This is a genomic window from Propionibacterium sp. oral taxon 192 str. F0372, from assembly GCF_000413315.1.
In the GTDB taxonomy this organism is placed as follows: Bacteria; Actinomycetota; Actinomycetes; order Propionibacteriales; family Propionibacteriaceae; genus Brooklawnia.
Window position 1 is genome coordinate 230,686 of record NZ_KE340298.1, and the last position, 56,542, is coordinate 287,227.

At 61.4% G+C, this 56,542-nt stretch carries 56 protein-coding genes and 1 tRNA gene (1 of these 57 cut by a window edge); 18 read left to right on the top strand and 39 right to left on the bottom strand.

Annotated elements, in window-relative coordinates; genetic code table 11:
- The 3 genes from HMPREF1531_RS12310 to HMPREF1531_RS13130 all read left to right on the top strand — a co-directional run.
- Positions 1 to 66, top strand: a tRNA-Leu gene (locus HMPREF1531_RS12310) (it extends 7 nt beyond the left edge of the window).
- 18 nt (positions 67 to 84) lie between these two features.
- Positions 85 to 849, top strand: a complete 765-nt coding sequence (locus HMPREF1531_RS13125) for a hypothetical protein (protein WP_016670290.1) — start codon at positions 85 to 87, stop codon at positions 847 to 849.
- Positions 850 to 956: 107 nt separating this feature from the next.
- Positions 957 to 2,093, top strand: coding sequence for a hypothetical protein (locus tag HMPREF1531_RS13130; RefSeq protein ID WP_016670291.1), 1,137 nt, complete (start codon positions 957 to 959; stop codon positions 2,091 to 2,093).
- A 78-nt stretch (positions 2,094 to 2,171) separates the two neighbouring features.
- Here HMPREF1531_RS13130 and dusB read toward each other — a convergent pair whose 3' ends face one another.
- The 7 genes from dusB to HMPREF1531_RS12350 all read right to left on the bottom strand — a co-directional run bounded on the left by dusB (position 2,172) and on the right by HMPREF1531_RS12350 (position 9,909).
- The gene (dusB, locus tag HMPREF1531_RS12320) at positions 2,172 to 3,338 is read right to left on the bottom strand and encodes a tRNA dihydrouridine synthase DusB (RefSeq protein ID WP_016670292.1); all 1,167 of its coding nucleotides are present in this window, start codon (positions 3,336 to 3,338) and stop codon (positions 2,172 to 2,174) included.
- Positions 3,339 to 3,383: 45 nt separating this feature from the next.
- Positions 3,384 to 4,736, bottom strand: coding sequence for an MFS transporter (locus HMPREF1531_RS12325; protein WP_016670293.1), 1,353 nt, complete (start codon positions 4,734 to 4,736; stop codon positions 3,384 to 3,386).
- Positions 4,737 to 4,753: 17 nt separating this feature from the next.
- Positions 4,754 to 5,527, bottom strand: a complete 774-nt coding sequence (locus tag HMPREF1531_RS12330; protein ID WP_016670294.1) for an energy-coupling factor transporter transmembrane component T family protein — start codon at positions 5,525 to 5,527, stop codon at positions 4,754 to 4,756.
- Entirely contained in the window at positions 5,524 to 7,191 is a 1,668-nt protein-coding gene (locus tag HMPREF1531_RS12335) for an ABC transporter ATP-binding protein (RefSeq protein ID WP_016670295.1), read from the bottom strand. Before HMPREF1531_RS12335 ends, HMPREF1531_RS12330 begins: the two co-directional genes overlap by 4 nt.
- Positions 7,191 to 7,721: an ECF transporter S component gene (locus tag HMPREF1531_RS12340; RefSeq protein WP_016670296.1), complete on the bottom strand. Its 531-nt coding sequence runs from the start codon at positions 7,719 to 7,721 to the stop codon at positions 7,191 to 7,193. Before HMPREF1531_RS12340 ends, HMPREF1531_RS12335 begins: the two co-directional genes overlap by 1 nt.
- A 7-nt stretch (positions 7,722 to 7,728) precedes the next feature.
- Positions 7,729 to 8,409, bottom strand: a complete 681-nt coding sequence (locus HMPREF1531_RS12345; protein ID WP_016670297.1) for a GntR family transcriptional regulator — start codon at positions 8,407 to 8,409, stop codon at positions 7,729 to 7,731.
- A gap of 114 nt (positions 8,410 to 8,523) precedes the next feature.
- The gene (locus HMPREF1531_RS12350) at positions 8,524 to 9,909 is read right to left on the bottom strand and encodes a glycine--tRNA ligase (protein ID WP_036899639.1); all 1,386 of its coding nucleotides are present in this window, start codon (positions 9,907 to 9,909) and stop codon (positions 8,524 to 8,526) included.
- 165 nt (positions 9,910 to 10,074) lie between these two features.
- Between HMPREF1531_RS12350 and HMPREF1531_RS12355 the strand changes: the two genes are divergently transcribed.
- From HMPREF1531_RS12355 to HMPREF1531_RS12375, 5 genes are all read left to right on the top strand, one after another.
- Positions 10,075 to 11,076: a metal ABC transporter substrate-binding protein gene (locus tag HMPREF1531_RS12355; RefSeq protein WP_016670299.1), complete on the top strand. Its 1,002-nt coding sequence runs from the start codon at positions 10,075 to 10,077 to the stop codon at positions 11,074 to 11,076.
- Positions 11,067 to 11,834: a metal ABC transporter ATP-binding protein gene (locus HMPREF1531_RS12360; RefSeq protein WP_016670300.1), complete on the top strand. Its 768-nt coding sequence runs from the start codon at positions 11,067 to 11,069 to the stop codon at positions 11,832 to 11,834. The genes HMPREF1531_RS12355 and HMPREF1531_RS12360 overlap by 10 nt, the downstream gene beginning before the upstream one ends.
- The gene (locus HMPREF1531_RS12365) at positions 11,834 to 12,814 is read left to right on the top strand and encodes a metal ABC transporter permease (protein WP_016670301.1); all 981 of its coding nucleotides are present in this window, start codon (positions 11,834 to 11,836) and stop codon (positions 12,812 to 12,814) included. The genes HMPREF1531_RS12360 and HMPREF1531_RS12365 overlap by 1 nt, the downstream gene beginning before the upstream one ends.
- The gene (locus HMPREF1531_RS12370) at positions 12,804 to 13,220 is read left to right on the top strand and encodes a Fur family transcriptional regulator (RefSeq protein ID WP_016670302.1); all 417 of its coding nucleotides are present in this window, start codon (positions 12,804 to 12,806) and stop codon (positions 13,218 to 13,220) included. The genes HMPREF1531_RS12365 and HMPREF1531_RS12370 overlap by 11 nt, the downstream gene beginning before the upstream one ends.
- A 185-nt stretch (positions 13,221 to 13,405) precedes the next feature.
- Positions 13,406 to 14,698 carry a S1C family serine protease gene (locus HMPREF1531_RS12375; protein WP_016670303.1) on the top strand — a complete coding sequence of 431 codons (1,293 nt, stop codon included), beginning with the start codon at positions 13,406 to 13,408 and terminating at the stop codon, positions 14,696 to 14,698.
- 4 nt (positions 14,699 to 14,702) lie between these two features.
- Here the strand turns inward: HMPREF1531_RS12375 and recO are convergent, their stop codons facing one another.
- Complete coding sequence (gene recO, locus HMPREF1531_RS12380) at positions 14,703 to 15,440, bottom strand: DNA repair protein RecO (protein ID WP_036899490.1); 738 nt, start codon at positions 15,438 to 15,440, stop codon at positions 14,703 to 14,705.
- Between the two features lie 95 nt (positions 15,441 to 15,535).
- Here recO and HMPREF1531_RS12385 point away from each other — a divergent pair, with 95 nt between their 5' ends.
- Positions 15,536 to 16,330, top strand: a complete 795-nt coding sequence (locus HMPREF1531_RS12385; protein WP_016670305.1) for an isoprenyl transferase — start codon at positions 15,536 to 15,538, stop codon at positions 16,328 to 16,330.
- A gap of 80 nt (positions 16,331 to 16,410) precedes the next feature.
- Entirely contained in the window at positions 16,411 to 17,391 is a 981-nt protein-coding gene (locus HMPREF1531_RS12390) for a hypothetical protein (protein ID WP_016670306.1), read from the top strand.
- 70 nt (positions 17,392 to 17,461) lie between these two features.
- On the opposite strand, the gene HMPREF1531_RS12395 is transcribed toward HMPREF1531_RS12390, so the two are convergent.
- Positions 17,462 to 17,986, bottom strand: a complete 525-nt coding sequence (locus HMPREF1531_RS12395) for a hypothetical protein (RefSeq protein WP_016670307.1) — start codon at positions 17,984 to 17,986, stop codon at positions 17,462 to 17,464.
- Between the two features lie 260 nt (positions 17,987 to 18,246).
- Between HMPREF1531_RS12395 and HMPREF1531_RS12400 the strand changes: the two genes are divergently transcribed.
- The 4 genes from HMPREF1531_RS12400 to add all read left to right on the top strand — a co-directional run bounded on the left by HMPREF1531_RS12400 (position 18,247) and on the right by add (position 24,220).
- A complete protein-coding gene (locus HMPREF1531_RS12400) occupies positions 18,247 to 19,398 on the top strand; it encodes a hypothetical protein (protein WP_036899496.1) in 1,152 nt (383 codons plus the stop codon).
- A 581-nt stretch (positions 19,399 to 19,979) separates the two neighbouring features.
- The gene (locus HMPREF1531_RS12405; protein ID WP_016670309.1) at positions 19,980 to 21,398 is read left to right on the top strand and encodes a purine-cytosine permease family protein; all 1,419 of its coding nucleotides are present in this window, start codon (positions 19,980 to 19,982) and stop codon (positions 21,396 to 21,398) included.
- 13 nt (positions 21,399 to 21,411) lie between these two features.
- Positions 21,412 to 23,181, top strand: coding sequence for an adenine deaminase C-terminal domain-containing protein (locus tag HMPREF1531_RS12410; RefSeq protein ID WP_016670310.1), 1,770 nt, complete (start codon positions 21,412 to 21,414; stop codon positions 23,179 to 23,181).
- Between the two features lie 28 nt (positions 23,182 to 23,209).
- Positions 23,210 to 24,220, top strand: a complete 1,011-nt coding sequence (gene add, locus HMPREF1531_RS12415; RefSeq protein WP_016670311.1) for an adenosine deaminase — start codon at positions 23,210 to 23,212, stop codon at positions 24,218 to 24,220.
- Positions 24,221 to 24,375: 155 nt separating this feature from the next.
- Here add and HMPREF1531_RS12420 read toward each other — a convergent pair whose 3' ends face one another.
- The gene (locus HMPREF1531_RS12420) at positions 24,376 to 25,254 is read right to left on the bottom strand and encodes a sulfurtransferase (protein WP_016670312.1); all 879 of its coding nucleotides are present in this window, start codon (positions 25,252 to 25,254) and stop codon (positions 24,376 to 24,378) included.
- Positions 25,255 to 25,296: 42 nt separating this feature from the next.
- Complete coding sequence (locus HMPREF1531_RS12425) at positions 25,297 to 26,316, bottom strand: alpha/beta fold hydrolase (RefSeq protein WP_016670313.1); 1,020 nt, start codon at positions 26,314 to 26,316, stop codon at positions 25,297 to 25,299.
- 37 nt (positions 26,317 to 26,353) lie between these two features.
- Between HMPREF1531_RS12425 and HMPREF1531_RS12430 the strand changes: the two genes are divergently transcribed.
- Complete coding sequence (locus tag HMPREF1531_RS12430; RefSeq protein WP_016670314.1) at positions 26,354 to 27,007, top strand: TetR/AcrR family transcriptional regulator; 654 nt, start codon at positions 26,354 to 26,356, stop codon at positions 27,005 to 27,007.
- On the opposite strand, the gene HMPREF1531_RS12435 is transcribed toward HMPREF1531_RS12430, so the two are convergent.
- Entirely contained in the window at positions 26,941 to 28,035 is a 1,095-nt protein-coding gene (locus HMPREF1531_RS12435; protein ID WP_016670315.1) for a VanZ family protein, read from the bottom strand. The two genes, HMPREF1531_RS12430 and HMPREF1531_RS12435, sit on opposite strands and share 67 nt — an antisense overlap.
- A 43-nt stretch (positions 28,036 to 28,078) precedes the next feature.
- The gene (gene leuA, locus HMPREF1531_RS12440) at positions 28,079 to 29,833 is read right to left on the bottom strand and encodes a 2-isopropylmalate synthase (RefSeq protein WP_016670316.1); all 1,755 of its coding nucleotides are present in this window, start codon (positions 29,831 to 29,833) and stop codon (positions 28,079 to 28,081) included.
- 332 nt (positions 29,834 to 30,165) lie between these two features.
- On the opposite strand from leuA, the gene HMPREF1531_RS12445 reads away from it, so the two are divergent.
- Positions 30,166 to 31,638: a mannitol dehydrogenase family protein gene (locus tag HMPREF1531_RS12445; protein WP_016670317.1), complete on the top strand. Its 1,473-nt coding sequence runs from the start codon at positions 30,166 to 30,168 to the stop codon at positions 31,636 to 31,638.
- 241 nt (positions 31,639 to 31,879) lie between these two features.
- Complete coding sequence (locus HMPREF1531_RS12450) at positions 31,880 to 32,968, top strand: thioester domain-containing protein (RefSeq protein ID WP_036899499.1); 1,089 nt, start codon at positions 31,880 to 31,882, stop codon at positions 32,966 to 32,968.
- Positions 32,969 to 33,073: 105 nt separating this feature from the next.
- On the opposite strand, the gene era is transcribed toward HMPREF1531_RS12450, so the two are convergent.
- The 10 genes from era to HMPREF1531_RS12500 all read right to left on the bottom strand — a co-directional run bounded on the left by era (position 33,074) and on the right by HMPREF1531_RS12500 (position 41,751).
- Positions 33,074 to 34,009, bottom strand: coding sequence for a GTPase Era (era, locus tag HMPREF1531_RS12455; RefSeq protein ID WP_016670319.1), 936 nt, complete (start codon positions 34,007 to 34,009; stop codon positions 33,074 to 33,076).
- A complete protein-coding gene (locus HMPREF1531_RS12460) occupies positions 33,990 to 35,264 on the bottom strand; it encodes a hemolysin family protein (RefSeq protein WP_016670320.1) in 1,275 nt (424 codons plus the stop codon). The genes era and HMPREF1531_RS12460 overlap by 20 nt, the downstream gene beginning before the upstream one ends.
- Positions 35,261 to 35,710 carry an rRNA maturation RNase YbeY gene (gene ybeY / locus HMPREF1531_RS12465; protein WP_016670321.1) on the bottom strand — a complete coding sequence of 150 codons (450 nt, stop codon included), beginning with the start codon at positions 35,708 to 35,710 and terminating at the stop codon, positions 35,261 to 35,263. Before ybeY ends, HMPREF1531_RS12460 begins: the two co-directional genes overlap by 4 nt.
- Positions 35,707 to 36,639 carry a PhoH family protein gene (locus HMPREF1531_RS12470; protein WP_016670322.1) on the bottom strand — a complete coding sequence of 311 codons (933 nt, stop codon included), beginning with the start codon at positions 36,637 to 36,639 and terminating at the stop codon, positions 35,707 to 35,709. The genes ybeY and HMPREF1531_RS12470 overlap by 4 nt, the downstream gene beginning before the upstream one ends.
- A 168-nt stretch (positions 36,640 to 36,807) precedes the next feature.
- Positions 36,808 to 37,248, bottom strand: coding sequence for a DUF5709 domain-containing protein (locus tag HMPREF1531_RS12475; RefSeq protein WP_036899663.1), 441 nt, complete (start codon positions 37,246 to 37,248; stop codon positions 36,808 to 36,810).
- A 66-nt stretch (positions 37,249 to 37,314) separates the two neighbouring features.
- Positions 37,315 to 38,553, bottom strand: coding sequence for a tRNA guanosine(34) transglycosylase Tgt (gene tgt, locus HMPREF1531_RS12480; RefSeq protein ID WP_016670324.1), 1,239 nt, complete (start codon positions 38,551 to 38,553; stop codon positions 37,315 to 37,317).
- Positions 38,546 to 39,514 carry a twin-arginine translocase subunit TatC gene (tatC, locus tag HMPREF1531_RS12485; RefSeq protein WP_016670325.1) on the bottom strand — a complete coding sequence of 323 codons (969 nt, stop codon included), beginning with the start codon at positions 39,512 to 39,514 and terminating at the stop codon, positions 38,546 to 38,548. Before tatC ends, tgt begins: the two co-directional genes overlap by 8 nt.
- 8 nt (positions 39,515 to 39,522) lie before the next feature.
- The gene (tatA, locus tag HMPREF1531_RS14340; RefSeq protein ID WP_016670326.1) at positions 39,523 to 39,783 is read right to left on the bottom strand and encodes a twin-arginine translocase TatA/TatE family subunit; all 261 of its coding nucleotides are present in this window, start codon (positions 39,781 to 39,783) and stop codon (positions 39,523 to 39,525) included.
- Between the two features lie 97 nt (positions 39,784 to 39,880).
- Positions 39,881 to 40,813, bottom strand: a complete 933-nt coding sequence (locus HMPREF1531_RS12495) for a helix-turn-helix transcriptional regulator (protein WP_016670327.1) — start codon at positions 40,811 to 40,813, stop codon at positions 39,881 to 39,883.
- Positions 40,813 to 41,751, bottom strand: a complete 939-nt coding sequence (locus HMPREF1531_RS12500; RefSeq protein WP_036899504.1) for a helix-turn-helix transcriptional regulator — start codon at positions 41,749 to 41,751, stop codon at positions 40,813 to 40,815. The genes HMPREF1531_RS12495 and HMPREF1531_RS12500 overlap by 1 nt, the downstream gene beginning before the upstream one ends.
- A 40-nt stretch (positions 41,752 to 41,791) precedes the next feature.
- Here HMPREF1531_RS12500 and gluQRS point away from each other — a divergent pair, with 40 nt between their 5' ends.
- Positions 41,792 to 42,700 carry a tRNA glutamyl-Q(34) synthetase GluQRS gene (gene gluQRS, locus HMPREF1531_RS12505; protein WP_156860336.1) on the top strand — a complete coding sequence of 303 codons (909 nt, stop codon included), beginning with the start codon at positions 41,792 to 41,794 and terminating at the stop codon, positions 42,698 to 42,700.
- On the opposite strand, the gene HMPREF1531_RS12510 is transcribed toward gluQRS, so the two are convergent.
- From HMPREF1531_RS12510 to HMPREF1531_RS13995, 16 genes are all read right to left on the bottom strand, one after another.
- Complete coding sequence (locus HMPREF1531_RS12510) at positions 42,679 to 43,701, bottom strand: FKBP-type peptidyl-prolyl cis-trans isomerase (RefSeq protein ID WP_016670330.1); 1,023 nt, start codon at positions 43,699 to 43,701, stop codon at positions 42,679 to 42,681. The genes gluQRS and HMPREF1531_RS12510 overlap by 22 nt on opposite strands.
- 57 nt (positions 43,702 to 43,758) lie before the next feature.
- Positions 43,759 to 44,490, bottom strand: coding sequence for a pseudouridine synthase (locus HMPREF1531_RS12515; protein ID WP_016670331.1), 732 nt, complete (start codon positions 44,488 to 44,490; stop codon positions 43,759 to 43,761).
- Entirely contained in the window at positions 44,483 to 45,070 is a 588-nt protein-coding gene (gene scpB / locus HMPREF1531_RS12520) for an SMC-Scp complex subunit ScpB (protein WP_016670332.1), read from the bottom strand. Before scpB ends, HMPREF1531_RS12515 begins: the two co-directional genes overlap by 8 nt.
- Positions 45,063 to 45,881 carry a segregation and condensation protein A gene (locus tag HMPREF1531_RS12525; RefSeq protein ID WP_016670333.1) on the bottom strand — a complete coding sequence of 273 codons (819 nt, stop codon included), beginning with the start codon at positions 45,879 to 45,881 and terminating at the stop codon, positions 45,063 to 45,065. The genes scpB and HMPREF1531_RS12525 overlap by 8 nt, the downstream gene beginning before the upstream one ends.
- Entirely contained in the window at positions 45,878 to 46,177 is a 300-nt protein-coding gene (locus HMPREF1531_RS12530; protein ID WP_016670334.1) for a hypothetical protein, read from the bottom strand. Before HMPREF1531_RS12530 ends, HMPREF1531_RS12525 begins: the two co-directional genes overlap by 4 nt.
- Entirely contained in the window at positions 46,162 to 47,058 is an 897-nt protein-coding gene (locus HMPREF1531_RS12535; RefSeq protein WP_016670335.1) for a ParA family protein, read from the bottom strand. Before HMPREF1531_RS12535 ends, HMPREF1531_RS12530 begins: the two co-directional genes overlap by 16 nt.
- 82 nt (positions 47,059 to 47,140) lie before the next feature.
- A complete protein-coding gene (xerD, locus tag HMPREF1531_RS12540; protein ID WP_016670336.1) occupies positions 47,141 to 48,061 on the bottom strand; it encodes a site-specific tyrosine recombinase XerD in 921 nt (306 codons plus the stop codon).
- Between the two features lie 4 nt (positions 48,062 to 48,065).
- Positions 48,066 to 48,719 carry an NUDIX domain-containing protein gene (locus HMPREF1531_RS12545; RefSeq protein WP_016670337.1) on the bottom strand — a complete coding sequence of 218 codons (654 nt, stop codon included), beginning with the start codon at positions 48,717 to 48,719 and terminating at the stop codon, positions 48,066 to 48,068.
- A gap of 64 nt (positions 48,720 to 48,783) precedes the next feature.
- Positions 48,784 to 49,815: an aspartate carbamoyltransferase gene (pyrB, locus tag HMPREF1531_RS12550; protein ID WP_016670338.1), complete on the bottom strand. Its 1,032-nt coding sequence runs from the start codon at positions 49,813 to 49,815 to the stop codon at positions 48,784 to 48,786.
- Positions 49,816 to 49,876: 61 nt separating this feature from the next.
- Positions 49,877 to 51,568 (bottom strand): DNA repair protein RecN, encoded by a 1,692-nt coding sequence (recN, locus tag HMPREF1531_RS12555; protein WP_016670339.1) that lies wholly within the window; start codon positions 51,566 to 51,568, stop codon positions 49,877 to 49,879.
- On the bottom strand, positions 51,558 to 52,484 hold the full coding sequence (locus HMPREF1531_RS12560; protein ID WP_016670340.1) for an NAD kinase: 927 nt from the start codon (positions 52,482 to 52,484) through the stop codon (positions 51,558 to 51,560). The genes recN and HMPREF1531_RS12560 overlap by 11 nt, the downstream gene beginning before the upstream one ends.
- A 10-nt stretch (positions 52,485 to 52,494) precedes the next feature.
- Complete coding sequence (locus HMPREF1531_RS12565) at positions 52,495 to 53,271, bottom strand: TlyA family RNA methyltransferase (RefSeq protein WP_016670341.1); 777 nt, start codon at positions 53,269 to 53,271, stop codon at positions 52,495 to 52,497.
- A complete protein-coding gene (locus HMPREF1531_RS12570; protein WP_016670342.1) occupies positions 53,261 to 53,536 on the bottom strand; it encodes a hypothetical protein in 276 nt (91 codons plus the stop codon). Before HMPREF1531_RS12570 ends, HMPREF1531_RS12565 begins: the two co-directional genes overlap by 11 nt.
- Positions 53,533 to 54,528 (bottom strand): HAD-IIA family hydrolase, encoded by a 996-nt coding sequence (locus HMPREF1531_RS12575; protein ID WP_232210281.1) that lies wholly within the window; start codon positions 54,526 to 54,528, stop codon positions 53,533 to 53,535. The genes HMPREF1531_RS12570 and HMPREF1531_RS12575 overlap by 4 nt, the downstream gene beginning before the upstream one ends.
- Positions 54,521 to 55,387 carry a tetratricopeptide repeat protein gene (locus tag HMPREF1531_RS13990; RefSeq protein WP_198011104.1) on the bottom strand — a complete coding sequence of 289 codons (867 nt, stop codon included), beginning with the start codon at positions 55,385 to 55,387 and terminating at the stop codon, positions 54,521 to 54,523. The genes HMPREF1531_RS12575 and HMPREF1531_RS13990 overlap by 8 nt, the downstream gene beginning before the upstream one ends.
- Positions 55,306 to 56,397, bottom strand: coding sequence for a hypothetical protein (locus HMPREF1531_RS13995; protein WP_016670345.1), 1,092 nt, complete (start codon positions 56,395 to 56,397; stop codon positions 55,306 to 55,308). Before HMPREF1531_RS13995 ends, HMPREF1531_RS13990 begins: the two co-directional genes overlap by 82 nt.
- Between the last annotated feature and the right edge of the window lie 145 nt (positions 56,398 to 56,542).

Sequence of the window (56,542 nt, forward strand, 5' to 3'; positions counted from 1 at the left end):
TAGCTCAGTAGTCAGAGCGGCGGGCTAAGGACCCGCAGGGAGCAGGGGCGGTACCTGCCACGCCGGCGAGACCGGAGGAGAAGCGTGTCTGGCTATGCGTATCACCAGCTCGCCAAGGCGGTTCAGGCCGTACTGGCCGCCGAGAATACGCAGGCTAGGCGTGACGCCAATGCCCGCATGGAAGCTTGGGTTCGGGTACTTGATGGGATGGCCGATACCTCGGTGAGGATCGGAGCACGCAAGCCGACAAAACTACCTGAATGGGTAACACTGGAGGTCATGCGCGGCGGTTTCACAACGGGACGCGCAAAAGCGGATTCGCCGCTACGGCCCGACGAGATCGAGCGGGCAACCCGGCTGGGCATCGAACCCACACTGGCAAATATCTTTTTCTCTTGGCTGACGCCCGAAGGCTTAGCTGAACTCGACCGGATGCTCGCCGATGGTGCGTATGCCGTGTTTTTACCCGAGGACGGCGCGTTGCTCGCCGTGGCAGCACTCATCCGGCTCGGCGATGAGGCTGCCGCACGCCAGCTGCTGGCCAAGTTGGAACCATTCGCCAACCAACTGCACTTCACGCCGATCCCAGCCGAACCACTGCCAGACCGCGGCTCGAAGGTATTCCGGATGACTGCCGGAGAGGTCGCAGATGCCTTGGCGAAGCGCCAATCGCGTGATGCTCTCCTCGCACAGAAGGAGGCCATTGAGGTCTGGCTGCCGCTGCCCAGCTCGTCTCCGCCTACGACATCGCCATCGCAACCGCCAGGCGGTGCGGCAAGTACCGCAACCCGAAAGAGAACTTACCGATCCTCGTTGGGGAGCTGCGACGGGTTATCGAGGGCACCCTGACCGAGCAGTCGCCCAGGGTACGACACGTATTAGCGTCAATCGCGGCAAAGCGGGGGCTGCCATCCTCGGCGAAGTGCGAAGGAATCCGAGCACGCCAGCGGGAGTTCGTGGCGCAGCCGCTGCACGCGGAGCTGGCGCATACCGTCGCTAGACGAATGCGGGAACTGAGGCCAGACGACGGGATTGAGCGCCTGGCTGTAGTGACTGCAGGGCTGGATCTGCCGCCGTCGGTGGCCCGGGTGACCGGGCGTGCGCGGATCGCAGAGATCGAAGATCTTGCCGAGGATGGAACGCTGCCCTCTGCTGAGATCCTCGCACTGTTGGTACCGCAACTGAGCGCGCCGAGCATGGGCCAAGGCATTCCCGACCCAGCCGTCCGGCATTTGGTTGCCGAGATCTATAAGGCGTTCCGACGTCGGAGATCGTTGCTGCTATGGAACCTGCAGTCGCAGGTAAAGCTCAAAGAACTGCCATGGGCAGCGGCATTGCTGGCGCACGGCAACGAAGTAGAGTCCGAGGCATCGACGGCCAGCGCACAGCGGCTGGGCACGTTGTACCTTGATTACTTCCCCGGCACAGTGGTGCCAAACAACTTGGTGGAGGAGTTCCAGGCGCTGACGGCAGAGGCGAAACTGCCATGGGTGAAGGAACTGGCAGCGGACATCTTCGAGGGCCGCTTTGGGCCCGCGTACGTGGCTGCAGGGCGGCTCGCGGCGCGGCATCTAAAGGGATCGCTGTACGAGAGGTACCACGGCATCGACTACGCCGCGGTGTTTACCTCGCGCGATGAACAGCCAGACAAGAATGGATACCCGGAACTGACGGACTTCGACCGGATGTGCGGCTGCCACGAAAGCGGCGACGAATGCTGGTCGGTGGCCCGGAACGGCAAGATCATCGAACGGCAGCAGATCATCACCACCCATAACATCATCACCCTGGTGGAGTTGGGCTGCCAACCGTCGCGCGGCTGGGCTCACGCAGCGACGCAAGCGGCGCGCGACACGTTCCGGCTACTCGGGCTGGCCACCCAACAGGGGCACCCGCTGGCGGCCATAAAAAACGCAGCCTACGCTTGGCGTCAAGCGGTGCTGTACTGGTCATTGGGCGACCAGAATCCGGATGTTGGCTCACTGAAAGACTTGCCGGGAGCCAATGGCGAGCAGGCCGGAGAAGTCATTGCGGGGTTGGCCCATTGCCTGGCAGGAAAAGACTTCCGGCCATTCACCGGTTGGATCTCCTGACATCAGGAGATTCTGTCGCACTGCACCACACGCTTAGCCCCGAAGGCGACGACTCAGGATCTCATTGAGGTTTCCGGCTCAGCCACCAGAGACATCCATCTCGGCTTCGGACAGATCAAGTTCCAAACCGCTCCGGTCCATCAGCCAGCCGTGTGGCATGGTCACCTTCGACCGTGGCGATCCCTGACGACCCCGGGGGCGGCCCAGTTCACTGGCCGGAAAGACGATGTCGTCGGGCAGCAGATCCAGCAGGTCATTGAGGCAAGCCATTGAATCGACCTTACCCAGGGCGTGACGCAATTCCCCGCCGACCGGGAAACCCTTGAAATACCAAGCCACGTGTTTGCGGAGATCTTTCATCCCGTGGTTCTCGCCCCACAGGCGGCCCAGCAGTTCGGCATGTCGGCGCACGATCTGTTTCACCTCACCGAGAGTGGGCAGAGTGGTCACCTGTTGCCCATGAAAGGCTGCAGCCAGATCCCGGAACAGCCAAGGTCTTCCCAGGCAGCCGCGCCCGATCTCGACTCCGGCACACCCGGTCTGTTGCACCATCTCCAGTGCATCACCAGCTTCCCAGATATCTCCGTTGCCCAGCACCGGAATGTCCAAGGCATCAGCGAGTTGTTTGATCGGTTCCCAGTGAGCCCGACCGGAATAGGCTTCGGCGACGGTCCTGCCGTGTAGGCAGACTGCGGCCACCCCGCAGTCCTCGGCCAGCCGACCTACGTCCATGAAGGTGATGTGTTCGTCGTCGATACCGATACGGGTCTTCACGCTCACCGGCACCCCATGACGGTCAGCAGCAGTGACGGCTGCAGACATGATCTTCTTAATCAAGTCAAGTTTCCACGGAAGCACTCCCCCACCTCCTTTACGAGTCACCTTGGGCACCGGGCAGCCGAAGTTGAGATCGATGTGGTCCGCAGCGAAGGATGTGCACAAAATATCGACGGCTATTTCAAGGGAAACGGGATCCACCCCGTAGGTCTGAATAGAACGGGTCTCCCCATCCCAGAAGGTGAGCATCTCCGCGGTCTTCGAATCCCCCACGACAAGCCCCCGCGAAGTGATCATCTCGCAGACGTACAGCCCCGCTCCCTGTTCCCGGCACAGCTGCCGGAATGCGGCATTGGTGACCCCAGCCATAGGTGCGAGCACCACCGGAGTGCCGATCACCAGGGCATCCGGATTGGATGGTGAGTTCAACCGCAAGGGCGGCAGAACCGGGGTATCTGGTGCGGGCATCGCACAAGGCTAAGCGGTGAGTGCCTCCGGCACCAAGTGCCAGGCTCACTCGATCATCTCCAGATGCCGACGCTCCGGCAGAAGCAGCGCCGATACTGCGGCGATCAGGAAGGACACCGCGAAGACAGCGAACACCAAGGGGTTACCGCCCACCAGCAGCACTGGTACCAGCAGCGGGGCTACGATGGCCGCCACCCGACCGACGGCCGAGGCCGCACCGGTGCCTGCTCCACGCAGCGCGGTCGGATAGATCTCCGGACCGATTGCGTACAAGGCTCCCCAAGCGCCCAAGTTGAAGAACGACAGCAGACATCCGAACGCAATGATTCCCGTTGTCGAATCCTGCATCCCGAAGAACAGGGCGCTGACTCCTGAACCGGTCAGGAAACATGCGAGGGTCGCACGTCGGCCCCAGACTTCGATAAGCCAAGCCGCCACGGCATATCCGGGCAGTTGGGCAACAGTGATGACCAAGGTGTACCCGAAGGAGCGCACCAGGTCGTGGCCTTGACGCAGCAGCAGGGTCGGCATCCAGGTGAAAGCACCGTAGTAGGACAGGTTGACGAAGAACCACACGAGCCACAGTCCCACCGTCGAGCGACGATGTTCAGGCCCGAGCAATGATGTCGTCCTCACCGACCCGTTGCTGTCCTCCACCGAGGTGGGAGTTTCAGCAACGGCGACATCAAGATCATAAGACGGCTCGACCCCTGAACCGCGTTCGAACCGCCGCACAGCGAGCTCTGCCTGGCGTTGACGGCCTTTCGATTCCAGGAACCTCACCGACTCCGGAAGCCCATGGCGCACCACCGCCGCATAGAAGGCTGGGACGACCCCCACGAGCAACGCCCATCGCCATCCTGACCACCCACCAGCAGTTTTCGGAACCAGGAAGTAACCGAGTGCTGCGGCAAGGATCCACCCCAGAGCCCAGAAACTCTCCAGCCACACGACCACCCGGCCACGAATCCTGGACGGCGCGTACTCGGAGACCAGGGTGGCTGCTACAGGCAGTTCGGCTCCGAGACCCAGCCCGACGACACCCCGCAACACGAGAAGCATCGTCACACCTGTGGAGAAGGCCGCGAGACCAGTCGCCAGACCATAGACGAGGAGGGTGAGAGCGAAGACGGCGCGTCGCCCGATCCGGTCAGCGGCCAGACCACCGGCACTTGCACCAACCATCATGCCGACGAAACCGACTGAGCCGATCATCCCCAGTTCAGCGTTGTCCAACTGCCATTCGACAGATAGAGCGGTCATCACATATGAAATGAGCCCCACATCCATAGCGTCAAGAGCCCACCCGACCCCGGAGCCGATCAGCAACCGAGAATGTTCTCGTCCGAATCTCAAGCGATCCAGGCGTTGGGCCCGAGTGGACAGAACGTGAGTCATTCCGCCTCCAATACGCATCAGGTTGTCGTAAGAACGCTACCCCATCCCAGTCCGAACCTGACGACCGGTACCATGATGGTGACAAGAAGAGCGACCGCGAAAATGCCCCGATCCCTGGGCGTCCAGACGAGCCGGGACATGACGGTCATCCGGCGGGAGGCTCCATGCCCTCTCATGCTCAGGGCTATCGCCATGTCCTGTGCCGTCGCCATGCACGTGACGATCAGCGGCACCATGAGCGCCACCGCACTGCGCCAGGCGCTGACCGTGCCCCGCCCCTGGATTCCCCTGGCAGTCTGGGCCTCGGCAATCTGTTCCCTGCGGGCGAGCAGCCGCGGAACCGTCGCCACGGAACAGGTGATCACCGTGGTCACCGAGGGTGGGAGTCTCCAATGGTTGGCGAGTTCGATCACCTCGTCCACCTCGGCATCAGCCAGGACTATCCATGTCGCTAAAAGCATCGCCACCATGCGAAGGACAAACATCCCACCAGCCGCCACACCTGCCCAGGTGGCCGTCGCCGGTCCCAAGGTGAACAGCACCTGCCCCAGCACCGGATCATTCAGAAATCGCAGAGGTGGGACAAAGACTGTGACGCACCACACCACCGCCATGATCACCAGCATCGGCCGAAGCATCTTCCCTGCCCCTGTCAGCTGCACTCCGAGCACGGCCATCGACACCAGTTCGCAGCCGACCACACCGAGTAGCCAGCCGGGATGGGAGAAGCATATGACGGCGACTGTGACACAGACCAGAAGCATCGAACGGGCCCGCAGATCGATCCTCACCTGTTACCCCCCGCCATTTTGGCGAGGGCGGCGGCGGTCGCGGCCGTGTCGGATGCCGGGGCCGCGCCCGGGAACAAGCTTCGCCAGACCCGGACCGCTTGGGTGTCGAGCACATGTCCGGGGGCACCATCAGCGACCACCCGGCCTTCCTTGAGCCTGACGACCCGGTCGGCATGCCAACCGAGCAGTTCTTCATCATGACTGATCATGATCACCGCAACTCCCCGGTCTCGTTCAGCCTCCAGCAGTTCCATGATCCGGCGGGTGCCGGGCCAGTCCTGGGTGGCGGTGGGTTCGTCCACGACGAGCAATATCGGTTCATGCACGAGGGCCGAGGCCAGAGCAACAAGCTGCTGTTGTGCTGCATCGAGAATCAGCGGGTTGCACCCGGCGAGTTCGACAATACCCAGGCGTTCCATTACCTCACCCACGCGTCGGCGCACCTCCTTCCGCGGCACGCCCTGGTGGCGCAGAGCACAGCCGATCTCCCTGTCCACCCGAGGGTTAAAGAGCTGACGCGAAGGAATCTGGAAGCAGAACCCGACCTGTCGGGCCAATTCACCGGCGTCGATGCGGGCCACATCGGTCCCTTTGAGCAGGACCCTCCCACTGGTGGACCTCAGTAGCCCGTTAAGCATCTTGACCAGGGTCGACTTGCCCGAGCCGTTGGGGCCGACCAAACCAAGCAGTTGGCCAGCCCTAATCTCCAGATCAAGCCCACACAGCACAGGACGGGTCCCGTCATAGGAGAAACTCACGTCCTCGAAGACCGCGACCACCTCACCGCCCCTGGGCAATCGGGTCACGTCCGCCGGACACCCGTCAGCCAGTCCGGCAGCCCACGTCACGACCCCGGTCACGTCCATCAGTGGTGGGGGCTGCGACGCATCAATGCATCGAGCCCTGACCTCGGTCATCAACTGGGCGACAGGCAACGGGCGAATTCCTCTCGCCGCGCAGGTATCCGCGTCACCGAGCATCTCCAATGGAGGGACTATTTCGACTCTTCCACCACTCATCACCCACAGCTCGTCAGCCCGAGCTGCGACCGCGGGGTCACCATCCACGGACACAACACAGCATCCGGCCCCGACCAGATCCGTGCACACCCGTTCGACGGCTGCAGCCCCCACAGAGTCGAGCCTGGCCGTCGCCTGGTCGAGGCACAGAACCTCGGGATCCATGGCGAGGACCCCGGCAATGGCCAAACGTTGGGCCTCGCCACCGGACAACTCGCAGGTGGCACGGCCTTCGGACCCGCTCAATCCGACGGCTGCCAGCCCCGCCCGTACCCGAGCCAGCACTTCACCAACCGCCAAGCCACGGTTGCGTGGCCCCAGGGCAACGTCCTCGGCCACCGTCCTGGACAGCAACTGAGACTCCGGATCCTGCAGAACCAGCGCGATGTACTCCGAGATGGTGGACACCGGATGGTCAGCGAGATCGGCCCGCCCGTAGCGGACCTCACCAGTCATGGATCCGCCTGTCAGCGACGGCACGACCCCGCACATGGCCTGTACCAAAGTGGATCGCCCAGAGCCGAGGTTCCCCATGATGGATATTCTCCGCCGGGGCCTTGCCACGACCTCGACCTCGACGAGAGCATCCCTACTGGCTCCCGGATATCTGAAACTGACCCCCGACAGCCGCAGCTGTTCGGGCATCAATGGATCCGGGACCTGCGCAACGCCAGGTGAGCGATCATCGCCAAGGCCAAGTTGACGACCGTACCAATCAGCAGGAAGACAGTCATACCCTTGTACATCGCGACGCCGCCGACCGGCAGCACGATGAGGCTCAGGACGACAGAGTTGAGCAAAGCGGCAAGAACGAAACCAATCACCATGCCCACATTGCCCCGACGGGCAAAAAGCCCGAAGGCCCAGGCGCATATCCCCATGCCGAGGGCGATGACGATGTGTATCGGCAATGACAATGGGAATCCGGTCATCGCAGCGGTGATAAGGTGACCAAGACAGGCGACGACGGCCCCGGGCAGACCACCGAAGGCAGCAGCTACGAAGTATCCGGGCGCGGAATCGAATGCTACGGTTCCCAAGGGCGACGGGATCTTCACCAGCGAGCCCACTGCGGACAATGCGGTGAACACGGCAATGACGGCCAGGATGCGGACGGTGGCATTCGCCTTGGGGGCCTCAGTGCGCTGGGCCAGATCTGGTTTGTTAGTGGGCATCCCGGTGTCAACTCCTGGTGATGATTGTTGGTCGATATCTTTCGGTGCAGACGAGGATTCGTCCGGTCTCCACGACTTGGTCCCTACTCTTGGCGATCCGGTCGATCTGAAGAAGCACTTGCCCCACCCCGACACCCAACAGGTCCGCGTGCTCTTCATCTGCAGTGGCAATGCCGTAGTGATCGATCACCTCGGTGATGGACATACCAAAGGATGCAAAGGTCTCATAGAGGGATGCCGCCTGGCTCAGCACGTCAAGGGGAACACCGGCAAATTGACCGGCATCCAGCCAAGAATCACTCACCGAGATCGGCTCCTCGTCGGCGGTGTGAACCCGTTGCAGATGGATCATCCGGACGCCGCCTTCACTGGTTGTCACATCCGCGACGGCGCCACGTAACCCAGGTGTCATCCCCTGTTCGGCGATTGCGGATACGAAGCTGAACACTTGGACCCCAGCGCCGCTACTCTCCGGGCTGCTGACCCGGGTACCGTTGCCACGCTCAATGACCAGTAGCCCGGAACTCACCAAGTTTTGAACGGCCCTGCGCACGGTGGTGCGGGATACCCGGTACCGTTTCTGGAGCTCGGTCTCCGAAGGTAGGAATTCCCCGGGGCCCCACTTCCCCGCCCGGATGCAAGATGCGAGGTCACGCTCAACACGCAGGTAACGTGGTTCGCCGCTCATCGCCTTCCTCGAAGATTAAGACATCGTGACGTCTCAATGTCTAGCAGAGTAGCGGCGGGCCCGACAAGGGGCCCGGACCATTGCGCCCCGAGCCCCTGTCTTGCGAAGCCACTCTCAGCAGCCGATGAGCCGCTGGGCGAGATAGTCCTTGACCTGGGAGATCGCTACCCTTTCCTGGGTCATGTCATCCCTGGACCGGATGGTCACCGCGTGGTCGGTGAGGGAGTCAAAATCGACGGTGATGCAGTATGGGGTTCCGATCTCATCCTGGCGACGGTACCGCTTGCCAATCGCTTGAGCATCGTCGAAGTCGACATTCCAGAACTGACGCAGTTCAACGGCCAGATCCCTGGCCCGGGGTGACAGTGCCTCGTTGCGGCTGAGCGGCAGCACTGCTGCTTTCACCGGAGCCAAGCGATGGTCGAGCTTGAGCACGACGCGGGTATCCACTCCACCCTTGGCATTCGGCGCCTGGTCCTCAGCATAGGAGTCGACGAGGAAAGCCATCAGGGAGCGAGTCAACCCGGCGGCCGGTTCGATCACGTACGGGGTGAAGTGCCTGCCCTTGGCCTGATCGAAGAACTCCAGATTGGTTCCCGAGTGCTTCGAATGCGTACCCAAGTCGAAGTCGGTGCGATTCGCGATTCCTTCAAGTTCGCCCCAGTCCGAACCAGCGAAACCGAATCGGTACTCAATGTCGACCGTCTGCTTGGAGTAGTGGGACAGTTTCTCTTGGGGGTGCTCGTAGAGCCGCAGATTGGCTTCGTCGATACCTAGCTCGACGTACCAAGCCTTGCGCTCATCGATCCAGTACTGGTGCCACCGCTCGTCACTGCCGGGTTCGACGAAGAATTCCATCTCCATCTGTTCGAACTCGCGGGTGCGGAAGATGAAATTTCCCGGGGTGATCTCATTACGGAAGGACTTCCCGACCTGGGCGATCCCGAAAGGTGGCTTCTGCCTAGTGGCGTTCAGCACGTTCTTGAAGTTCACGAAGATACCCTGAGCGGTTTCCGGACGCAGGTAGTGCAGCCCCGACTCGTCCTCAATCGGGCCGAGATAAGTCTTGAGCATCATGTTGAAGTCGCGTGGCTCGGTGTACTGCCCACGGTTGCCACAATTGGGGCACGGAACATCCGCCAGCGCAACGGCTTCTTCGGCAAGGGCCTTGCGATGGGCGAACTCCTCCACCACCTGGTCAGCACGAAAACGCTTGTGGCAGCTCAGGCATTCGATTAACGGGTCGGTAAACACCCCCACATGCCCGGAGGCCACCCACACCTCGCGGGGCAAGATGATTGAGGAGTCCAGCCCAACGACGTTGTCGCGGGCGGTGACCATGTAGCGCCACCACTGCTTCTTGATGTTCTCCTTGAGTTCAACGCCCAGCGGACCGTAGTCCCACGCGGCCCGGGTACCGCCATAGATCTCACCGCACGGGAAGACAAACCCGCGTCGCTTGCAAAGAGAAATGACTTTGTCGAGAGTGCTTTCAGCCATGTACATGTCCAAGTCCTCAGGCCCCGTGGGGCGACGCCCGATACCTGGCTGGCATCGGGGTGACGCCAACCTGCCAGGTGGCGTCTGACCAAGATTATCGTGACGAATCCCGGAACGTTCCGCCCCGGTTTCACCAATCCTGGCACCGGGTGGATAATGATTCTCATGTTTAGACATGACGCACTGAAGCTCTCTGCCCCCATTGTCGCCGGATTGCTGGGACTGTCGGCCTGTTCAGGTTCAGCAGCCTCCAAAGCATCTGGCAGCACCGATGACAACAAACCCAGCATCGTCGTGGGCGCCTACCCCTTCGCCTATGTAGCGAGTCAGGTTGCTGGGGACATGGCCGAGGTGACCAACCTGCTGGCACCTGGAGCTGATGGACACGATCTTGAGCTGACCGCCAAACAGGTCGCCCAGGTCGGCGAGGCCGATCTCGTGGTCTACCAGGAGCACTACCAGGAAGCCATGGACGAGGCGGTCGAGCAGCAGTCCCCCGGCAAAGTGCTGGAAACTGGCTCCTTCCTGGAATTGTTACCCCGGTCCGGAGCCGGAACGCACGAATCGGAAGACGACCACGATCATGAATCCTCCAGCGCCGAAGCCTCCGAGGACGACCACCACCACAAGGATCACGACCACGGCGCCTACGACCCCCACGTCTGGCTGGCTCCGACCAACGTTGCCACGATCGGTGATCACGTCGCCAAAGCATTAGGCGAGATAGATCCCGGCAACGCGGATGCCTATAAGGCCAATGCAGCAGCCCTCACCGAAAAAATGAACGCCCTTGACGGGTCCTACGAGACTGGCCTGGCGACCTGCGAGGTAACCACCTTCATCACCAACCACGCGGCCTTCGGCTACCTTGCCAACCGCTACCACCTGACCCAGGTGGGTATCTCCGGCATCTCCACCGAGGAGGAGCCCAGCCCGGCTCGCATCCAGGAGATCCACGAGATCGCCAAGGCCAACAACGTGACGACCATCTTCACCGAGACAGCTGTCTCGCCCAAGGTCGCCGAAGCCATTGCCGGGGATCTGGGCATCCAAACCGCGGTTCTCGACCCGTTGGAAACCTTGTCAGACCAGTCGGCAGGTTCGGACTACGCTGAAGTAATGAGTTCCAACCTCGAATCGCTCCGGAGCGCCAACAAATGTCAGTGAGCCCGGTACTCCGGGCGGAAGCAGTCGGCACTTGGCTGGGTGGCTCCCAGATTCTCCACGGCATCGATCTCGCGGTTCAACCCGGAGAGGTCGTCGCCTTGTTGGGTGGCAACGGCTCTGGCAAGACAACTCTGCTGCGCACGCTGCTTGGCCTGATTCCTCACCAGACCGGCAGCGTTGCGCTGTTCGGGGTTCCACTGACTCACTTCCATGACTGGCCACGTATCGGATACGTTCCCCAGCACGCTCGCCTGCAGGTACCCGGTGCCACCGCCCGGGAAATCGTCCTACTAGGCAGGCTGTCGCGCCGCTCTCTATTCCGCCCAGCATCCGGTGAGGATCGAAGGGCAGTAGACGAGGCCCTGGAGAGAGTCGGCATGCAGGCCATGGGCTCGCGTCCAATGGTCCAGTTGTCCGGAGGACAACAGCAGCGGGTGCTGATTGCCAGGGCGCTGGTGGGCCGCACGGATCTGTTGGTCCTCGATGAGCCCTTGGCAGCCCTCGACCTGCGTACCCAGACCAGTCTCGCCAGGTTGATGGCAGGACTCCACGAACAGGGGATGACCATCCTCACCGTGCTGCACGAACTGGGCGCCATGGAACCCCTGTTGACCAGGGGCGTGGTGTTGCGGAATGGACACATCATCCACGATGGGCCGCTGTCGGCAGGTCCTGGCCTGGACGACTGTCTTCCCTCCGGTGAACACCCACAGCTGCGCGTCGTGGGAACCGGCCGCGACGGATTGCTGAGCAGCTGATGAATATCTTCACCTTGGATTTCATGATCCGGGCCCTCGTCGCCGGGGCATTCACCGGAATCATGGCCCCTGCCGTCGGCACCTACATTGTCCAGCGCAGACTGGGCCTGCTGGGCGACGGCCTGGGACACGTCGCCATCGCCGGTGTCGGCTTGGCTTTGTTGACCGGTTCCCAGCCGGTTCCCATTGCCATCGCGGTGTGCGTGCTGGGCGCGATCGGTATCGAATGGCTGCGCCAGTCCGGACGGGCATCAGGAGATGTCGGCCTGGCGATCCTATTTTACGGTGGATTGTCGGCGGGCGTCCTGATGGCCGGGATCGCGGGGCGCGGTGGTGGCTCCCTGTCCCAGTACCTTTTCGGGTCGCTGACCTCGGTAAATGATGGGGATGTCATCGCAGTCGGGATCGTGGGGGTCCTGGTCAGTGCCGTGGCCATCGGATGTTGCCCCCAACTCTTCGCCGTCTGCGCCGACGAAGATTTCGCCCGCACCCAGGGTCTAAGAACCTCGGCGTACAACATGGCCATCGTCGTCCTTGCCGCGATCACGGTCGCGGTATCCATGCGCACTGTGGGCCTGATGCTGGTCAGTGCGCTGATGGTCATCCCGGTGGCGACCTCGCAGAACATGGTGAGCGGTTTTCGCCGCGGTCTGCTGGTGGCGATGACGATCGGGCTGGTCGAAGCACTCAGCGGGATCATCATCTCTTACCACTTGGACTCGGCCTCGGGAGCGACCATCGTCGTGCTGGCGATCCTCGTCTTCGCAGCCACACTCCCGGTCTCTGCTTGGCTGCAGCATCGGCGCCGGGGCCTGGTCGAGGATTCGGAGGAAGCCGGACTGTTCCCCCGCGTCGGCGATCATCCGCCTTACCATGGACATCAACCGGACCACCCAGCAATTCTGCACGGTGATCACGTCGACTACCTGCATGACGGTCACCGGCACGCACCACATGGAGACCACTTCGATGAGCACTGACCAAACCGGCAAGCATCTCAGGCTGACCCGTCAACGCCAGGTGATCCTCGACCACATGAATGACACCAACGAATTCGTCTCGGCTCAAAAAGCGCATGCCCAACTGAAGATGGCCGGCGAATCGGTGGGTTTGGCCACTGTGTACCGGGGCCTGCAGTGGCTTGCCGGAGAGGGGCTGGTCGACGCCATCCGCATGGTTGATGGGGAGATCGGTTACCGGCGTTGCTCCACCGAGCATCATCACCACCTGATCTGCCGCACCTGCGGACGAGCCGTCGAGATTCTGCCTGAAGCCCTGGAGCGCTGGGCAATCCAGGTGGCGACGGAGCATGGCTTCCACGAACCAGAACACCACGTGGAGGTGTATGGCGTCTGTGATGCGTGCTGGTCTGCCATGACCGACTGATACCCAGCTACCCACAACCACGGTCTGATCGGAAACCCATCTCGTCTCAGGATCGTCTGGGGGTCACCACCGGTTGAATTCCCTGTCCAGCTGGGAAACTGTGATCTCACAGCTTCCGCACAGGTTCGAGGCGTTGCATCGTGGTCGTCGTAAAGATTGCATCGTGGTCATCGAAAGGAATCATCATGTCGAACGCTGACGCTCAGCCCACAGGTCCCGCATTCGCCCCACCGACCACGCCCAGTGGCCCAGTGAATGGACACGTCGGAGCCGCTCAGTTCATCGGCAACTCTTTCTCTTCCCCAGGCTCTGCGCCGTCCTCCGCCGCATCAGCCTCCTTGACCAAAACCCTGTCCAAGCGATCAAATCTGCGGGGTCGTACCGCGGGGTTGCTGGCCGCCGCGGTTCTGTCCGGTGCCCTGGGTGGTGGAGCCTCGGTATGGGGATACTCACAACTAACCGGAGCTTCATCGACGAGCACCACAACCCGCACGGAAATCGTGCAGGCATCGGGCACCACCACCGACTGGGCTACGGTGGCGAAGACCGCCACTCAAGCGGTTGTCTCCATCAATGTCTCGGGTAGCGATGGATCGAGTTCTCGGGGCTCGGGGGTGGTTATCGACTCGGCGGGGCATGTGGTGACCAACAACCACGTGATCTCTTCCTCAGGCACCGGCGCGGAGATTTCAGTGACCCTCGGCAATTCCTCCTACCGGGCAACGGTGGTGGGCACCGATCCCACGACGGATCTGGCGGTAATCAAGCTGGTTGATCCTCCGGCACAACTCCAAGTGATGGGATTCGCCGATTCCGACTCCTTGGTCGTCGGTCAGGAGGTGATGGCTATCGGCAATCCTCTGGGACTGGATGACACGGTGACCACAGGCATCATCTCGGCATTGAATCGCCCGGTGACCACCGAGGCGGTATCTCCCGGTCAGGGCAGCTCCCGTTATCAGCAGCCCACCGCAACCTCCCAGGCCGTGGTGACCGCCGCGATCCAGACAAATGCCGCGATCAATCCAGGCAACTCAGGCGGTGCCCTGGTGGATTCCTCCGGTCAGCTGGTAGGCATCACCTCTTCCATCGCGTCCCTATCGGATTCCTCGTCAAGTTCCGGCAACATCGGTCTGGGCTTCGCGATCCCGGCGAAGCAAGTGAAATACGTTACCGATCAGCTGATCGCCTCAGGCACCGTACAGCACGCGCAAATCGGGATCTCGGCACAAGACCAGAAGAGCACCGGTGCACTGGGAGCCGAGGTTACTCAGGTGACTTCCGGTTCTCCCGCCGAAAAAGCTGGGGTGCAAGTCGGCGACCTGGTCACCGCGGTGGACGGGAACGCGACCCCTTCCACCGAGTCCTTGGTAGCAATGGTGCGGGCCGGCGAAGTCGGCAAACCGATTACCCTGACCGTTCTGCGCAACGGCAAAGAGATCTCCATCGATGTGACCCCGGAGCAAGCCAGTCGCTGATTCTTCAATTCTCCACGAGATCCAAGGACCGCAAACCATGGTCCAGGTGCCAAGAGGCAAATGCGGCCACTAGGCCGCTGACTTCACGCGCCGTCGCCTCAGGCACCGTGGTGGCTGCCCAGTCCCCCGAGATGAGTGCCGACAACAGTGCCCACCCACGGGGGCTGGGCAACACCGTGCGTGGCGGGCAGCATCCGGAACAGACCATGCCGCCCGCCTCGGGAGCGAAGCCGACATGCGGGCCGGGCACCCCGCACCGAGCACAGGATTCCAGTGCCGGGGCGTAACCGGCGATCGCCATGGCGCGCAGCAGATAGGAGTCAAGGATCATCCGAGCTGGCCTGGGGCCTTCAGGTGTCCCCTCGCCCAGGGTGCGTAGCGCCCCCAACAACAACCGGTACTGGGATGGCGCGGGTTCCCTCTCCTCGCAGACAAGCCGGTCGGCGGTCTCCACCATCACTTCCCCCGCAGTGAAACACGCGTAGTCGACCCGCAGCGGCGCATCGTAAGCATGCAAGGTTTCAGCTTGGTTGACGTAGTCGAGGGTTCGTCCAGTGGCAAACTGTGCATCGACGTGGGAGAAAGGCTCCAATCTGCCCCCGAACCGCGAGGATGTGCGTCGTATCCCGCGTGCAACGGCACGGACCTTGCCATGGTTACGGGTGAGCAGCGTGATGATCCGATCGGCCTCACCAAGCTTGTGGGTACGAAGCACCACTGCTTGGTCTCGGTAGGTCGGCACCAAGCCATTGTCTCGCGTTCCCCGGCAGGTATGGGAGCAGACGGACAGCGTGTTGTACTGCCGTTAGTGAACGAATCTGCCGATACGCTCGTGGCATGGATCCGCATCCCGTCAAACGCCTACCCACGCCGCATCCCAGTGGCGCCCGTCCGCCCAGGATTCCCACCGGGGAACTACCCAAGCATGTAGCCATCGTGATGGATGGTAACGGACGATGGGCCAAACAACGCGGACTCCCCCGTACGAAGGGCCACGAGGCCGGAGAGGCCGTGCTCTTTGAGGTGATCGAAGGGGCCATCGAGATAGGCATCAAATATCTGTCCGTCTATGCCTTCTCCACCGAGAACTGGAAGCGTGATCCCACCGAGGTGAAATTCCTCATGGGATTTAACCGCGATGTCATCCACCGGCGACGCGACGACCTGGATACCCTCGGGGTAAAGGTCCGCTGGGCGGGGCGTCGTCCCAGGCTGTGGGGCTCGGTGATCAGCGAATTAGAGACGGCCGAACGGCAAACTGCAGACAACGATGTCTTGACCATGCAGTTCTGCGTCAACTACGGAGGGCGAGCAGAGATCGTCGACGCAGTACGCGCGATCGCCACCGACGCCAAGCGCGGACGGATCAACCCCGAGAAGATCACCGAGGAGTCCTTCCGCAGATACCTGGACGAGCCCAGCATCCCGGATGTCGATCTGTTTGTGCGTTCCTCCGGGGAACAGCGCACCTCGAACTTTCTCATCTGGCAGTCGGCCTACGCGGAGTATGTCTTTCTGGACAAGCTCTGGCCGGACTGGGACCGGCGAGACCTGTGGTCTGCGGTGGAGCGATACGTGAATCGTGACCGGCGTTTCGGCGGCGCGATTCCCAACCACATCCCGCCCATGTGATCAGGGACTGCCTTGAACCGACCCTTACCAAGGAGGATCTCAGCTAGCCAGGATGACCCCAGTGGCTCTAGGCTCAAAGCATGGCCCGCCAAATGTCCACTCCCGTGATCCCGTTCCACCCGATCGGCCTGTCGGAGGTCTTCACGTCTTCCTTCGAGATCTATCGCCGTCGTCCCAAAACATTCATCGGCCTAGCCGTGCTACCCGCAATCTTCTTCGCCGTAGTCTTCACGGTCCTGTTCGCCTTTGGCCTCGTCATGTTCATTCCGCTGATTGCTTCGATCGGGGCGTACGATACTGCGCCGTCGGTCAACACACCACTCGTGATCAGTTTCCTAGTAGGTTCCTTCATCGGGATCAACCTGTGCTGGGTGGTGAGCATCTGGTCGGTCCTGCTGCTCAGCGTCGCCACTGTCCAAGTCGATCGCGGCGGGGCTCCGACAATGGGGTCAGTGATGCGGGATGCCAAGGGAAGCTTCGCCCGCAGCGCAGGAGCGGTCGGCCTGATCATGATTATGGCCATCATCGGGTACGCGATCCTTGGGGCCATCGTGGCGCTGTCGATCTACCTTGAGAGCGGGTGGCCCATGGCCATCGCCGTTCTTCTCGTACTTGCCCTGTTTGGGCTGCAGTTCGTCTTCATCGCCCGTTTCGGATTGGTTGCCCAGGTGATGGCGATCGAATCATTGGGGCCGGTCAGCGCTCTGCAACGCAGTTGGCAGATCACTCGTGGACAGGGGCTTCGTGTCTTGGGCTATACCATAGCGGTGAGTCTGATCATTTCCGCAGCGAGCAGCATTATCCAATTGCTCACCAACTTTATGACGAGCATTTCTTCAAACTTGGCGACCATCCAGACCCCGCCGTCGGCGACGGCGACACTGCAAAGTCAAATCGATCTCGCGGCAATCATACCGCTGATCGGGATCGTCGGCCTTGCAGTATTCATCAACTGCGCTTTCCAAGTGCTCATCATTCCGTTCCAGACCATCTTTACCACGACCTTGTACACCGACGTCCGCCGTCGCTATGAAGGGATGAACGGAACCCCGAGCTTCTGATCCTCATGGGAAAGATGCGCGAGACACCATCGTGGCCGCGACTCTCAGACCGATTGCCGGTCTGCAGCGGTCATTGCCCGGCGCGGTCCTGGGGCGGCTGGATCCACGTGGTACGAGTACCGGTCTCGGAGTCGTATGAGTCGGTCTCCTCGGCGGTTCCCGGGGTGATCTGCCGATTCGCCGGTAGCGCTGCGACCTGGGCATCCACCCAGGAATAGAAGTTCTCATCCACAACCGTGCCGAAGGAATCGGTTGCCTTGCCGACAGCCTTCCAGACCTTCTCCGCATGCTTGGATTCCATCGCGGACTCTAAGGCAAGCTGAGCTTCCTGTGCTTTGTCAGGGCGAACAAGAATGGTTCTCTCCCTCGGGCTACGGGTAGACAGGAATTTCTGGCGGCCCTCGCTCATGGCCAGAAAAGCGAAATAGAGAACGAACCATGTCCAACTCCCGCCCGAGAGTACCACGAAGACGAATAAAGGCAGCAGCATGCTGAGCCCCACGTTGAGTGGATTGCTGACCGCAGCAGCCAGTCCACGGTTGGGACGACGAAAGGTGATGGGGACCAAACTCTGCTTCGGGATATCGCTGCTCATGTCCAAAGCTTCTCCTCGACCTGATCGATCAGCTCCGTTGGGCACTTCATGTTGGTGCCCAGTATGGTCAAATCTTAGGCGATTCGATACCCGCCGACACCGTGATCCCCACCCGTCCTCCTGTCACGCATCCGGGCTGCGATGAGATGGGGGAAGACATCAGACCGCGTCCAGTCTGCATGGTCAGAGCACGAACTCGGAGGGCCCACGATTCCCACTGCCATTAGAGTTGACGATGACTCGACCAGACGAGGAGATCCATGAGCATGTCCAATACCCCGCAGTCCTCCCAGCCGACAGGACAAGCGGTTCCACTGCAGGCCCCGGACTTCAGGCCCCAGGGCAGCACTCCGCAGTGGGGACAACCCATACCGGGCCAGGCAACCCAGCAAGTCAACGGCTCCTGGGGGTACCAGCCCGAGGCGAGAAAGCCGAGCAAGAAACCACTGTTCATCATCGGCGGTGTCGTTCTGGTCCTCATCATCGCCGCCATCGCGAGCATTCTCGTCGTCACCAGCGCTAAGAAGTCGAAGGCGCAGGCTGCAGCCGATGCGGTGAAGGAATACCTGACTGCGGTCTCCGAGGGCAGGGCGAATGATGCCACCTCAAAGCTCAATCTAAGTGGCGCGGATACCTCGCTGCTAACCGATGAAGTCCTGAATCGCTCCAAGCAATTGGCACCGATCACTGACATAGTCACCACCGTGCCCGAACTGGAGAACGAGTACACCGTCGATGTCCCGGTCAGCTACAAGATCGGGGGCACCATGGTGAGCACGGAGTTGAGCGTGGATATCTCGGAAGGTGCGAAGATCGCCTCGAGCCTCGGTGAGATCAATCTCAAAGCCGTGTCGGCTCTGCAGCCCACCTTGAACGGAGCCACCCCGGCCACCGAGGAGCCTCTCCTGTTCCCCGGCACCTACGAGGTCGCTCTCAATTCCCCATACTTGCAAACGGCCCAACCGACTCTCACAGTCGAGGACTCCACTACCTACCTCGGGGAGAGTGATCTGGACCTCCGGCCGACCGAAGAGGCTGTGAGAACCTTCCGTGACAAGGTGAAGGGCGACATCGAAGCCTGCGTGGCCTCCAAGGCCATCGACCCAGGATGTGGGGCGGCACTGCCAAATAATCTCGACAATGGTGAGGCACTCATTGACGGGTCGATCATACGGAAACTCTCCGCCGAAGCCCACGCGAAACTGGACGTTCTCGCCCCGACGCCAGACCTGTCAAACCCCACTACCCTGAGCGTGTTGAGCAGTGAACTCGGCACAATGGAACTCGAAGCGAACATCCAGACTTCCAGTGGCGTCCAGCACGGAACCCTCGTCGGCAACGGTCGCGGCTTCAATTTCGGCAGACCAGTTCTCAATCTGCTGGATCCCGAGCTCAAGGTCACCTGGAAATGAGGCTATCCCAAGCACCAGCAACACCACATTACCGTATCCTGGTTTCCCGACCACTGCGTTTCGCTGCCGACGGAACTTCTTTTTCTCTCCGAGAGACAGCACTGGATTCACGACTGCTGATAGTTCAATGAAAATTTCAATCTTTAACACGCAAAGCACGTGATCCCACCTCGGCCACCATCGTCCACGCTGATGGCATCGTCACCACCCGTTGCTCGCAAGGTGCTCACCACCGCACGGATCCTCATGGACCTCTACTTAGCTCTGAGCATTCATCGACGAGGTTTTCAGTCTCAAATCCGCTATCTCGGCGCAGATGCTTGGACTCGCAGCAGCAAGTCTGCCCGAGTTTCCTGGGTACCGTCCAGGGCCCGTTCGCGGGTCTGCTCAGGTTCTTCGCCAATCCAGTGAGCAACGTATTGCTCATGCTGACGATATTGGTCATAGATGGCAACAGGCTGCCCTGCGGACGCTGGTCGGTACTAGGGTTCAGATGCCGTCGGTCACCCGACCGCGCATGGTGTGTCACCAGGACCCCAACCCAGTTCGGCTGGGCACCTACGTCAACGCAGGAGACAGAGATGTCAGGTCCCATCGAGGCTTCCTCGGCCCTCGAACAACGAGGAATCGACCTCGTACCCCCGTCTCAACGCTACGGATCACCCTCCGGATTGTTCTTCTTGTGGGCAGGCACGACGACGAACATCTTCACGGTTTCCTATGGCGCCTTACTAGTACTCACCTTCGGGCTGTCCTTTGGGCAGGCGATAGCTGCGATCGTGGTAGGCAACCTCATCGCCTATCCCCTGCTGGGGCTCACTTCCGTGCAGGGCCCGACCACGGGAACCACCACCATCACGATCTCCCGGTCGGCCTTCGGCCCGAATGGGGCGCGTATGAACGGCGTCTTGTCCTGGCTCATGTGTCTCGGTTTCGAAGCCGGTGGCCTAGTATTGGTCTACTACGCTGTTGAATCTTTGTTCGCCCTGGCCGGGGTGGACTTGTCGGGAGTCACCCGAATCGTGACCATTCTCCTACTCGGCTTGGTACAAATGGTCCTTCCGCTGGTCGGTCACGCCTTCCTGATGCGCATCCAAACGGTACTGACCGTTATCTTCGCACTCGCCTTCGTGATGCTGGCAATCCTGGTGGTTCCCAAGACCCAGGTCACAGCATCTACCGCCCAGTCCGACGTGATGACCATGGTCTCGGCGATCTCCCTGGTGGTCGTGTCCGGAGGCTTGTCTTGGGCACCTTCGGGCGCAAATTTCTCCCGCTATCTGCCGTCTGATTCGAAGCCCGTCGCAGTCGGGTTCTGGGCCGGGGCAGGTGGCCTGGTTCCCTACCTGCTCCTGCAAACACTGGGAGCCGCAATGGCCACGGTGGTTGTGGGCGATGAGGTGGATCTGACCAATCCGTTGGCTGTGCCGGCCGTGCTGCCCTCAGCCTTCTCGCTCCCATTCCTGTTACTAGTGGCCCTCGGGCTGATGGCTCAGAACTCGACCAACCTGTACTCGTCGGGACTGAACCTGCAAACGGCCGGGGTCAATGCCCCACGAATCATGATCGTGGTCATCGACTCGATCCTGTGCGTGATCGTCACCATCGTCGCCGTATGGCAGTCCAGCTTCTACACCTTGCTGAATGCCTTCGTCGGGTCCATGTCAATCTGGCTCGCCCCATGGGTCACCGTCTACCTCATTGACTGGTGGCGTCGTCGCGGCAGGTACGACCTGGCCGGGCTCGCCAACGAGCATGGTGGACCGTACTGGGGGCGCAACGGTATCCATTGGCCGGGGATGGGCGCCTTTTTGGCCGGGGTGTTGGCAGCCGCCCTGTTCGCCAACACCGGCTACTTTGTCGGCCCTCTCACCGCATTGTTGTCTCCCGCAGAACCTGCGCACTCCCCCGATCTGGCCATCATCATGGGAATGGTCGTCGCCGGGGTGGTCTATCTCACATCCAGCCGCACCGGCACCGCAACGGTGCCCACTAACTGAGTCAGGAACGATCATGCCTAATCGCCATGTCCTGGACGTCGCCTACGGCCGCGCCCACGCAGATGTCATCATCGACAACGGTCAACTGGTCAACGTCATCACCGGAGAGGTCTACCCCGCTGCCATTGCCATCGCCGACGGGCTCATCGCCAAGGTCGGCGATGTGGAAGCCCAACGTGGCCCCGACACCAAGATCATCGACGCAGCAGGACGATTCATGACCCCCGGCCTCATCGACGGGCACCTGCATCTCGAGTGTTCGAAGCTATCGGTCACCATGTTCTCCGACCTTGTCTCGCGCTACGGCACCACATCGGTGGTCTCCTCTCTCGACCAGACCTTGGTCGTGGCTGGCATCGAAGGCGTCAAAGCAGCCCTCGCAGAGACCATCGACGGTCCGATGCGCATCTGGTGGGGAGCTCCCGCAAAGGCCCCCTACACCGTTCCCGAGACCAATGTCGGACATCGATTCGCCATCGCAGAACATCAGATCGCCCAGACCATGCCCGAATGCGTCGGCATCTGGGAAACAGTCCAGGAGATGATCGAGTACGGTGACGAGGAGGTCCTCGGGGCCCTCGACATGGCCAAACACAACCGTCACCAAGCCTTCGGTTGTGCCCCGTTGTCCGATGCCCGCCGCATCCCCGGGCAGGCCGTCGCCGGAATCATGCTGGACCATGAGTCGTACTCCCCCGAGGAGGAACTGGAGAAACTGCGCAACGGCATCAGCATCCTCATCCGGGAATCTGTCGGCGCCCCAATGCTGCGCGACAACATCAAACTGGTCACCGAGATGGGTGCTCCCACCCACCGCATCGGTTTCGTCACCGACGATGTCTCAGCCTCGGATGTGCTTGGGCGTGGTCACCTCGACTACGTGATCCGCCTAGCGGTCGAACAGGGGGTGCCTGCCATGGATGCCATCCAGATGGCCACTGTGAACACCGCCCGCATGTTCCGCCTCGATCACCTGATCGGTTGCATCGCACCTGGTCGGTACGCAGACATCATCTTCACCGACTCTTTGGAGAATTTCCGGGCACAGACCGTCATCACCGGCGGACGCGTGGTAGCCCACGACAACAAATCACTGGTTACCCCGGCTCCCCCACAGCGTCCGGCCATCATGTCGAATACCTTCGCTGGCCTTGCCAAGGTCGATCCCGAACGGATCAAGGTCACCGCCCAAGGCACTAAAGCCCTAGTCCAAACCATCGTCTTGTCCAAGGACGTCGTCTTCCACCGGCCCGGCGAGCAGGTCACCCTTGATGTCATTGACGGTATCGTCCAGCCCTCGATAGAAAAGGACACCATCATGGTGGCCGTCGCCGAGCGCTATGGAAAAACTGACCACCTGCCGGTGGCCTTCATCAAAGGGTTCGGGTTGAAGACCGGGGCCATCGCCACCTCAAATGCCCCCGATGACAACAACATCGTCGTAGCCGGCACCAATGCCACCGACATGGCAGCGGCCATCAACGCGGTCGCAGCCCAAGATGGTGGACTGGTGGTGGTCAAGGATGGCACGGTGATCGCATCCCTACCGCTACCGGTGTGCGGAATCGTCGCCGATCTGACAGCCGAACAGATGGAGGCTGCCGAAAAGGTCATGGACGAGGCTGCACGCACCGAGCTGGGATCCACCCTGGATTCCCCCTTTACCCAGCTGATGTTCCTGCTCATCACCTCCATACCAGAATGGGCGATCACCGACCTCGGTCTCATCGACTGCGTGAACTTCGTCGTCACCCCGCCCGTTATCTCCAGCACCATTGACTGACCGAATTCGATAGACCAAGGAGGAACCCATGGAGATCAGCACCTTCGTCAACGACCTTCCCAAGGTGGAACTGCACCTACACATTGAGGGCACCCTAGAGCCCGAACTGAAATTCGCTCTCGCCGAACGCAACAGCATCCAGCTCACCCACTCCACCGTCGAGGAGGTTCGGGCCTCCTACAACTTCAACGACCTGGCCTCCTTCCTGACCAGCTACTACGACGGCATGAACGTGCTGCGCACTGCCGAGGACTTCTATGACCTGGCGATGGCCTACCTGACCAAGGCCGCATCACAGAACGTCCGGTACGTGGAAATGTTCTTCGACCCGCAAGCACATACCTGCCGCGGCGTGAGCTTCGACACAGTGATTCACGGCCTGCGCCGCGCCCAGTTAGAGGCGGAGAAGAATCTGGGCATCCGATCGAACCTGATCATGTGCTTCCTTCGTGATTTCCAGGCCGAGTACGCCATGGCGACGCTGTTGGAATCCCTGCCCTACAAGGCATGGATCCTGGGCGTGGGTCTGGATTCAGATGAGACCGGCAACGCCCCGGCCAAATTCACCGAGGTCTTCGCCCGAGCCCGCCAGGAGGGCTACCTGCTGACCATGCACTGCGACGTAGACATCAAGGATTCCATTGAGCACATCCGACAGGTAATTGAGGACATCCAAGTCGCCAGAATCGACCACGGTACCAACGTGCTGGAAAATCCCGCGCTGGTCGAGGTGCTGGCCGACAAGGGCATCGGGCTGACATCCTGCCCGATCTCCAACACCTGGGTCTCCGATGGCTCCAAGATCGAGCTGGTGACCGAACTCGTCAGCAAGGGGGTCAAGGTGTGCATCAATTCCGATGACCCAGCCTATTTCGGTGGCTACATCGCCGAAAACTTCCAACTCGTTGCTGACGAAGGCAAGGTAGACAACGCTTTCTTGGCGCAGCTGTCACGCAACGCGGTAGATATCTCCTGGGCACCGCTGGATCTCAAAGCCGCAATCCGTGCCGAGATCGACGAGGTACTTTCCCGTAACTGACCAGTTGGATGGGACGGGAGCAACAGTGTCGAGCTCCCACCCTCCCCTTCCTAGACCCGGTGCGTCGGTTTGCTGCATAACGAAGCCACGCATAGTGGCCCACGGATCTCGCTACCGGAAGAGCCGGGGCCCAACTGTTCGGGATGTCTTGAGGCTCAGCCACGTTCGGTTGGTCTGCGAGGATCGGTGATCCACTCACTCCAGGAACCCATGTAGATCGCGGGGTCATCGCAGACCCCGCATATTTGGGCTGCCAATGCCACGTGGCAGGCCTGGATACCAGAGCCGCAGTAGATACCAACCTCGGTATCATCCTGGACACCGAGGGCTACGAACCGGGTGATGAGTTCCAATGCGGGCAAGAAGCGTCCCTGGGCATTCACCAGATCGAGTGCGGGCAAGGATACCGCTCCGGGGATATGCCCAGCGACGGGATCGATGGTCTCCCCCTGCCCCCGGAATCTGTCGGCAGGCCGGGCATCGATCAAGATTGCATGCTGTGCAAGCTGTGCCGCTCCATCAGCATCTATGAGGGTGCGCCCGCTGGGAGAGACCGTGAAATCACCGGGAGCCACCACCGTGTCTTCTTCGCTGATTGGGGCCCCAGATCCCACCCAGGCACGCCATCCGCCATCAAGGACCCGAACGTTCTTGTGCCCTGCCCAGCACAACATCCACCAGGCCCGGGCCGCAGCGATCGACTTCCAGTCGTCGTAGACCACGACCGGGCGAGAGGCACTGACCCCCACTGCCCGCATTCCTGCTTGGAAGGTCTCCGGTTCCGGGAAGGGATGGCGTCCCGTGACGCCCGGAACGCACCGACCAGAGAGCACCCCGTCGAAAGGCAGGAAGACCGCTGTGGGCACATGGCCCGCCACATACTGTGCGTGGCCATCTGCCTCGGACCCAGGTCCCGGATAGCGCACGTCGAGGATGACCGGTGGCCTCTGCTGCATCAGAAGATCAGCCAGTTCACTGGGAGTGACAAGGGGCGAAACGCTCTGTCCTGGAGTACTCACATCCGAGCTGACCATGGATCTCCTCCTGTTTGGACCCGCATTGACGGCTGTTGCCTGTCACCGCTCATTGTCGCTCCAGAACTCGTCCAAGGCGACACCCAATTCCTCCCGGGCCTCCATCGGCAGGGAGTGGGTGGTGCCGGGCCACAGTCGTGTCTGCGCCTGCGGCACGAGGGCCTTGATCCGATCGATGGCCCGTTGCCCTCCCGCGAGTTTCGAGTCCCCCGCGATGTCTAGCCGCATCGGGACCTGCAGATTTCTCCACTGTTCGTCGGTGAATCGCTGTGGAGTAGGCAATTCAGCAGAGTAACCCGCGCCGGCCGAACGGATTAGTCGTGCCATGGGCTCCTTCGCATCACTGCGGATCTCGGTGCCTGCGACCCGGCCCAAGGCATGATCCTTCCAAGACTGTGGGATGGGAAGCAACGTAAGGCTGGCCCAGAACATCATCGAGGCAGGTGGATTCTCGATGACGAAGACCGGCTCGATCAAACTCACCGATGCGACCAGATCTGGATGGTCCGCTGCGGCGATGGCCGCCACCGACCCCCCGAAGGAATGCCCAACTAGGTGCACGGGCCCCTTTCCTAGATTTTCGATCGTCTCGGCGACCCACTTCGCCTGATCGTGGACGGTGGCCAACGGAACCGACTGGGCCGAGAATCCGGCATCACCCATAGGATCCGGTGCGTAGACAGTACGCTTGCCTCTCCATTCACGGATGTTCTCCACCCACATGGCAGATCCGCTGCTGCGCCCCGGCAGCAGCATGACAGGAGCACCATCGCCTGTGGCATGCCACACATTGACATGGACGATTCCAAGCGAGGTGGCGATGTCGATCGTCTCGTCTGGCCCGCCAAGACTGGCGATGAGTTCCTGATAAGCGCTCTGATACTCGTTGCGATCGGTCTCGCTTCGCCAATGCCCCACCTGCGGCTGTTCGAAGAGCATGCCGATGACCAATGCCAGCAGTGCGCCACCAACAGCCCAGCGCATTTTTCGTCTCAGACCCATGCGTTTGCCGACGTGCTTGTGTTCGGCATACCCATTGGCTCCAATACGGTTGTATTGCATGCATGCGACAATACATTCGTATTGATATCGTGTCAATATGTTTCCTCACGATCCGAATGACAAGAAGACAGCGATCCTGGTCGGGGTATGGACCGTCATCGCGGAACGTGGCCTGCAGGGGGTCAGCATCCGAACGGTGGCCCAAGCCGCAGGAGTGTCCCCCGGTCGGATCCAGCACTACTTCAGTGACAAGAAAAAACTCATCCACGCCAGCGTCGTAGCTCTCGTGGAGGGTGCGCAAGCCGCGAATCCCGAGGCCTTGGGCGATCCCAGCGATCCCATCACGTTGTGGACCCTGCTGACCCACCAGCTAGCCCCGGCAGCACAATCCCGGTCCGGGATGTCGGTCCACTTCGCCTATCTGGCGGCCAGCGCCACTGACGAGTGGATCAGAGAATTTCTCGCGGATGCCCGTCGGGGTCTCCTCGCGAAAGTCACCCAGTGCCTGATTGCCCAAAGCCCTGAGTTGACCGATGCCCGGCAGCGTGCTGTCGAATTAGTCGCCCTCGCCGATGGTGCAGCGCAGGGAGTCTTCCTCGGCACGCTGACCACTACATCAGCCGAAACCATGCTGCACGAGGCCTTGGCCGACGTTCTGGACCACTGCGCCGGACACCTCCGCAATCACTCCCCTGGCTCATCGCCGACCGTGGCTCGGGAGTCAACGATCCGGCATCCGGTGACCAGATAGGACAGCCCCTCGCGACGCCAGATGACCGACAAGAAATCGGCGACCAGCCACACCATCACCACGGTACCGAAGAGCCAACCGGGCACCACCAGAACGAGAACCATGGCCCCTTGGACTGCCAAACGAGAAACAACGATGCGCCATCTGGATGCGGCCACGGGGCGCAACCAGACCACCCGCTGCCCCCAGGAGGCACCCGTAAAGGTGAATGCGGAACTACACACGAGCAGCGCTCCGACGACGGCCCCACTGACAGCGAAGATCCAAACCCACCATGAAGGGTCACCAATGAACTGGGTACCACCAAGTTGTGCCTGCACGCCAACAATGACCACACATGTCGCGTAGACGACACCCCACGCAAAGACCCAGAAGAACAGGTCCAGCCCCATCCCAGTCCATCGCCGCATCCGAGTGACCGGGGCAGCCCGATGGCGGCGCTTGCGCAGGTACTCCGGACGCGCGACGAAGCGGGGAATCATCAATGCCACCAGATAACCGATAACAGTCCCGGTGGTGTTGGTGATGAGGTCATTGACATCGGCAACCCGGTACGGGCAGTCTGCAAGCCCCCAGTTAGCGGTGTACTGAGTAAGCTCGACCAACAGCGAACTGGCCAGTCCTAGCGGAATCCCGAATCGTGCCTTGATCACCAGGAAGTCGGAGAAAATTACCCCGAGTGGGATGAACAGCGCCACGTTGAACATCATCTGGAGGACATCCCAGCTGAGCAGGATCTCCTTGAGACCCATCCCAGCCAGGTTCTCGGCCATCTCGATAAAATAGACTCTTGGATCAAGCACCACCGATGCCGGATGAGTGGCACAGTAGTCGCCACTCATGTCCGGCATCGGGAACAAGGTATAGGCAATCAAGGCCGTCACATAAACGAAGACGATCGCTGTCCACACCATACGACCGGGAGCCGGGCGCCCGTACCTGCGGTACTGCCAGATGAGCAGCGGCACAAAGGCCAGGGCCGAAATGATCCCGCCGACATATAGTGAGGTCACGGCCCGCTCAAGCACGCATTTCTCCTTCCCCAGTACCGTCGAACGACGGCACCACGACTCAGTGGTTGGTGCGGAACCGGTTGACCGCAGAGACGATTGCTCTCAGTGAAGCAGTGGTGATGTCCGGGTCGATGCCGACACCCCAGACGATCTGTGTCTCCCCGTTCTCCACCTCGCACTCGACATAGGCTGCGGCGCGTGAGTCACCACCGGTGGTCATCGCGTGTTCGGTGTAATCCAGAACACGCACCTGGACACCCACCGAACTCAACGCATCAATGAAGGCAGAGACGGGGCCATTGCCCTCTCCACTGATCGTACGGTCAACCTCTTCAAAGGTGATTTCGGCCTCAATCACCGAAGCACCGGCCTTATTTGAGCGCAGAGTGAACCCGTGTACGTCGATCGGGGTCTCCCGTTCCAAGTATTCGGTGGAGAAGATAGCCCACAACTGCTCGCTAGATACCTCACCGCCCTCGGTGTCCGAGTGCTGTTGGACTACCCTGGAGAACTCCATCTGCAACCGACGAGGCAGGTCGAGGGCATGGTCGGTCTTCATCAGGTAAGCCATGCCACCCTTTCCCGACTGGGAATTGACCCGGATCACGGCCTCATAGGTGCGCCCAACGTCATGCGGGTCCACTGGCAGGTAGGGGGCTTGCCAAGCAACCTCGTGCAGATCGAGTCGTTGTTTATCGGCCTTAGCCTGGAGATCCTCCAGACCTTTCTTGATCGCATCCTGATGGGATCCGGAGAAAGCCGTGTAGACGAGATCACCGGAATAGGGCTGACGGGCAGGCACCGGCATGCCGGTGCAGTACTCAACGGTCCGGCGCACCTCGTCGAGACGAGAAAAGTCGATACCGGGGTCGATCCCCTGGGTGTATAGGTTCATGCCCAAGGTGACCAAGTCAACATTGCCAGTCCGTTCGCCGTGCCCGAACAGACAACCTTCAACCCGGTCCGCTCCGGCCATCAGCCCCAGTTCAGTGGCAGCCACGCCCGTGCCGCGGTCGTTGTGGCAATGCAGGGAGACCGCCACGTGCTCCCGGCAGTTGATATTGCGGCAGAAATACTCGATCTGGTCAGCGTAGGTGTTCGGAGTGGACATCTCGACCGTGGCCGGGAGATTGAGGATGAGCTCCCGTTCGGCGTCGGGTTGCCAGACCTCGATCACCCCATTGCACACCTCGACCGCGAAATCGGTGGGGGTCTGGGTGAAGATCTCCGGAGAATATTCGTAGCCAAACTCCATGTCGGGCAGGTACTTCTCAGCAGCCTCGATGACCCACCGGGTACCGTCCTTGGCAAGTTGTCTGCATTCCTGCTCATCCATGCGAAACACAACACGGCGGAACAGTTCAGCAGTGGCGTTGTACAGATGGATGGTGCCGCGCTTGAGTCCGATGAGGGACTGGGCAGTGCGCTCGATCAAATCGGGACGAGCCTGGGTGAGTACCGAGACGGTCACGTCGCCGGGAATTGCCCCATCCTCGATGAGGGAACGCACAAAGTCGAAATCGGTCTGGGAAGCCGCCGGAAAACCGATCTCGATCTCCTTGTACCCCATCGCTACCAACAGATCGAAGAGCTTGCGCTTGCGGGAGGGGGTCATCGGGTCGATGAGGGCCTGATTGCCGTCGCGCAGGTCCGTGGACAGCCACCGCGGGGCTGCGGTAAGTCTTTTGTCAGGCCAAGTGCGATCAGGCAAGCTCACTGGAGCGAAGGGCGTATAGCGCCGAAATGGCATCGGTGAAGGCTGCTGGACAGGTCGCGGTTGGGCGATAGTTTTGGGCTTCGGATGATTGGACATGGTTGTTCCTCGGCATGGGATCGGATTGGCGGTGGCAGCCGAACAGGTCGAGGAGCCGCAGCGAGGAGACTGCCTCAAAGAGTCTCGCTGCGGCGACGAAGAAGCAGAGCCATCGGTCGAGCCACGACAACGATTCTACCCAAGCGCGTGGCACGGCCCGGGCTCTGTCCATTCCAGGAGGGTTTCTCGCACCTCGGGAACCGGTGAAACCTGATTGTGTGCGCCAAGTGATCCCGCAATGATTGGCCATAACGGTGTGCCTGACAGCACACACCGTGGTTCGACGAACAGGTCATCCGCGGACACGCAACAACCCGAACAGGTGAACTTTGATGCCGACGCTGAACTCGACGAATGCTCCCCGCGAACGCCAGATCGGCGCGTCCGCACCCGACCGCACCGGGATCGTGCACCTGGGGATCGGCCAGTTCCATCGGGCGCACGCGGCCGTGAACACCGCCCAAGCCATGGCCGCCGAGGATGGGGACTGGGGCATCGTTGGCGTGGCGAACCGCTCCCGGCGCATCATCGATTCGATGACCGCCCAGGACAACTGGTATTCAGTCCTCCAACTGTCACCCGAGGGAGCCGACGTCCAGTTGGTCGACGTCCACCGCAAATACTTGGTTGCCTCGGAGCAGCCCGGTGAGGTGATTGATGAAATCGCCGATCCCGCTCACCGGATCATTACCCTCACCATCACGGAGAAGGGCTACAACAAGGATTCGAACAGCGGCAAATTGGTTACCGGCTCACCGGAGATCGCCCCGGGCTTGACCGGACCTGAGGCAGCCACTGCGCCGCTGGCCCAACTCGCTTGGGGTCTTGCCAAGCGCGCCCGGGAATCAGCGGCCCCGCTCACCGTTCTGAGCTGCGACAACATGCAGTCCGCCGGGAGCACCACCCGCGACATGACTTTGCAGTTCCTCGTCGCAGCAGGCGCTGACAACAAGGTCCTCGACTATGTCGACACCCAGGTGAGCTTCCCGAATGCCATGGTCGACCGGATTGTCCCGGGCACCAATGACCAGACCAGGTCCCAGGTCGAGGAGATCCTGGGACTGCGCGACGAATCCCCGGTGCCTGCCGAGGCTTTCACCATGTGGGTGATTGAGGACCAATTCGCTGCCGGACGCCCCGCCTGGGAGCATGCCAACGGGGTCACCTTTTCCGATGAGGTGGAGGCCTACGAGCTCGTGAAGCTGCGCCTGCTCAATGGTTCTCATTCGCTGATCTCCTACCTCGGCGGGCTGTCGGGCTCTCCGACGATCCCCTCAGCGCATGACCGGCAGTGGATCGCCAACTGCGTGGACGCAGCGATCCACAACGAATACCTGCCCTCCATCGAGCTGCCTACCGGCTTCGACGCCGATGCCTACATCACCCAGTTGTCCCACCGTTGGCAGAACCACGCCCTGGGCGACAAAACCTTTCGCGTCGGCTCCGATGGTTCAGCCAAACTCGTCCAACGCATCCCCGAACCGGCTCTGCGCATGCTGAGGATGGGCCAGATGCCCCACCAGATGGCGTTGACGACCGCGTCATGGATCGCCTGCGTGGCAGCTCCCGAGGGCTTCGATCCTGGCGAGATCGCCGACGCGATGGACGAACCGCAGCGCAAGAACCTGGCGAAGTTGACCGCGGGTGCCAAGGATATTCACGAGCACGTCGAGCGCATCATGACCGGAGGTTTCTTCCCCGAAGAGTTGGGTGCGCACCAGGAGTTCACCGATCGGGTCGCCGAGTTCATCCGGATCATCACCACCGATGGGGTGGAAAAGGCAGCCGCAGAAGCCCTGTCGTGAACCTCTGCACGATCCTCGTCCACAGGGGGACTGGTCACGCGAAGTGTTGCATAGCCGGTTCCCTTTTCAACAACTCTGCAATCCGTTACGGGACCGTAACCTGATTCGCCCCTAAATCTCTTCTACTTGGGCTTGCAGAGGGCTACTCTTCCATACAGCAATGTATCGAACCACCTAGTGGGAGTGTTCTATGGGGAGAAGAAACGAAAACACGGGCGTTCTGACGCCGGTCAGGTCGCTCATGGCGACCCTGGTCGCGGCCTTGATGATGATGTTGGCCTTCGGTCAGCCCGCCCACGCCGACCTGCCGAAATTCCCGGATGGGTACCCACGGTCGGCTCCCTCCGGACAGGATGACAATGGCTACCGGTTGAACTTCGGCGGGCGGCACATCCGTGCTGATCTCTTCCGGATCCTGACCGGCCCCAACAGCCAGCCGATCCGGGCCTACTGCATTGAGTCCCGGGTCAGCCACCGCTACGACCACGGTATGAAGATGGTTGGCTGGGACGAGTTCCCGGGCGACAATGCCTTCAAGACCGACGCCAAGGTACGTGCCAAGGTCGCCTGGATCGCCAACAACACCTACCCCCAGATGAGCATCGAGAAGCTCCGCGCCACCTCTGGCATCGCGGGCCTGACCGAGAAGGAAGCCATCTCGGCCTCCCAAGCCGCCTTGTGGATGCTGACCGACGGGCTGTCGTATGACGGCGTCGTCGATCAGGTCTCGCCGGAGACCGCAAACCGGATCCAGCAGCTGGTCAACTACCTGAGCGGTCCAGCCAATACCGGTCTTGAGCAGACCGATGGCCCCACCGTCTCGGTCACCGGTCCGGATGATGTCGGTGTTGCTGGCAAGATGATCGGCCCGATCAGGGTTCAGTCGACGGCGTCCACTGTCAAGGTCGCAGCCTCCAACTACCCGTTGGTCGACGGCCAAGGCAAGGCGGTCGATCCGAATGCGGTCCCGACCCGTACCGATCTATTCGTCAAGGTTCCTGCCGGTACCCCAGCTGGCGAGGCAACCCTGTCCTTCGACGTGACTGGTGCGAAGTACGCAGGCAATCTGCTGGTCTCAAACTCGGGTCGCGCCCAGACGATCGTCATCGTCAGCAGCGAGGAGGCTCATGCCTCGGCCAATCTGTCCGTGAAGTGGAACGCTGCGCCGACGCCGACCCCGAGCGTGACACCCACGCCGACCCCGAGCGTGACACCCACGCCGACCCCGAGTGTGACACCCACGCCGACCCCGAGCGTGACACCCACGCCTGATCCAACAACCTCCCAGGCACAGAGCGGCCCTCGGAAGTTGCCGAAGACGGGTGCCTGATTCCGGAGAAGTCAGGGAGACAATGAAGTGGGTGGTGGGTTTTCCCACCACCCACTTGTCTTCCCCACCGATTTCCCGAACCAGCAATCTCGTCGGGGAACAGGATTAGAATCCCAGACGATTGAGTGCCTTCGGATCTCGCTGCCACTCGCGGATCACCTTCACCTTGAGATCCAAGTGCACCGGGGTGCCGAGCAGAGCAGAGACCTGGCGTCGAGCCTGCGTACCGACCTGTTTGATGTGTTCTCCCCCTCGACCGATCATGATCGGTTTCTGGGACTCACGTTCCACCACCAGCGATGCGTATATGTCGAGCAATGGACGGTCTTCTGGGCGGCCTTCACGCAGACCCATCTCATCAATCTCGACAGCTATAGAGTGCGGTAACTCGTCACGAACTCTCTCCAAAGCGGCTTCTCGAATGAGCTCGGCGACAAGGGTCTCGATCGGTTCATCAGTGACCTCACCGTCGGGGTACCAGGCAGGGCCCACATCGAGCATCGAGACCAAAGCGTCTGCCACCTCGTCGACCTGATCCATGTCCATTGAGGAGCAGGGCACCACGTGTTCCCACGTGATACCAAATTTATCTTCCAACTCAGCAATCTCGGTGAGCTGTTTGGCGATTCTGATCGGCGAGACCAAGTCCGTCTTCGAGGAGATCGCCATGAGCCGGGGTCGTTGCGGTAGCTCGGAGAGTTCCTTCACCAGATATTCATCACCTGGCCCGATATGCTGATTCGATGCGAAGACAACCCCGATCACATCGACCTCCGACCATGTGGCGTACACGAGATCGTTTAACCGCTCCTGAAGCAGCGACCTGGGTTTTGACAGCCCGGGGGTATCGATGAGCACGAGCTGGGCATCCGGACGCGATATGATGCCGCGCACCGCATGACGGGTAGTCTGCGGCTTCGAAGACGTGATCGCCACCTTCTGCCCCACCAGGGCATTGGTCAGGGTGGACTTGCCTGCATTGGGACGCCCCACGAAGCAGGCAAAACCGGAACGGAAGTCTTCATTCAGTTGACTGGTCATCGACTGCTCCTTCACCGGTGGTAGCGCGGCTCACCAGAACGGTGTCGATCTGGTGACGGCGGGCTGTGGTCTTCTCTGCCGTGATCTCCAAGCCGTTCCACGAGATATGCGCCCCGGGAATCGGGACACGATTGAGTTCCTTTGCCATCAGCCCGCCGATGGTCTCGACATCCTCATCGTCGAGGTCCAAGCCGAACAACGAACTCATGTCATCGATAGACATTCGCGCGGAAACCCGCCACTTCCCCGGTTCGATCTCCTCCACCAAGTCGGGCTCAGCATCGTACTCGTCGGTAATCTCACCGACGATTTCCTCGACCGTATCCTCAATGGACACCAATCCAGCAGTACCGCCAAATTCGTCGATGACGATGGACAGGTGATTGCGAGTGACCTGCATCTCTTTGAGCAGATCGTCGACGGGTTTGGAGTCCGGAGTGAAATGCGCGGGTCGCATCACCGATGCCACGGTCTCCCTGCGTTCTGCCTCCGGATGGTCGAAGATCCGTTTCATCAAATCCTTCAGGTAGACAATCCCGACGACATCGTCCAAATCCTCCCCTGCCACCGGGATCCGGGAGAAACCGGAGCGCAGTCCAAGTGACAGGCCTTGGCGCAAGGTCTTGTCCGCGGCGATCCAGACGATGTCGGTGCGAGGCACCATTACTTCGCGGGTGATGGTATCGCCCAACTCGAAAACCGAGTTGATCATCTCCCGTTCTCCTTCGGAAGCCTCGGCGATTTTCTCTGCCTCGGCGATGAACGGACCGTCGGTATAGCCACGCCCCGGGGTGATCGCATTGGCGATCCAGATGAGCAGCTGATTCATCGGCCACAGCACGGTGGCCACGACCGACAGCGGGCGAACGCACCAGCCGGCAACCCGTTCGGCGTGTTGTTGTCCCAAGGTGCGAGGAGCAACCCCCCAGGCGATGAAGGCGACCACCACCATAAGCAGGATAGATACCCAGATATCGGCCGCTCCCGCAGACAACGAATCGAAGATGACAGCCACCACGAGTACCGTCGCCGACACCTCACATAGACTGCGCAAAAAATGAGTGACGGTCATCTCCGGGGCTGGGTCTTCGACGAACTGCTGGATCGCCGCAGCCCCCGGAGCACCCTCTGCCACCATCCGTTCGGCTCGTTTCGGAGTCATCAGCATCAGAGCCGCCTCGGCGGCCGCCAACACCGCGGCAGCAATGGTCGCCACCACGGCGATGGCGACCATCAGCCAGTCGCCAGCAGTCATTTCCGGCGCCGCCAATCGGCAATGATCTGGTCGTTGAGTCCGAACATGACCGCCTTCTCCGCTGGCTCGGCATGGTCGTGACCGAGTAGGTGCAACAATCCATGGATGAGCAGGTATTCGATCTCCTCGTGCGGGTCTCGGCCGTTCTCGGGAGCTTGGGCGGAGGTGAACTGTGGACAGATAACGATGTCACCGAGCACTCCTCGAGGAGGCTCCTCTCCGTCCTCGGGAGCTCGCAGTTCATCCATCGGGAAACTCATCACATCGGTGGGCCCGGGAAGATCCATGAACCGCACGTGCAAATCAGTCATCGCATCCTCGTCGACGAACAAAATCGCGAGTTCTGCTGCAGAGTGGATGCGCAAGCTCTTCAAGGCGAACTCCGCCAGCTGTAAAACGCCGAGTTCATCCACCTCGACCCCGGATTCGTTGTTGATCTCGATCATCGATCGTTCTCCTGGTGCTGCAGCGAGGCGTGCCGGTCGTAGGCGGCAACGATGCGGCCCACCAACTGGTGGCGCACCACGTCGCGATTGGTGAGATTACAGAAGGCGATGTCGTCGACCCCGTCGAGGATGGTCCGTACGGCTCGTAGCCCGGAACGCTGCCCGCCGGGCAGGTCGACCTGGGTGATGTCGCCGGTGACGACGATCCGCGAGTTGAATCCCAGCCTGGTGAGGAACATCTTCATCTGTTCCGTCGAGGTGTTCTGCGCCTCATCGAGGATGATGAAGGCGTCGTTGAGAGTCCGTCCCCGCATATAGGCCAAGGGCGCCACCTCGATGACCCCACCGGTGAGCAGCCTGGGCAGCGATTCGGCATCAAGCATCTCGTGCAGAGCGTCATACAACGGGCGCAGATAGGGGTCGATTTTGTCGGTGAGGGTTCCGGGCAGAAAGCCCAGCTTCTCCCCCGCCTCTATGGCCGGACGGGTGAGGATGATGCGTGAGACCTTCTTGGCCTGCAAGGACTGGACTGCCTTGGCCATTGCCAAGTAGGTCTTGCCGGTGCCGGCCGGGCCGATCCCAAAGGTGATGGTGTGGGCGTCGATGGCATCCACGTACCGCTTCTGATTCATCGTCTTGGGCCGTATCGCCTTGCCCCTCGACGACAGGATGGTGTGGGTGAGTACTTGGGAAGCCGACTCATCATGATCAGCGGTTGTCATGGCGATCACCTTGGCGACGGACTCGACGTTGAGCCCCTGTCCTGTCCGGATGATCGTGATCATCTCGCCCAGCACCTCGACCGCACGAGCCACCTCATCGGCTTCTCCCGAGATGGTGATCTGATTTCCGCGCACCAGCAGATCTGCAGACAAGTCTCTTTCCAAGACCCTCAGGAACTCGTCGCCGGGCCCCACAACCCGCACCATGTTGATGGACCGCGGGACGACGACCGTACGTTCGGTTCTCGGGCCGCTCTCCGGTTCGGGCGCGACGGTGACTGCGCTGTGGCTGTTCGTACTCAGAACGGTCCTCCCTGATCAATGGGACGATCCTACCTGAGCAGATGCTCCAGTTCTCCCTTGGCGCGTGGAGTCTCAGTCATCCTCCCCCGTGCGGGCGAGGTCGTCCTCGTCGATGATGTGCATGGCGGCTTCCTCCGCACTGGCAGCTGCCCCGTCGATACCGACATCGGATGCAACGGCTTCGGCGCTGCCTCCGGTAGTGCCCACCAAACGACCGGCCCGCTTTGATCCCACCTGCCGTGGTTCGGCATTGGGATTCCACGGCCCCTTGTCCTTCGCAGGATCCGGCTCGGGGACCTCCTGCACCAGCCGCTGGTCGATGGTCTCCCCACGAGCCATCTCAGCAGCAGTATTGCCGTACCCCTGGGCAGGTGACCAGTGGTCCGGTGGGGTGTATCCCTCGTCAAGCACGTCATCGATCCCCCGGTCGATCAGCGAATCCGCTTGGGACAATTGGTCCAATTGCTCGGAGGAATCGACTGTCTCGTCATTGAATGCGGTGTGTTCACTCATGTCCAGATACTGCCACCATCCCCATCCCGGCACGGCCATTTCCAAGACCTCGGCGGGCCTGTTGCCTCAGCGGCGGGTGCCGGCGTAGAACCTTCCCAGGGTCTCGGTACGGCAGGCCTCGAAATCGCCGGCTTCCATGGCCTCCCGGATGGTGTCGACCAAATGCACGGTCCAGTACTCGTTGTGGATCGTGGCCAGGGTCGAGGCAAGCATCTCTTTGGCCTTGAACAAGTGGTGCAGGTAGGCACGAGTGTAGTGGGTGCAGGTATAGCAGGCGCAGCCTTCGGCCAGGGGACGGAAATTACGCCGATTGCGCGAGGTGTCCACGTTGTAGCGTCCCTCATCGGTGTAGATGGCCGCATTGCGGGCCACTCGTGAGGGGTTGACGCAGTCGAAGGTGTCGGCGCCGGCTGCGATCCCGGCGAACAGGTCATCCGGCTCCGAGATTCCCAGCAGATGCCGTGGCTTGTCCTCCGGAAGTTCCTCGGAACACCAGCCGACGATCTCTCCCAGGCGTTGTTTCTCGATGGCTCCGCCGATGCCGTAGCCATCGAAGCCCCACCCCTGGCAGGAAGTATCGAGCAGTCCACGGCATGCCCTACGACGCAGATCCTCGTACTGAGCGCCCTGCACCACCCCGAACAACGCCTGGTAGGGCCGGTGTCTGCGTGCTTGGGTCAGCGTGTGGTGCTCATTTAGACAGCGCTGAGCCCAAGCCTGGGTCCTGGCGACGGAGGTTTCCTGGTAAGTGCGGGTGTTCATCAAAGTGGTCAACTCGTCAAAGGCGAAGATGATATCGGCCCCAAGTTCATGCTGCACCCGCATCGATACCTCGGGGGTGAACCGGTGCCGGTCACCATTGACCGGGGATGTAAAAGTCACCCCGTCATCGTCGACATGCGCCTGTCTCTGTTTCCCGGCGGCGATCACCTCGTCGTTCTGCATGCCAGTGACGTCCATCGCCAGTACCTTCTTGAACCCGACGCCAAGACTCATCACCTGGAATCCACCAGAATCGGTGAAGGTCGGGCCGTCCCAGTTCATGAACCGCCCCAGTCCACCGGCCTCGTCGATGAGACCGGAACCAGGCTGCAGGTAAAGGTGAAAGGCATTGGCTAGCACAGCCTGGGCGCCGATTTCCTGGACCGCCTCTGGCAGCACAGCCTTCACCGTCGCCTTGGTGCCCACGACGATGAAGGCAGGGGTGCAGATCTCGCCATGCGGGGTCCGGATCACTCCAGTACGCCCCAATCCATTGTCGGCACGGCTGGTGATCTCAAAACCGAAGTCCTTGGGATCAGTCATCCACGTCCTCGGCATCGAGCTTCCCGTTGAGGGTCGCATAGGCCTGTTCAGGGGTAAGGAATCCCTCGCGAACCTGCTTTTTCAGCGCAGCCACATCCCGTCGGCGACAGATGAACTCCGCGACCAAGTACATGACCATCATCGGCAACGACAAGGCAAGCATGGAGAAAGGATCGCCGGATGGGGTGGCAACGGCTGCAAAGACGAAACAGCCGAAGATGGCCCCCACTCTTGCCTTGCGCAACTGGTAGGACTTGAGCAACCCGAGCATGTTGAGGAAGACGAGCAGCACCGGCAGCAGGAAAGAAACCCCGAAGACCAGCAGCATACGCATCTCCAAAGAAAGGAACTCGTTGAGATCCTGGAGATTCGCCACCCCCGCCTCGGCCACGGTGAAACCCAGCATGAACTCGAAGGCTTTTGGAAGGGTGATGTAGCCGACGGCCACACCGATCAGGAACAAGGGTATGGCCGACAGCAGGAATCGCAGGGCAATCTTGCGCTCATTCTTCAGCAGGCCTGGCACGATGAAAGCCCACAGTTGGTAAATCCACACTGGACAGGCTGCGATCACTGCTGCCAAACCGGCCGATTTGAGGGCCAACAACATCGGCGAAGCAACACCAGAGTTCACCACTTGGATCTCGGCATCGGGGTTGCTGGCCTGCACCGCTGCAGCAGCCACTTGATAAGGGTGCATGATCGCCTCGACGATGGGTTGGTAGAAGACGAAGGCGATGATGAACAAGACGACGATCGCAAGCACCGAGATCACCAGCCGGTAGCGGATCTCCCGCAGGTGATCCCAGATACTCATCGCCCCGTTCTCGTCGAATTCGGGGGGGCGCAACCACGCAAGACGCTCCCGCAACGATGTGCGGGAGCCCCTGGAGTCCCGTCGTCTACGACGGTCACGACCGGTTGACAGACTGTCCTCGACCGGTAAACCCACCTCAGCCATCCGGTAGGTCAGTTCTGGGGATGGTTCGGCTCGGCGATCTCGGCCTCGTGAACCTCACCGGTGGCCTGCTGCGCAGCCTCTGCGGTGGAGGTGGGAGTGATCTGGGGAGCAGCAGACGCCTCTTCTTCCTTGATCGCTTTGGTTTCCTCCTTGAACTCCCGGATAGCACGGCCCGAAGCCTTGCCGAGACCGGCGAGGCGGGTGGTGCCGAAGAGCAGCAGGGCGATGACGAGGATGATGATCAGTTCAGGCCATCCGACGCTGGGCATTATGTCTTCCTTCCGAATGCCGATGGTTCCGGCCTTTCCAATGGTATATGCGTGTCATGGCTGGTCACGAACAGCGGTTTCCCTTCGGGGAAATCGCTCAGCCGTAGTAGCCAAGGGCTTCCCGGGCCAATTCATTAGCCCTGGAGCGAGCACCAGATGGGGTGACCGCGAGTACCAGATCTCCCAGCCTCAACAGCAGCGCATCAAGCCATCCTGGATCTGCGACAGCCAGGCGCACGGTGAGCGATCCATCATCATAGGTACGGACCTCACGCACCGGATGGTACTCGGGGATCCACGATGCCTCGGGGGCAAGGTGCAGGAGCACTTCCTCGGGAATCTCGTCGAACCACCCGGTTCCCAGTGCAGGCAGCGATTCATAGGTCACCTGTTGGCTGAGAATTTCCACCTCAGCAATCCGATCGAGCCGGTAGATGCGCCAAGCCCTTCGCTCGTGGGACCAGCCATGCAAGTAAGCCACAGAATCCTTCAGCACCACCAATCCCGGATCCACCACCGGATGGGTGGTGGTCGAGCGGGCTGCTCCGTCGTAGGTGAGCCGAACCGCTTTCCCAGCATTGATCGCGGTCGTCAACCGGTCACGTACCTGCGGGTCTCCGCTGCGCACGGCAACTAGGACCGGGGCTTCGGCGCCGATGGCTCGCAACTTGTCGGCTGCACTTCGGGCAGCCTCGGCAAGCTCCCCACTGGCCGTCTCGGCGATGGTCTGCAGGGCAACCACCAGCGACATCGCCTCATCGCGCACGAAACGCAGGGGACGGGGCAGGTAGTCGGCATTGGCCAGGTGGATGACCCCATCACTTTTGACAGAATCCATGTCGATCTCGATCAGGTCATCGGGCAGGCCACCGGGGGTCCCACACATCCACAGCACTTGGAGATCCGCCAGAACCTGCTTGGCGGTGATCCCAAAGATCCGCGCAACCTCCTCGATACCGACTCCAGGATGAGCCTGAAGATAGGGCACCATGGCAAGCAGCCGGGAGACCTGTTGTTTCGAAGTGGTCATCACTCCTCCACGATCCGGCGGAAGTGGTCGATGATCCGAGCGCGAAGCTCGGGCGGGTCTACAACGATGAGGTCGGGGCCGTGAGCGATGAGCTCACCAAGGTCCCGTTCCGGGTTGATCTGGAGCCGGTAAGCGTCAAACCCTTCCGGCACCTGCGCATCGATAGGCTCCCCACGACGCCGCATCATGGGCGCACGCCCGACCCTGAGCGCCACCGTGACCTCGGCGGACCCAGTGTCGGTGTCAAGCAGGTCAACAACTCCCACCGCTGTTTCCGGGGCGTCGGGGATATCGAAAGCATCGCTTCTGCCAATCTCCTCCACCGCAGAAGTGATGCGGGCCAATTTGAACACCCGTGGCTGGGCACGATCCAGGTCGTGACCGATCAGGTACCAAGAATTGGAACGCCAGGCCAAACGCCACGGTTGCACGTTACGCAGGGTCTTGCCCCGGTATTCAAAGCGCACGACGCGCCGGTCGACGACAGCATGACGCAATGGCTCGAAGGCTTCCTCGGTGGCGGTGATCCTGGGGGCAAGAACCTGTTGCGGTTGTTCAGTGAAGTCCACTCCCCCGGCCCGCAATTTGGCAAGGGCGGTCATGGTGTCGTCGGCAGCCGTGGCCTGTTGCCACACGGTGGCTGCCAGCCCCAGGGCCGTGCATTCGGCAGGGGTGAACTCGACCGGTGGCAACTCAAAGACCTTGCGTTCGATGCGGTAACCGACCTCCTCGGATTCCGCATCCTCACCGACGGCAATCGGCACTCCTAGAGCCCGCAATTCATCCTTGTCACGCTCGAACATCCGCTCGAAGGTCTTGTCGCCTAGATTCCGGTAGCCCTCGATCACGTGTCTGATCCGTTCCCGGGAGATAAACCGCCGGGAGCCCAGGAGCAGGATGGTCAGATTGATCAGTCTCTCCGATTTCCGGGCAGCCATGGCGCCCATGCTAGCGACCGGTTGCGGCTACTGTGCCTGCATGACCGGTCGTTTTGCTCCTTCCCCGACCTCCCAACTGCATCTCGGCAATCTGCGCACCGCCCTGTTGGCCTGGCTGTTCGCCCGATGGGGTGGCGAGAACTTCTTGGTACGTATCGAGGACCTCGACCAGCAGCGGGTCCAGGCAGCAGCGGGTACCGCGCGCGACCAGTTGACCGATCTGGAGACCTTGGGCATTGACTGGGATCCGCCTGTGGTGCACCAATCCGAGAGGCTGGAGCTGTACCGGCATGCGGTTAAGGGATTGGACGTCTATCCATGTTTTTGCACCCGCAAGGAGATCGCGGCAGCCTCCCAGGCACCACACTCACAGCTGCGTCCCTATCCGGGAACCTGTGCCAATCTGTCAAGCATCCAACGCTCACGTCTCGCCGAGATGAGGCGCCCAGCAACCAGGGTACGCGCCGGGAATGCAATGGCTACCGTGCACGATCTGCATGCGGGCGAGGTGAGTGCCGTCGTGGATGACTTCGTCTTGTTCCGGGCCGACGGGACCCCCGCCTATAACTTGGCATGCGTAGTGGATGACGGTCTGCAGCGGGTTACCCAGGTCTGCCGCGGTGATGACCTGCTCGAATCAGCGCCGCGCCAGGGCTGGCTGGCCCATCGGTTGGGTTTCCCGGTACCCGGCTACGTTCATGTCTCGCTGGCGGTGAACTCCGACGGGGTACGACTAGCGAAACGCGACAAAGCAGTCACCCTCGCCGAGCTGACGGCTCTCGGCGCAAGCCCGGCCACAATCGTCGGGGTCTTGTGCGAATCGGCAGGGCTACCACGATGCAGCAGCCCCCAGGAGTTGCTGGAGGTCCTTCCCGGTTGCTGGTGGTCATCCCCACGGATGTGGCAACCATGGATCGTGCGGACCGATCAGCTCGCGGCTTGGACGTAGAGGATGTCGATGACGCAGGCCATTGCGCTGTTCGGCGCGATGGATGGATTCGGGTTCCCGGCAGGGAAGGCTTGGTCACCGGGTACAGTGACCAGCAGCCGTGACCCCACCTGCTGACCCTGCAAGGCCTGCCACAGCGCTGCATGGGTTCCCTTGCCATTGTCATCGGTGCCGCTGCTGGCGTAGTCGTTGTAGAACTCAGTGCCATCCCAGGTGACGCAGACTGCCTTCGAACGCACCGAGGCATTCTGGGGCACGACGGTACCGGATCCCTTGACCAGCGGCTGCACCACGACAGAGGTCGGCTCGGGAACCCCTGCGGTGGCGATGGTGGGTACCCCGTTATTCTCGGTGACCACTGGCAGACCTTCAGCAGGAGTGACGGTTTCACCGGAGGGACCAGACAGTTGGACATCCACGATGTCGATGGCGAACAGCAGCACGTCGGAGCCACCGATGCCCGCATTTGAATTGCCGTTGGGCCCGTAGCCATCGGCGGGGGTGATGGCGGTCACGATCCGAGATCCGACCTTCTGGCCCTTGATCGCCTTGGAGAAACCAGCAACCACGCCGTTCAGCGGGAAAGTGACGGGCTGACCGCCGCGCGCCCAAGAGGAGTCGAATTCCTCGCCGGTGGTCGCATTGATCCCCGCGTACTGGACCGAGACCAGCGTGTTGTCCCCGGTGACCTCGGCGCCACTGCCCTCCACAACAGTGCGCACCAAGGTCTCGGATACTGTAAACGGGTAGGGCGCATTGATCGTGGGAGCCGCCGCAGTGTCGGCGCTGACCTCAATCCCAGCCAAGTCGGCCAACGAAGCCGGGGATACCTCTGGGCTGGCCGTCGCAGAGGTATCCGTCGACGCCGCTGGCGATACGGACGGGGAGGAATCCCCACCCGATTCACCACCGCAGGCCCCCAACACCAAGGTCAAGGCCATCAGGCTGCCCAGGAAGGCCGCTTTCGTGACTGCAGGACGCGATTCACCGAAGATGTGCACCAGTGCAGACTACCCGAATCATCACCCTGCGCCTTCACCGGTGTGCGGGCCGTCGATTCAGGAATCGACGATGTCGAGTAGGGCTCCTAGCTCCTCACGAGTCAGTTCCCTGGTCTGCCCGACTTGCAGACGCCCGAGTCGCACCGGACCGACCGCGATCCGGGACAGCCTACGAACCGGGTGACCCACGGCATCGAACATCCGCCGCACGATCCTGTTGCGCCCCTCATGCAGGGTGACCCGGACCATGGAACGCGACTCCCCGCGAGTCATCAACTTCACCTTGTCCGGCTTGACCCATCCATCACTGAGATTGAGGCCTTTGGTGAGGCGTTTGAGAGTGTGGTTGTCGAGCAACCCTTCAACCTCAGCGATATAGGTTTTGGGAACCTCGCGGGAGGGGTGCATCAACTTGTTGGCCAGATCGCCATCGTTGGTCATCAGCAGCAACCCCTCAGTGTCGGTGTCCAATCGGCCGACGTGGTAAAGCCGCTGGTGGGCTGGCACGTATTCGTCTAGGGCGCGGCGTCCCTCAGGATCACTCATCGTCGACACCACTCCCTTGGGCTTGTTGAGCACCAGGTACAGATGCCGACGAGGTGCAGGGATGCGGGATCCATCGACCCGGATGGTGTCTCGTTGTGGATCGACCCGGGTACCCATCTCGACGACGACCTGGCCGTTCACCTCGACCCGCCCATCGGCAATCATCTCCTCCGCAGCCCGACGGCTCGCCACGCCGGCTTGGGCCAGTACCTTTTGCAGTCGGATTCCCTCGTTGTCACTCATTGGTGTCCTCCACTTCGTCCGGAATGATCGCCAGTTGGGCCAGTTCGGCCTCCAGATCACCCGCGTCGGGCAGCAACGGCGCGATCGGTGGCAGTTCATCCAAGCCTGCGATGCCCAAGGTTTCCATGAACAGATCAGTGGTTACCAGCAGTCCGGCACCAGTTGACTCCTCCGAGCCCGCCTCGGCGACCAACCCCCGTGACATCAGGGTACGCACCACTCCGTCGGCATTCACCCCGCGCACCGCCGACACCCGCGACCGGGCTACCGGTTGGAGATAGGCGATCACCGCTAAAGTCTCCATCCCCGCTTGGCTGAGTCGGTTCTGCTGGCCGGTCACCACCCAATCCGAGATGAGTTCGGCTTCATCAGGTCTGGTGGCGAATTGCCAGCCACCGGCCACCTCGCGTAGTTGGAAGCCCCGGTGCGTCGTCGTGTAGTGATCGGCAAGAGCATGTAGTTCACCGCTTACTTCCTGCACGGTCCGTCCCACGGCCCCGGCCAACGCAGCCACCGGGACCGGCTCGGTTGCCAGCAGCAGCAGCGCCTCCAAGTCGGGATGGACAGGGGTCTCAGCCATCGTCGGTCTCCTGTTGTTCATTTCCGTCGAATTCGTCCGAGATTTCCACCACCGCATCGCCCCCGGTCCAGATAACCTCCAGGGTGCCCAGTGGAGTTTCTTGCTCGAAACCCACTTGGTGGTTGCGGTACATCTCCAGCAGCGCCAAAAAGCGAGCAACCGTCGTGAGCCTGTCCACCCCCCGCACCAGTTCCACGAAAGTGGCCCGGCCCCGTACCCGTAGCACCGCTGCCACCCTCTGCGCCTGCTGGGCGACCGACACCTGCGGCAGGTGCAGTTGTTCCAAAGGCATGGTAGGGGGCTCGGCAACGGTGAAGACCTTGACCGCTATTTTGTGCAACCGTTGTGCCCCACCAGGAATCACCACCTTCGGCAACAGCCCCTTAAACTGAGGTTCGAGCCCTCCGGGGCGACCTCGCACGAGGCGAGCATCCTCCATTGCCGCGGCGAACCAGCCCGAAGCCTGCTTGAAGGCCCGGTACTGCATCAGCCGGGCGAACAACAGATCTCGGGCCTCCAGGACGGCCAAATCCTCCGGATCCTCAACATCGGTCCCAGGCAACAACCTGGCCGCCTTGAGATCCAGCAGGGTTGCTGCGACGAGTAGGAAACCGGATGTCTGGTCCAGGTCCCAGACCTGTCCACCGGCCTTCACGTGAGCGATGAATTCGTCGGTGACCTGCGACAACGCAACGTGGGTGATGTCCAGCTGACGCCTATTGATCAGTTGGAGGAGGAGGTCGAAGGGACCTTCGAAATTGTCGAGACGCAACACGAAACTGGCCGACGGGCCGATGGTGGGGCTGGTCACGACCCGAGGCGAGCAACGATCGAAGAACTGGGCCCTTTGGCGCGCAGATCGGCGAGCATCATGTCGATCGCCTCACGAACCAACCGCCCCCGGTCGGCAGACAGTCCCTGTGCACGAAGGGAAAGCCGGGCCTGCTCCAGTTCGAGCAGTTCCTGGGTGCTGACATAGACGGTAATCTTCTCGTCGTGACGCACCCGCCCGGTCGGGCCTGAAGACCTGTCGTCTTCTTCCGGCGGCGCGGCGCGGCGGGCCCGAAACAATTCGTCGGCGCCCGGCAGGTTCACACGGCGCGGCATCGGTTAACCACCTCCCTGGCCAGATCCCGGTAGGCCTGGGCTCCGGCAGAAGATGTTGCATAGGAGGTGATCGGTTCTCCTGCGACAGTGGTCTCTGGGAATTTAACCGTGCGGCGGATGACGGTGTGGAAGACCTTGTCTCCGAACGCCTCGACCACCCGATCGAGGACCTCCCGGGAGTGCAGAGTGCGGGAATCGAACATTGTGGCGAGGATGCCGATCATTTGCAGATCTGCGTTGAGTCGGTCGGTGACCTTGGCGATGGTGTCGGTCAGCAGAGCCACTCCCCGCAGCGCGAAGAACTCGCATTCCAAGGGTATGAGGACCCCATCGGCGGCGGTCAGCGCGTTGACTGTGAGCAACCCGAGAGATGGCGCGCAGTCGATAAGGATGTAATCGTAGCGGTCACGGACAGGTTCCAGCACCCGTTTGAGGGTGAGTTCGCGGGCGACCTCACTGACCAACTGAACCTCGGCCGCCGACAGGTCGATATTGGCGGGCAGCAGGTCCAGGCCGTCCACGACGGTGTCGAGGACCACATCGTCAAAGGTGTAATCCTTGGACAACAGCAGGTTGTAGATAGAGCGCTCCAGCGTGTGCGGGTTGACCCCCAACCCGACGGACAGCGATCCTTGCGGGTCGAAATCCACCAGCAACACCTTGCGGCCAGTCTCAACCAAGGCCGCACCCAGGTTGATGGTGGTGGTCGTTTTGCCGACCCCTCCCTTCTGGTTGGTCATCGCGACGATCTGTGCTCTCTTGGGACCCGGCGCAGGTGGAGTTACCTCCGGAATATGTGGCAAGGGTCGTCCGGTGGGGCCGATGCCGGGCGCTTCCAGGTCAAAAAGGCCCAACTCGGACTTCTCACGGGACTGGCTCATCGTCTGCTCCTCGGGTGGGGGTCGGTGGTGACCCGCTGTGGCAATGATAATAGTCGACAAATCACCATCCCATTCCGGAGGGTCAACTTCGTCGAGCCCGCGGATGGGAACTGACGTAGACCTCGCGTAGATGCTCGGCGGTGACCTGGGTATAGATCTGAGTGGTGGTCACCGATGCGTGCCCGAGTAGTTCTTGGACCACTCGCACGTCTGCTCCTCCGTCAAGCAGATGGGTGGCGAAGGAGTGTCGCAGGCTATGCGGAAAGATCTTCTGGGTGATTCCTGCCGAACGGGCCCGGTCACGCAGCACAGCCCACACCGATTGCCGGGAGAGCCGCATGCCCCTGCTGTTGATGAACAGGGCTACGCAGGAATGCTTGGCATTTGCCAGCATTGCTGGACGACCCCGCACCAACCAAGCATCGACGGCGGAGCGGGCAAAACTGCCTACTGGCACCACGCGTTCTTTGGATCCCTTGCCTAACAGGCGCAATCCCAGTTGCGGATCAGGCAGCACCCGGGTGAGGTCATCGACATCAAGCCCCACGATCTCCGAGACCCGGGCACCGGTTCCGTAGAGCAATTCCAGCAGGGCTCGGTCACGCAGCCCGATCGGCCCGCTGGTGTCGATCCCGTCGAGAAGTTGCTGAATATCCGCCACTGACAAGGCCTTCGGTAACCTCTTACCGGGTTTCGGCGGATGCACATCAGCCGCAACGTTTGTCATCACCACCCCTTCGGCCAGCGCAAATTCATGGAAGGAACGCACGGCGACGATGCTGCGGGCCACCGAGGCCACCGCCAGTCCCTCGGACATCAATTCGGCTTGGTGGGCCACGACATCGGAGGCTGTGATCTCGGCAAGATCTGTAATCTCAATGCGATCCAGGTATTCGACGTAGCGGCGTAGATCACGGCGGTAGGCGGCGATAGTATTGCCGGACAGCCCGCGTTCCACCCGTAGATGGTCCAGGTACTGGTTGATCAGTTCCCCGACGGGCACCGGGTTATACCTCCGTGTCCCGGTCCTGTTTTGCCCGGCGCGCATCCCACGGGGCATCCGCAGGGCGCAACGAATCAAGACGGCCGCTCACCATGGCGAGTTTGAGGGCCAATACCCCGTCAATCAGTGTCGGGGACTGAATCTGGCCCGCGTAGATCTTCTCGACGATCTCGTCAAGATCCATCCAGTACAGCCCCATGTCGATTTCCTCGTCAGCGATGGCGAATCCGTCGGGGCGTGGCACCGGATGCAGATCCCGTGCCAGGAAGATCCTGATGGATTCCTGCATGCCACCCGGGGATGTGAACACGTCGACCAGGGTTTCCCAACGATCGGCGGCAAGCTGCGCTTCCTCTGCCAGCTCCCGGCGAGCGGCCTCAATAGCCGGTTCGTCATCAACGTCGAGAATGCCCGCGGGCGGCTCGACGAGCCGGTACGCAACCGGGTGACGGTACTGGTGGACGACTGCGATGCGCCCCCGGTCATCCATGGCGATGACCGCGACCGCCCCGGTATGAGTCACCCATTGGCGGGTCATGGTGCCGCCGTCAGGTCGGGTGACCACATCCTCTACATAATTCTGAACCCGTCCAGTTGCCTTCACCCGTCGCGAGACGACGGACCAGGCTTCCCGGCGATCGACGAGATGGTCGTTCAATTGTCCTCCTGTCGTGTTGTGCTTAACGAATCGCCGCCCACCGGCATGAGCGACAGGTTCGGGTTCAACGCAGGGTTGCGTCCCAGGGCCGTTGTTTCATGCAGGCTTGGACCTGCCCGATGGAACAGCCCAGAGTGGTGAGGAAGATGGCCATGCGGATCATCAGCCCGTTGTCGGTCTGGTGGAAGATAGACAACCCGGGAAGGTCATCAACGTCGTCGGACAGATCGAAGGAGTTCTTGCGCGAATCCCTGGGCAAGGGATGCATGATGATGATCCCGGTGGCTCCTGCCCGGGCCAGGATCTCCTTATTAAGCAGGTTTCCTCTGACATTCGCGTTGGCCAAGACCTCTTCGGTGATGCGTTCCCGCTGGACACGGGTGGCATAGACCGCATCGGAACCGCTGACTGCCTCAATGACATCATTGACGACATGCACCGCATGACCGCGGGCCTGGGCGTAGTCGGCCACCTCGATAGGCAGTTCCAATGAGGGCGGGGAGTACACCTTGAAGGTGATCCCAGTAGCTGCCAGGGACAGCAACTTCATTAGGGAGTGCACAGTTCGGCCGTATTTCAGGTCACCAATGATGGCCACCGTGGAACCATCAACGGTGCGGCCCCGGGTGTCCAGCTCATGACGCAGCGTGTAGACGTCGAGGAGCGCTTGGGAGGGATGCTCTCCAGTGCCATCACCGGCATTGATCACGGGCACTAGCGATGCCGCGGCGAATTCGGAGACCGATCCCTCGTCGGGGTGGCGCATCACCAGCACATCGGAGTAGCCGGAGACCACCCTGGCTGTGTCGTGTAATGATTCCCCCTTGGCCATGGAGGAGAAGGAGAACCCGGTGGTGGAGGTCACCTCGCCACCCAACCGTAGGAAGGCCGATTCAAAGGATAGCCGGGTGCGTGTGGAGGGCTCGAAGAACAGAGAGCCGAGAATAGCCCCGTCTAGCACAGTGCAGATCGAGTGTCTCTCGGCGATGGGCCTGACTGCATCGGTGAGATCGAAGAACGACCTCAGGGACGAGGTATCGAACTGCTGGACACTCAGCAGATGACGTCCGGGACCGAAGGCTGGCAGATCACTCATCATTGCTCCTCACACCAACGTCGCGAGAGGAATCCTACTCCACTCAGCACGGGCGCCTGCCTCACCGATCCGCAGCTGCCATCGTGAGCAGGTCTCTGGCGTGCTGCAAGCCGGATGCACTGTCTACCAGCCCACCCATCATCCGGGCGAGTTCGGCTTCCCGGCCTGCCTCGTCTAGGCAACGCAAGTCAGAAGTGGTGACCTGGCCGGTGGACGACTTGGCAACCACCCAGTGAGTTCCGGCGAAGGCTGCGACCTGCGCCAAGTGAGTCACCACGATCACCTGCGAGTTGTGGGCCAAGGCGGCCAGTCGCCGTCCGATTTCCACCCCGACTTCGCCTCCGACCCCGGCATCCACCTCGTCAAAGACGAAGACGTGCCCGGGATCACCAGCGGCGAGGACCACCTCAAGGGCCAAGCGGACCCGAGACAGCTCACCGCCGGAAGCGACCTTCGCCAAGGGTTGCATCTGGGATCCGGGGTTGGCAGCGAATAAGAGGTGAACCTGCTCCATCCCCCATGCAGTTGGTTCTTCGGTGGGTTCGAGACTGAATTCGAGTCTGGCGTGGGGCATGGCAAGCGCGGCCAATTCCTCCTGAACCCGGGCGGTCAGCCGGTCGGCGGCTTGTTTGCGCAACCCAGTCAACTCTGCCCCCGCCGAGGCCAGTTGTTCCCCGAGCCTGCCAATCTGCTCGTCGATTTCAGCAAGACGAGCGTCGTCGTCGGTGAGGCCGTCGAGTTCTGTGCGTGCCTGCTCGGCCCAAGTGAGTACTTCGGCGATAGTCGCTCCGTATTTGCGAAACAAACCAGCCAACCGCGCCCGGCGCTCCATCACGGCCTCAAGGCGGATGGGATCTGCCTCCAATCCATCGCGATACTCGACGGCCCGCAGTGCGAGATCATTCACCTGTTGCAGAACGTCCTGGGCGAGAACCGCGAACTCCGGCTGCGTTTCGTCAAGGTGAGCGATCTGTTCGATGGCCTTGCGGGCCACACCTACCAAGCCCATCGCCCCGGGCTCATCAGGGTCACCGTCATCGGCCCCGGTGAGAGCCCGGGCTGCCTGCGAAGCGAGTAGCCGCAGTTCATCGACCTCTTGTAGCCGGGCAGCCTCTGCACCGAGGGCTTCGTCCTCACCGATCTGTGGGTCGATGGCTTCGATCTCGTCGAGCCCGAAACGCAGCATGTCGGCACGTTGTGCGCGGGCCCGGGCATTGTTCACCAAGTCATCACGCTGGGCGATGAGGCGGGCACGTCGCATGAAAAGACTGCGATGGGTTTCGAGCACGGTGGCGAGTTGCTCGCCTCCTGCGAGATCCAACACCTCCCGTTGACGTGCGGGAGAGCCGAGCCGGACTTGTTCAGACTGCCCATGAATCGTCACAAGTTCTCCGGTGACCTCGACCAGCCGCGCCAGCGGCGTCTGGGCTCCCCCGACGGCGGCCCGGGAGCGCCCCTTCGAGGAGATCTGGCGGGCCACGATCAGTTCGCCCTCGTCGATCTCTCCCCCGATCTCGGCGATGGTCTGCGCAATGCGGGCAGTACCGGTAAACCGGCCCTCCACCAAGGCCCGGTCGCAGCCACTGCGTACCACCGCTGCGTCGCCACGTTGTCCAAGCAACATGCCGATACCGGAAACAATCATCGTCTTACCCGCTCCGGTCTCTCCGGTGATGACGGTCATCCCGGGGTCTGGTTCGATCATTGCATCGGCGATGACGCCAAGATCACGGATGTGCAGTTCAGTGAGCATCTGAACGTGACACCCCACGGAACCCGTCGATGCGCAGATCGAATTTCTTGACCAACCGGGAAGTGAAGGGCTGTTCACCCAGCCGTGCCATGAGCAGCGAGCGTGGGCCGCGTTCAACGCGAATCCGGGATCCAGGCCCCAAGTCGACTGAACGGCGACCGTCGCACCAGGCTATCGCTTGAGCCGCCAGGTCATCGGTGATCGTGATGTCGACAACACATGTGGGGTTGACAACCATCGGGCGGGCGAACAGAGCATGGGCAGCCATGGGTACTACGAGCATCGCCTGCACGTCGGGCCAGATGACCGGACCACCGACGGAGAAGGCGTAGGCGGTGGATCCAGTAGGTGTGGCTACGATCATGCCGTCGCATCCCCACCGTGACACCGGTCGGCGGTCGAGCTCTACCAAGACGTCGAGCATCTTCTCCCGGGCCGCCTTCTCGATGGAGACTTCGTTGATCGCAAATGATTCCCACACAACCACACCGCTGGCATCATGCACCTGCACAGACGTGGTCAGCCGCTGCTCCACTTGGTAGGAACGACCGACCACCTCATCGACGAGCTTGTCGACATCATGGGACTCGAGTTCGGCGAGGAAACCAACATGGCCGAGGTTCACTCCGAGCAACGGGATACCGAACGGCAAAACCGCCTCCGCGGCGTACAGGATTGTTCCGTCGCCACCGAAGACGACAACGAGTTCGATGCCCAAGGTGGCGAGTTCGGTGGCATCGACCCGGCCGATTGATGTCTCCGGGCCCATGGCAGCAGACAACTCATCTGCCCGGTCACCGATCACATGGCATCCAATGCCGTTGGTAATCATCCCCCGCACGAACTGCACCGCCACGGTGAGAGCCTCAGCCCGTCCCGTGTGCAGCACGATGCCCACTTGTCGTTCATCGCTCACCCCGGAAAGCCTACTTGCTGGTTTGCGGGGCCCACATCTGGTCTCGACGCAAGCCGACGAAGTGCTCGACATTCCCCGATGGCCCGGGAAGAGTTGAATCCGCTTGCCAAAACGGCTCCCATCCCAAGCGCCGGGCTTCGGTCAGGACCCCAGCTACGGCATCAGCCCGGTCGGCTGGGTCGCGAACCACTCCCTGGGCGTCCAGGCGCTGCCGCCCAACCTCAAACTGGGGTTTGACCATGAGCAGGGCCACCCCCTCTGGTACCAGCACGGCCAGCATCGGGGCCAGCAAGATGCGCAGAGAGATGAAGGAGACATCAGCCACCACCATGTCCACGGCTTCATCTTCAAGCATCTCCAAGGTAAGGTCACGCAGGTTGAGCCCCTCCCGCACAACCACTCGCGGGTCCTCGCGCACCACCTGCGCCAGCTGGGCGTGCCCGACGTCGACCGCGTAGACCCGGTCGGCTCCGCGACTCAGCAACACCTGGGTGAATCCTCCAGTGGAGGCCCCCGCGTCGAGCGCCCGGGACCCCACCTTGATACCCGACTGGTCGAGTGCACCGATCAATTTGTGAGCGGCCCGCGACACCCAGGGATCCGTTTCGACCTCCATGACCGCCCCCGGCCTGCACCGGTGGGATCCGCGATTCACAACCCGTCCATCAAGGCTGACCTTCCCGGAATGAATCAACTCAGCAGCTTGGGATCTGGACCGGGCCAGCCCCACCTTGACAAGCACCGCGTCCAGCCGCCCGCCGGGGATGGGAACCTCCTCAGCCCTCATCGGCGGAGATGCCCGGGATCGGGGCCTGGACATCTTCGCGTGAGGTCTCCAAGACCTTCGCGAGTCGTTCGTGAACACCGGTCAGTCTGGTAAGCATTCCAGCAGGTCCTGCATCCGGCGCAACTGCTGCGGCCAAGGCTTCGTCGACTGCGGGGTTCCCGGTCACCGGGGGTGGGGCAAGCTGACCATCCATGAGGCTTTGTTTCTCCGTGACGTTTTGTTCAGTCACCGCAGTCTGTTCATCCGGGATATTCTGCTCGCTCACGGCACCATGTCCAGTTCCTCAAGGGCCGCACTCGGATCAAGCTCCGGGTGTGCCCAGCACAGATTGGCGAGAGCCCACAAGACATCCAACTGGGCATCTACGCCGTCTTCCACGCCAGATACCTCAATCTTTCCACCGACGATGCGGGCGATGGCCGCACCACAAGTCCAGCCCGTATCTGTCGTATTCGCCCTGCGGATGGGCTGGGACAGGGACATGAGATCAAAACCAATGGTTGTGGGACGCTGGTGCACCGGAGCAGACACCAGGTCGTACTTTCCGTGGGCCCCGGTAAATACCAGCATCGAGGCCATCGAAACGTTGTTAGCCCCCTCGATGTCGGTGTCGAGCCGATCACCAATGAAGATGGGTGCCTGACAGCCCACGCGCTCCACGGTGGCCTCCAGCAGCGGCGGGAAAGGTTTTCCGGCAATGACCGGTTTGGCATCGACTGCGGCTGCAACGACGGCCATCTGGGCACCGGCACCCGGCACCATGCCCAAATTGGTCGGTCGGTTGGGGTCGGTGTTCGACATGTACCAGACGGCTCCGCGTTGGATCGCGTGGGCCGCCTCGTCGAAACGCTGCCAGTTGATGCTGGGGCTGTAGCCCTGGACAACGGCAACGGGTTCATCAGTGAAGGATTCGACGATGGTGAACCCCACCTTGGTGGCCTCCTCGGCCAAGGCATCAGTTCCGCACACAAGCACCTTCGACCCCTTCGCAAGCTGCCTGGCCATCAGGGCCGTGATCGCCTGGGCGCTGGTGACAACGTCCATTTCCTGGCAGGTGATGCCTAGTGAGCGCAGATGGTCGGCAACCGCACTGGGGCGACGGGCCGCGTTATTCGTTACGAAAGCGATCTGAATTCCTTTGCGACGGGCTGCGTCCAGGGATTCGGGGGCGCCCCCGACTGCCTGCGGACCGAGGTAGACGACCCCGTCAAGGTCGAGGAGGACTGCATCGTGGAGGTCGATGATACGGTTATTCACCTTTCTCATCGCCCATCTCCGTCTCCGGATCTTCGGTGACTGAGTTCTCGTCGAGATCCTGCGCGCCATGGGTCGTGATGGCGTCCTCGGGCAGTAGATCGCCATCGGAGTCTTCACCGGGGTCCGGATGGTATTCCTCCACATCCATGATTTCGAACTCATCCGATTCGGGTTCGATCTCCTCCCCACGGAGCACTGCGATGAGAGCGTCGACCCCGAGGACATCATTCCGGTCGTGCTTCCTGGCCGACGCGAGCCATTCGAGGGCCTGCTCCACCTGACCATTGCTCGCCAGCAGATTCGCGTACGCCACCCGCAAGCGTGCCTGTTCTTGATGACCTCCCTGGTTGGCTCCAATGGCCTGCTTGAGCAGTCGTGCCGCCTCGGGACGCTGTCCCAGATCTTCACGAATCCCTGCTTCGACGAGGACCGCCTCGATCCGCTGGGCCGGACTCAGCCGGGCCTGCTGAGCATCGCGCAGGGTGCGCAGAGCATTCTGATGTTTGCCGACCGCCCGTTCACAGTCAGCGATCACCGGGAGATAATCGTCATTGCCGGTCATCCGGTGCAGTGCGCGGTATTCGGTGAGCGCGGTGCTGAAGGCTTCGACAGCGTAGGCGACCTCAGCCGCCATTTCGCGCACGACAGGCAGTCTGGAGCCTAGGCGGCGAGCGACCATCACATGCCGCAGTGCCAGATCCGGGTCAATATCGACAAGTTCCCCGGCGGCTTGCAGGTGCCCCCCTATGACAGTGGCCATCTGCTTGTTGACGCCCTTCAACTCGGCGCGTACACCCGGAGGAAGCTGAGATTCGTCGTACCCGACAGGAAGCTGGGGTTCGTTATCCGCGGGCTCCAACCCGGGAGGCAATGGACGTTCCGATTCGTCGACGCGACGGCCCCGATCGCGGTCGTAGCGGCCGTGATCGTCTTTGTCACCCCGGCGGTCATAGCGACGACGATTATCACGCCACTGACCCCGCCGATCGTCACGAGGGGCGGGGTCCCGCTCCTGTTCACTGCGTCTGTCTCGCCATCCACCACGGCGGTCATCACGATCGCGGTCAAGCTCACGATCATCCCGCCATATTTCGCGTCCCTGGTTGGGACGCGAAATGCCACGGCGATCACTGCGATGCCACTCGCCCCGATCGTTACTGCGGGTTTCACGGTCGCCTCGCCAACCGCCACGGCTGCCCCGGGAATCCCGCTGACCGCGACGGTCGTCACGATCCCGCACGTTGTTCCGGGCCCGGGCATCCCGCCCCCCGTCACGACGAACGGCCCGCTCTTGGTCATTTCCCCATTGACTCCGTCGACCGCCGTCATCTCTTCGGCGCCTGTCAAAGGAACCACCTCGGAAAGAGCCTCGACCGGCGCCACCTGCCTGAGCTCTATCACGACCACGCCATTCTCCACGGCGATCTGGCTCATCCCATCCATCCTGACGGGAGCCAAAGTAATCGCGGGTACGACCATCACTGTCCCGGCGCTGAGCATCGCGCTCTCGGTAGCTGTATCCACGGTGCTCCCCCGCATCACGGGCTGCCTCCCGGCCGGACCAGCGCCCACCTCTGCTATCCCAACGATCAGTTCCTCGACCCTCCTGACGACGCTGACCGCGGTCTTTGGTGCTTCTTGGCTGCCAAGAGGAGCCTCGAGAGGAATCGTCACGGTCCTCATTGCGACGTGAACGGTCAGGATTCCCGTCCCACCTGCGGCTGTTCGGCCCTTCACCCAATCTCCACCGGTCACTGTCACCGCGCCGGGAAGAACCCTGATTCCGCTGACCGGAGTTGTTTCGCCATTGGCCGCGGGAACCATCTCGCCGAGCCGGGCCGCGGCGATCGTCACGAGGAGCACGATCACGCCGCGGGCGGTCGTCTTCGTAAGAACTGCTCATGGGAATGCCAATCATCTTGTTGGCGAGAGGTCGCAGCCACTCACCGTGGTCGTTCCACCCGAGGGCCTCGAGCGAACAGCACCACCACGTGAGTCCGTGACAACGGACTGC

What these genes read in the sequence shown, in the direction of transcription:
- dusB (WP_016670292.1), bottom strand. Translation starts at nt 3,338, where the DNA reads ATGCCCGCACCAGATACCCCGGTTCTGCCGCCCTTGCGGTTGAACTCA.
- HMPREF1531_RS12325 (WP_016670293.1), bottom strand. Translation starts at nt 4,736, where the DNA reads ATGACTCACGTTCTGTCCACTCGGGCCCAACGCCTGGATCGCTTGAGA.
- HMPREF1531_RS12335 (WP_016670295.1), bottom strand. Translation starts at nt 7,191, where the DNA reads ATGCCCGAACAGCTGCGGCTGTCGGGGGTCAGTTTCAGATATCCGGGA.
- HMPREF1531_RS12340 (WP_016670296.1), bottom strand. Translation starts at nt 7,721, where the DNA reads ATGCCCACTAACAAACCAGATCTGGCCCAGCGCACTGAGGCCCCCAAG.
- HMPREF1531_RS12345 (WP_016670297.1), bottom strand. Translation starts at nt 8,409, where the DNA reads ATGAGCGGCGAACCACGTTACCTGCGTGTTGAGCGTGACCTCGCATCT.
- HMPREF1531_RS12350 (WP_036899639.1), bottom strand. Translation starts at nt 9,909, where the DNA reads ATGGCTGAAAGCACTCTCGACAAAGTCATTTCTCTTTGCAAGCGACGC.
- HMPREF1531_RS12355 (WP_016670299.1), top strand. Translation starts at nt 10,075, where the DNA reads ATGTTTAGACATGACGCACTGAAGCTCTCTGCCCCCATTGTCGCCGGA.
- HMPREF1531_RS12360 (WP_016670300.1), top strand. Translation starts at nt 11,067, where the DNA reads ATGTCAGTGAGCCCGGTACTCCGGGCGGAAGCAGTCGGCACTTGGCTG.
- HMPREF1531_RS12365 (WP_016670301.1), top strand. Translation starts at nt 11,834, where the DNA reads ATGAATATCTTCACCTTGGATTTCATGATCCGGGCCCTCGTCGCCGGG.
- HMPREF1531_RS12370 (WP_016670302.1), top strand. Translation starts at nt 12,804, where the DNA reads ATGAGCACTGACCAAACCGGCAAGCATCTCAGGCTGACCCGTCAACGC.
- HMPREF1531_RS12375 (WP_016670303.1), top strand. Translation starts at nt 13,406, where the DNA reads ATGTCGAACGCTGACGCTCAGCCCACAGGTCCCGCATTCGCCCCACCG.
- HMPREF1531_RS12385 (WP_016670305.1), top strand. Translation starts at nt 15,536, where the DNA reads ATGGATCCGCATCCCGTCAAACGCCTACCCACGCCGCATCCCAGTGGC.
- HMPREF1531_RS12390 (WP_016670306.1), top strand. Translation starts at nt 16,411, where the DNA reads ATGGCCCGCCAAATGTCCACTCCCGTGATCCCGTTCCACCCGATCGGC.
- HMPREF1531_RS12395 (WP_016670307.1), bottom strand. Translation starts at nt 17,986, where the DNA reads ATGAGCAGCGATATCCCGAAGCAGAGTTTGGTCCCCATCACCTTTCGT.
- HMPREF1531_RS12400 (WP_036899496.1), top strand. Translation starts at nt 18,247, where the DNA reads ATGAGCATGTCCAATACCCCGCAGTCCTCCCAGCCGACAGGACAAGCG.
- HMPREF1531_RS12405 (WP_016670309.1), top strand. Translation starts at nt 19,980, where the DNA reads ATGTCAGGTCCCATCGAGGCTTCCTCGGCCCTCGAACAACGAGGAATC.
- HMPREF1531_RS12410 (WP_016670310.1), top strand. Translation starts at nt 21,412, where the DNA reads ATGCCTAATCGCCATGTCCTGGACGTCGCCTACGGCCGCGCCCACGCA.
- add (WP_016670311.1), top strand. Translation starts at nt 23,210, where the DNA reads ATGGAGATCAGCACCTTCGTCAACGACCTTCCCAAGGTGGAACTGCAC.
- HMPREF1531_RS12420 (WP_016670312.1), bottom strand. Translation starts at nt 25,254, where the DNA reads ATGGTCAGCTCGGATGTGAGTACTCCAGGACAGAGCGTTTCGCCCCTT.
- HMPREF1531_RS12425 (WP_016670313.1), bottom strand. Translation starts at nt 26,316, where the DNA reads ATGCAATACAACCGTATTGGAGCCAATGGGTATGCCGAACACAAGCAC.
- HMPREF1531_RS12430 (WP_016670314.1), top strand. Translation starts at nt 26,354, where the DNA reads ATGTTTCCTCACGATCCGAATGACAAGAAGACAGCGATCCTGGTCGGG.
- leuA (WP_016670316.1), bottom strand. Translation starts at nt 29,833, where the DNA reads ATGTCCAATCATCCGAAGCCCAAAACTATCGCCCAACCGCGACCTGTC.
- HMPREF1531_RS12445 (WP_016670317.1), top strand. Translation starts at nt 30,166, where the DNA reads ATGCCGACGCTGAACTCGACGAATGCTCCCCGCGAACGCCAGATCGGC.
- HMPREF1531_RS12450 (WP_036899499.1), top strand. Translation starts at nt 31,880, where the DNA reads ATGGCGACCCTGGTCGCGGCCTTGATGATGATGTTGGCCTTCGGTCAG.
- era (WP_016670319.1), bottom strand. Translation starts at nt 34,009, where the DNA reads ATGACCAGTCAACTGAATGAAGACTTCCGTTCCGGTTTTGCCTGCTTC.
- HMPREF1531_RS12460 (WP_016670320.1), bottom strand. Translation starts at nt 35,264, where the DNA reads ATGACTGCTGGCGACTGGCTGATGGTCGCCATCGCCGTGGTGGCGACC.
- ybeY (WP_016670321.1), bottom strand. Translation starts at nt 35,710, where the DNA reads ATGATCGAGATCAACAACGAATCCGGGGTCGAGGTGGATGAACTCGGC.
- HMPREF1531_RS12470 (WP_016670322.1), bottom strand. Translation starts at nt 36,639, where the DNA reads ATGGTGCGGGTTGTGGGGCCCGGCGACGAGTTCCTGAGGGTCTTGGAA.
- HMPREF1531_RS12475 (WP_036899663.1), bottom strand. Translation starts at nt 37,248, where the DNA reads ATGAGTGAACACACCGCATTCAATGACGAGACAGTCGATTCCTCCGAG.
- tgt (WP_016670324.1), bottom strand. Translation starts at nt 38,553, where the DNA reads ATGACTGATCCCAAGGACTTCGGTTTTGAGATCACCAGCCGTGCCGAC.
- tatC (WP_016670325.1), bottom strand. Translation starts at nt 39,514, where the DNA reads ATGGCTGAGGTGGGTTTACCGGTCGAGGACAGTCTGTCAACCGGTCGT.
- tatA (WP_016670326.1), bottom strand. Translation starts at nt 39,783, where the DNA reads ATGCCCAGCGTCGGATGGCCTGAACTGATCATCATCCTCGTCATCGCC.
- HMPREF1531_RS12495 (WP_016670327.1), bottom strand. Translation starts at nt 40,813, where the DNA reads ATGACCACTTCGAAACAACAGGTCTCCCGGCTGCTTGCCATGGTGCCC.
- HMPREF1531_RS12500 (WP_036899504.1), bottom strand. Translation starts at nt 41,751, where the DNA reads ATGGCTGCCCGGAAATCGGAGAGACTGATCAATCTGACCATCCTGCTC.
- gluQRS (WP_156860336.1), top strand. Translation starts at nt 41,792, where the DNA reads ATGACCGGTCGTTTTGCTCCTTCCCCGACCTCCCAACTGCATCTCGGC.
- HMPREF1531_RS12515 (WP_016670331.1), bottom strand. Translation starts at nt 44,490, where the DNA reads ATGAGTGACAACGAGGGAATCCGACTGCAAAAGGTACTGGCCCAAGCC.
- scpB (WP_016670332.1), bottom strand. Translation starts at nt 45,070, where the DNA reads ATGGCTGAGACCCCTGTCCATCCCGACTTGGAGGCGCTGCTGCTGCTG.
- HMPREF1531_RS12530 (WP_016670334.1), bottom strand. Translation starts at nt 46,177, where the DNA reads ATGCCGCGCCGTGTGAACCTGCCGGGCGCCGACGAATTGTTTCGGGCC.
- HMPREF1531_RS12535 (WP_016670335.1), bottom strand. Translation starts at nt 47,058, where the DNA reads ATGAGCCAGTCCCGTGAGAAGTCCGAGTTGGGCCTTTTTGACCTGGAA.
- pyrB (WP_016670338.1), bottom strand. Translation starts at nt 49,815, where the DNA reads ATGAGTGATCTGCCAGCCTTCGGTCCCGGACGTCATCTGCTGAGTGTC.
- recN (WP_016670339.1), bottom strand. Translation starts at nt 51,568, where the DNA reads ATGCTCACTGAACTGCACATCCGTGATCTTGGCGTCATCGCCGATGCA.
- HMPREF1531_RS12565 (WP_016670341.1), bottom strand. Translation starts at nt 53,271, where the DNA reads ATGAGGGCTGAGGAGGTTCCCATCCCCGGCGGGCGGCTGGACGCGGTG.